General features: G+C 63.5%; 48 protein-coding genes and 2 tRNA genes (1 of these 50 only partly in view). 29 read left to right on the plus strand and 21 right to left on the minus strand.

Annotated features, from left to right (window positions below; genetic code table 11):
- The 13 genes from glmM to ABZO33_RS22445 all read left to right on the plus strand — a co-directional run.
- Window positions 1–762, plus strand: partial view of a phosphoglucosamine mutase gene (gene glmM / locus ABZO33_RS22385; protein WP_414537819.1) — the 3' portion only. 579 nt of this gene lie to the left of the window's left edge; only the last 762 of its 1,341 coding nucleotides appear in the window; its start codon lies beyond the left edge, outside the window; it ends in the stop codon at window positions 760–762.
- Window positions 763–828: 66 nt separating this feature from the next.
- A complete protein-coding gene (gene tpiA / locus ABZO33_RS22390; RefSeq protein WP_139673714.1) occupies window positions 829–1,584 on the plus strand; it encodes a triose-phosphate isomerase in 756 nt (251 codons plus the stop codon).
- A gap of 3 nt (window positions 1,585–1,587) precedes the next feature.
- The gene (secG, locus tag ABZO33_RS22395; protein ID WP_046854066.1) at window positions 1,588–1,980 is read left to right on the plus strand and encodes a preprotein translocase subunit SecG; all 393 of its coding nucleotides are present in this window, start codon (window positions 1,588–1,590) and stop codon (window positions 1,978–1,980) included.
- A 20-nt stretch (window positions 1,981–2,000) separates the two neighbouring features.
- A tRNA-Leu gene (locus tag ABZO33_RS22400) sits at window positions 2,001–2,086 on the plus strand.
- Between the two features lie 98 nt (window positions 2,087–2,184).
- Window positions 2,185–2,261, plus strand: a tRNA-Met gene (locus ABZO33_RS22405).
- A 130-nt stretch (window positions 2,262–2,391) separates the two neighbouring features.
- Window positions 2,392–2,850 carry a ribosome maturation factor RimP gene (gene rimP / locus ABZO33_RS22410; protein WP_038707604.1) on the plus strand — a complete coding sequence of 153 codons (459 nt, stop codon included), beginning with the start codon at window positions 2,392–2,394 and terminating at the stop codon, window positions 2,848–2,850.
- A 59-nt stretch (window positions 2,851–2,909) separates the two neighbouring features.
- Window positions 2,910–4,391 carry a transcription termination factor NusA gene (gene nusA / locus ABZO33_RS22415; RefSeq protein ID WP_038706865.1) on the plus strand — a complete coding sequence of 494 codons (1,482 nt, stop codon included), beginning with the start codon at window positions 2,910–2,912 and terminating at the stop codon, window positions 4,389–4,391.
- A 27-nt stretch (window positions 4,392–4,418) separates the two neighbouring features.
- Window positions 4,419–6,956, plus strand: coding sequence for a translation initiation factor IF-2 (gene infB / locus ABZO33_RS22420; protein WP_414537820.1), 2,538 nt, complete (start codon window positions 4,419–4,421; stop codon window positions 6,954–6,956).
- 117 nt (window positions 6,957–7,073) lie between these two features.
- On the plus strand, window positions 7,074–7,472 hold the full coding sequence (gene rbfA, locus ABZO33_RS22425; protein ID WP_023629337.1) for a 30S ribosome-binding factor RbfA: 399 nt from the start codon (window positions 7,074–7,076) through the stop codon (window positions 7,470–7,472).
- Window positions 7,473–7,475: 3 nt separating this feature from the next.
- The gene (gene truB, locus ABZO33_RS22430; protein ID WP_046854068.1) at window positions 7,476–8,393 is read left to right on the plus strand and encodes a tRNA pseudouridine(55) synthase TruB; all 918 of its coding nucleotides are present in this window, start codon (window positions 7,476–7,478) and stop codon (window positions 8,391–8,393) included.
- 150 nt (window positions 8,394–8,543) lie between these two features.
- Complete coding sequence (gene rpsO, locus ABZO33_RS22435) at window positions 8,544–8,813, plus strand: 30S ribosomal protein S15 (RefSeq protein WP_023629335.1); 270 nt, start codon at window positions 8,544–8,546, stop codon at window positions 8,811–8,813.
- Between the two features lie 248 nt (window positions 8,814–9,061).
- Window positions 9,062–11,167, plus strand: coding sequence for a polyribonucleotide nucleotidyltransferase (gene pnp / locus ABZO33_RS22440; protein WP_414537821.1), 2,106 nt, complete (start codon window positions 9,062–9,064; stop codon window positions 11,165–11,167).
- Between the two features lie 260 nt (window positions 11,168–11,427).
- Window positions 11,428–11,778, plus strand: coding sequence for a BON domain-containing protein (locus ABZO33_RS22445; protein ID WP_414537822.1), 351 nt, complete (start codon window positions 11,428–11,430; stop codon window positions 11,776–11,778).
- Window positions 11,779–11,872: 94 nt separating this feature from the next.
- Here ABZO33_RS22445 and ABZO33_RS22450 read toward each other — a convergent pair whose 3' ends face one another.
- Window positions 11,873–12,175 carry a putative quinol monooxygenase gene (locus tag ABZO33_RS22450; RefSeq protein WP_414537823.1) on the minus strand — a complete coding sequence of 101 codons (303 nt, stop codon included), beginning with the start codon at window positions 12,173–12,175 and terminating at the stop codon, window positions 11,873–11,875.
- Between the two features lie 60 nt (window positions 12,176–12,235).
- Here ABZO33_RS22450 and ABZO33_RS22455 point away from each other — a divergent pair, with 60 nt between their 5' ends.
- A complete protein-coding gene (locus ABZO33_RS22455) occupies window positions 12,236–12,649 on the plus strand; it encodes a VOC family protein (RefSeq protein WP_414537824.1) in 414 nt (137 codons plus the stop codon).
- A 63-nt stretch (window positions 12,650–12,712) separates the two neighbouring features.
- Here ABZO33_RS22455 and ABZO33_RS22460 read toward each other — a convergent pair whose 3' ends face one another.
- From ABZO33_RS22460 to dksA, 16 genes are all read right to left on the minus strand, one after another.
- Entirely contained in the window at window positions 12,713–15,649 is a 2,937-nt protein-coding gene (locus ABZO33_RS22460; protein WP_414537825.1) for a DUF748 domain-containing protein, read from the minus strand.
- A 79-nt stretch (window positions 15,650–15,728) separates the two neighbouring features.
- Complete coding sequence (locus ABZO33_RS22465; RefSeq protein WP_414537826.1) at window positions 15,729–16,598, minus strand: oxygenase MpaB family protein; 870 nt, start codon at window positions 16,596–16,598, stop codon at window positions 15,729–15,731.
- 31 nt (window positions 16,599–16,629) lie between these two features.
- A complete protein-coding gene (locus ABZO33_RS22470; RefSeq protein ID WP_414537827.1) occupies window positions 16,630–16,983 on the minus strand; it encodes an antibiotic biosynthesis monooxygenase family protein in 354 nt (117 codons plus the stop codon).
- Between the two features lie 35 nt (window positions 16,984–17,018).
- Window positions 17,019–18,002, minus strand: coding sequence for a zinc-dependent alcohol dehydrogenase family protein (locus tag ABZO33_RS22475; RefSeq protein WP_414537828.1), 984 nt, complete (start codon window positions 18,000–18,002; stop codon window positions 17,019–17,021).
- Window positions 18,003–18,172: 170 nt separating this feature from the next.
- On the minus strand, window positions 18,173–18,475 hold the full coding sequence (locus ABZO33_RS22480; protein ID WP_023631021.1) for an ArsR/SmtB family transcription factor: 303 nt from the start codon (window positions 18,473–18,475) through the stop codon (window positions 18,173–18,175).
- A gap of 78 nt (window positions 18,476–18,553) precedes the next feature.
- The gene (gene acs, locus ABZO33_RS22485) at window positions 18,554–20,488 is read right to left on the minus strand and encodes an acetate--CoA ligase (protein WP_414537829.1); all 1,935 of its coding nucleotides are present in this window, start codon (window positions 20,486–20,488) and stop codon (window positions 18,554–18,556) included.
- Window positions 20,489–20,644: 156 nt separating this feature from the next.
- A complete protein-coding gene (gene pgi / locus ABZO33_RS22490; protein WP_414537830.1) occupies window positions 20,645–22,309 on the minus strand; it encodes a glucose-6-phosphate isomerase in 1,665 nt (554 codons plus the stop codon).
- Between the two features lie 189 nt (window positions 22,310–22,498).
- A complete protein-coding gene (gene panC, locus ABZO33_RS22495) occupies window positions 22,499–23,362 on the minus strand; it encodes a pantoate--beta-alanine ligase (RefSeq protein ID WP_414537831.1) in 864 nt (287 codons plus the stop codon).
- Complete coding sequence (gene panB / locus ABZO33_RS22500) at window positions 23,359–24,159, minus strand: 3-methyl-2-oxobutanoate hydroxymethyltransferase (RefSeq protein WP_414537832.1); 801 nt, start codon at window positions 24,157–24,159, stop codon at window positions 23,359–23,361. The genes panC and panB overlap by 4 nt, the downstream gene beginning before the upstream one ends.
- Window positions 24,160–24,409: 250 nt before the next feature.
- Window positions 24,410–24,889: a 2-amino-4-hydroxy-6-hydroxymethyldihydropteridine diphosphokinase gene (folK, locus tag ABZO33_RS22505; protein ID WP_414537833.1), complete on the minus strand. Its 480-nt coding sequence runs from the start codon at window positions 24,887–24,889 to the stop codon at window positions 24,410–24,412.
- Between the two features lie 2 nt (window positions 24,890–24,891).
- Complete coding sequence (locus ABZO33_RS22510) at window positions 24,892–26,286, minus strand: polynucleotide adenylyltransferase PcnB (RefSeq protein WP_414537834.1); 1,395 nt, start codon at window positions 26,284–26,286, stop codon at window positions 24,892–24,894.
- Between the two features lie 747 nt (window positions 26,287–27,033).
- Complete coding sequence (locus tag ABZO33_RS22515; protein WP_414537835.1) at window positions 27,034–28,476, minus strand: sigma-54-dependent transcriptional regulator; 1,443 nt, start codon at window positions 28,474–28,476, stop codon at window positions 27,034–27,036.
- Window positions 28,477–28,480: 4 nt separating this feature from the next.
- A complete protein-coding gene (locus ABZO33_RS22520) occupies window positions 28,481–31,456 on the minus strand; it encodes a sensor histidine kinase (protein ID WP_414537836.1) in 2,976 nt (991 codons plus the stop codon).
- Window positions 31,440–31,616, minus strand: coding sequence for a hypothetical protein (locus ABZO33_RS22525; protein WP_003250005.1), 177 nt, complete (start codon window positions 31,614–31,616; stop codon window positions 31,440–31,442). Before ABZO33_RS22525 ends, ABZO33_RS22520 begins: the two co-directional genes overlap by 17 nt.
- 217 nt (window positions 31,617–31,833) lie before the next feature.
- Window positions 31,834–32,721, minus strand: coding sequence for a tRNA glutamyl-Q(34) synthetase GluQRS (gluQRS, locus tag ABZO33_RS22530; RefSeq protein ID WP_414537837.1), 888 nt, complete (start codon window positions 32,719–32,721; stop codon window positions 31,834–31,836).
- A 99-nt stretch (window positions 32,722–32,820) separates the two neighbouring features.
- On the minus strand, window positions 32,821–33,267 hold the full coding sequence (dksA, locus tag ABZO33_RS22535; RefSeq protein ID WP_046854085.1) for an RNA polymerase-binding protein DksA: 447 nt from the start codon (window positions 33,265–33,267) through the stop codon (window positions 32,821–32,823).
- A 213-nt stretch (window positions 33,268–33,480) separates the two neighbouring features.
- Between dksA and ABZO33_RS22540 the strand changes: the two genes are divergently transcribed.
- Both ABZO33_RS22540 and sfsA read left to right on the plus strand, forming a co-directional pair.
- Complete coding sequence (locus ABZO33_RS22540) at window positions 33,481–34,653, plus strand: pyridoxal phosphate-dependent aminotransferase (protein ID WP_414537838.1); 1,173 nt, start codon at window positions 33,481–33,483, stop codon at window positions 34,651–34,653.
- 3 nt (window positions 34,654–34,656) lie between these two features.
- Window positions 34,657–35,370 carry a DNA/RNA nuclease SfsA gene (sfsA, locus tag ABZO33_RS22545; protein WP_414537839.1) on the plus strand — a complete coding sequence of 238 codons (714 nt, stop codon included), beginning with the start codon at window positions 34,657–34,659 and terminating at the stop codon, window positions 35,368–35,370.
- Here the strand turns inward: sfsA and ABZO33_RS22550 are convergent.
- Window positions 35,360–35,677, minus strand: a complete 318-nt coding sequence (locus ABZO33_RS22550; protein WP_414537840.1) for a Rieske (2Fe-2S) protein — start codon at window positions 35,675–35,677, stop codon at window positions 35,360–35,362. The genes sfsA and ABZO33_RS22550 overlap by 11 nt on opposite strands.
- A 162-nt stretch (window positions 35,678–35,839) precedes the next feature.
- On the opposite strand from ABZO33_RS22550, the gene ABZO33_RS22555 reads away from it, so the two are divergent.
- From ABZO33_RS22555 to ABZO33_RS22570, 4 genes are read left to right on the plus strand one after another with little or no spacing between them, the layout of a single operon-like run.
- Window positions 35,840–36,724 carry a heme/hemin ABC transporter substrate-binding protein gene (locus ABZO33_RS22555; RefSeq protein ID WP_414537841.1) on the plus strand — a complete coding sequence of 295 codons (885 nt, stop codon included), beginning with the start codon at window positions 35,840–35,842 and terminating at the stop codon, window positions 36,722–36,724.
- Between the two features lie 50 nt (window positions 36,725–36,774).
- On the plus strand, window positions 36,775–37,758 hold the full coding sequence (locus ABZO33_RS22560) for a FecCD family ABC transporter permease (RefSeq protein ID WP_414537854.1): 984 nt from the start codon (window positions 36,775–36,777) through the stop codon (window positions 37,756–37,758).
- Window positions 37,758–38,525 carry a heme ABC transporter ATP-binding protein gene (locus ABZO33_RS22565; RefSeq protein ID WP_414537842.1) on the plus strand — a complete coding sequence of 256 codons (768 nt, stop codon included), beginning with the start codon at window positions 37,758–37,760 and terminating at the stop codon, window positions 38,523–38,525. Before ABZO33_RS22560 ends, ABZO33_RS22565 begins: the two co-directional genes overlap by 1 nt.
- A gap of 12 nt (window positions 38,526–38,537) precedes the next feature.
- Window positions 38,538–39,431, plus strand: coding sequence for a ChaN family lipoprotein (locus tag ABZO33_RS22570; protein ID WP_414537843.1), 894 nt, complete (start codon window positions 38,538–38,540; stop codon window positions 39,429–39,431).
- 171 nt (window positions 39,432–39,602) lie between these two features.
- Here the strand turns inward: ABZO33_RS22570 and ABZO33_RS22575 are convergent, their stop codons facing one another.
- The 3 genes from ABZO33_RS22575 to ABZO33_RS22585 form a co-directional block, all read right to left on the minus strand.
- On the minus strand, window positions 39,603–39,887 hold the full coding sequence (locus tag ABZO33_RS22575; protein ID WP_046854091.1) for a TfoX/Sxy family protein: 285 nt from the start codon (window positions 39,885–39,887) through the stop codon (window positions 39,603–39,605).
- A 259-nt stretch (window positions 39,888–40,146) separates the two neighbouring features.
- A complete protein-coding gene (locus ABZO33_RS22580; protein ID WP_414537844.1) occupies window positions 40,147–40,500 on the minus strand; it encodes a pentapeptide repeat-containing protein in 354 nt (117 codons plus the stop codon).
- A gap of 100 nt (window positions 40,501–40,600) precedes the next feature.
- Window positions 40,601–42,163 carry an AAA family ATPase gene (locus ABZO33_RS22585; protein ID WP_414537845.1) on the minus strand — a complete coding sequence of 521 codons (1,563 nt, stop codon included), beginning with the start codon at window positions 42,161–42,163 and terminating at the stop codon, window positions 40,601–40,603.
- Between the two features lie 118 nt (window positions 42,164–42,281).
- Between ABZO33_RS22585 and mrcB the strand changes: the two genes are divergently transcribed.
- The 9 genes from mrcB (at window position 42,282) to msrQ (ending at window position 52,135) form a co-directional block, all read left to right on the plus strand.
- A complete protein-coding gene (gene mrcB, locus ABZO33_RS22590) occupies window positions 42,282–44,603 on the plus strand; it encodes a penicillin-binding protein 1B (RefSeq protein WP_414537846.1) in 2,322 nt (773 codons plus the stop codon).
- A 26-nt stretch (window positions 44,604–44,629) separates the two neighbouring features.
- Complete coding sequence (locus ABZO33_RS22595) at window positions 44,630–45,409, plus strand: tetratricopeptide repeat protein (protein WP_414537847.1); 780 nt, start codon at window positions 44,630–44,632, stop codon at window positions 45,407–45,409.
- Window positions 45,406–45,738: a YqcC family protein gene (locus ABZO33_RS22600; RefSeq protein ID WP_367857876.1), complete on the plus strand. Its 333-nt coding sequence runs from the start codon at window positions 45,406–45,408 to the stop codon at window positions 45,736–45,738. Before ABZO33_RS22595 ends, ABZO33_RS22600 begins: the two co-directional genes overlap by 4 nt.
- Before the next feature lie 407 nt (window positions 45,739–46,145).
- Window positions 46,146–47,870 (plus strand): acetolactate synthase 3 large subunit, encoded by a 1,725-nt coding sequence (locus ABZO33_RS22605; RefSeq protein WP_414537848.1) that lies wholly within the window; start codon window positions 46,146–46,148, stop codon window positions 47,868–47,870.
- A 1-nt stretch (window position 47,871) separates the two neighbouring features.
- On the plus strand, window positions 47,872–48,363 hold the full coding sequence (gene ilvN, locus ABZO33_RS22610) for an acetolactate synthase small subunit (RefSeq protein ID WP_003250040.1): 492 nt from the start codon (window positions 47,872–47,874) through the stop codon (window positions 48,361–48,363).
- A gap of 54 nt (window positions 48,364–48,417) precedes the next feature.
- The gene (gene ilvC / locus ABZO33_RS22615) at window positions 48,418–49,434 is read left to right on the plus strand and encodes a ketol-acid reductoisomerase (RefSeq protein ID WP_038706849.1); all 1,017 of its coding nucleotides are present in this window, start codon (window positions 48,418–48,420) and stop codon (window positions 49,432–49,434) included.
- Between the two features lie 150 nt (window positions 49,435–49,584).
- Window positions 49,585–50,436 carry a CDP-diacylglycerol--serine O-phosphatidyltransferase gene (pssA, locus tag ABZO33_RS22620; protein ID WP_028691215.1) on the plus strand — a complete coding sequence of 284 codons (852 nt, stop codon included), beginning with the start codon at window positions 49,585–49,587 and terminating at the stop codon, window positions 50,434–50,436.
- Between the two features lie 77 nt (window positions 50,437–50,513).
- Window positions 50,514–51,527: a protein-methionine-sulfoxide reductase catalytic subunit MsrP gene (gene msrP / locus ABZO33_RS22625; RefSeq protein ID WP_414537849.1), complete on the plus strand. Its 1,014-nt coding sequence runs from the start codon at window positions 50,514–50,516 to the stop codon at window positions 51,525–51,527.
- Entirely contained in the window at window positions 51,527–52,135 is a 609-nt protein-coding gene (gene msrQ / locus ABZO33_RS22630) for a protein-methionine-sulfoxide reductase heme-binding subunit MsrQ (protein WP_414537850.1), read from the plus strand. The genes msrP and msrQ overlap by 1 nt, the downstream gene beginning before the upstream one ends.
- The last annotated feature ends 482 nt before the right edge of the window (window positions 52,136–52,617 follow it).

A 52,617-nucleotide genomic window follows, 5' to 3' on the forward strand; every position in this document is an offset into this window, starting at 1 on the left:
CGTGAGCTCGGTGCCGAAGTCACGGTGCTGCATGCGGCGCCAGACGGCCTGAACATCAACGAGGGCTGTGGTTCGACCCATATCGAGTCGCTGCAGGCCGCGGTGCTGGTCGGGCATGCGGACATCGGCATCGCCTTCGACGGCGACGGTGACCGTGTACTGATGGTCGACCATACCGGCACCATCGTCGACGGCGACGAGCTGCTGTTCATCATCGGCCGCGATCTGCAGGAGCGCGGCAAGCTGCAAGGCGGCGTGGTCGGTACGTTGATGAGCAACCTTGGCCTGGAGCTGGCGTTCAAGGAGCTTGATATTCCGTTCGTGCGCGCCAAGGTGGGTGACCGCTACGTGATGGCCGAGCTGCTCGAGCGCGAATGGCTGCTGGGTGGCGAGAATTCCGGGCATGTCGTCTGCGCCAGCCACACCACCACGGGCGATGCGATCATCGCCGCATTGCAGGTGCTGATGGCGCTCAAACGCCGTGGCGAGAACCTCGCCCAGGCCCGCCAGGCGGTGCGCAAATGCCCGCAGGTGCTGATCAACGTGCGTTTCGCCGCGGGCAAGAGCGATCCCCTGGAAAACCCGTTGGTCCAAGAGGCCAGCGCCAAGGCGACCGAGGCCATGGCGGGACGCGGCCGTGTGCTGTTGCGCAAGTCGGGTACCGAGCCATTGGTGCGGGTGATGGTCGAGGGTGACGACGAAACCCAGGTGCGCGGCCATGCCGAAGCCCTCGCCAAGCTCGTTGAAGAAGTTTGTGCCTGAAAGAGGCTTGCCAGCGCAGATCGGGTTGGGTAAGATCTGCGCCCACTTTGACCGACGAGGTAAAGCATGCGTCGCCCCATGGTAGCTGGTAACTGGAAGATGCACGGTACCCGCGCCAGCGTCGCTGAGCTGACTCAGGGGTTGGGCAAAATGCTCATTCCCGACGGTATCGAAGTCGCGGTGTTTCCACCGGCCCTGTTCATCAATGAAGTTGTTGATGGGCTGAAAGGCAAGGGGATCATCGTTGGAGCACAGAATTCTGCGGTACAGCCCGAACAGGGTGCGCTGACCGGTGAAGTTGCACCGAGTCAGTTGTCAGAAGTCGGTTGCAAGTTGGTGTTGATCGGCCATTCGGAACGTCGCCAGATTATCGGTGAAAGTGACGAAGTGCTGAATCAAAAGTTTGCAGCCGCACAGAAAAGTGGTTTGACGCCAGTGCTCTGTGTAGGGGAAACTCTCGCCGAGCGTGAAGCAGGCAAGACGCTCGAAGTTGTAGGGCGTCAACTAAGCAGTGTGATCGACGCGTTCGGTATCGCCGCTTTTGCCAATGCAGTAATTGCCTATGAGCCTGTGTGGGCCATTGGTACAGGTTTGACGGCCTCGCCCCAGCAAGCCCAGGATGTGCATGCAGCCATCCGCAAGCAGTTGGCGGAAAAGGACGCCGAAGTTGCCCGCAAGGTGCAGCTTCTCTACGGCGGCAGCGTGAAGGCGGCTAATGCGGCCGAACTGTTCGGCATGCCGGATATCGATGGGGGGCTCATTGGTGGAGCGTCCCTGAATGCAGACGAATTCGGTGCAATTTGTCGCGCCGCAGGAAACTGAAAAATGCTGGAAACAGTCGTAGTTGTTTTTCATCTGTTGGCAGCACTGTCACTGGTAGTCATGGTGTTGTTGCAGCAGGGTAAAGGTGCGGAAGCAGGTGCATCTTTCGGCGCAGGTGCTTCAAATACTGTGTTCGGAAGCCAAGGTTCCGCTACCTTTTTGAGTAAAGTTACTGCTATACTTGCCGCCACTTTCTTTTTGACTGCACTTGGGTTAGGATACTTCGCCAAGCAGCAAGCACACCAGCTGACTCAAGCTGGTCTGCCAGATCCAGCAGTGCTGGAAGTCAAAGAGCAAAAGCCGGCAGTCAATGATGATGTACCGGTGCTCCAGCAGCAGAAGAGCGAAACCACCAACTCTGGTGATGTACCTCCTCCAGCCAAAGAGCAGCAGTAACGGGTTTCAAATGTAGTATTGCCGAGGTGGTGGAATTGGTAGACACGCAACCTTGAGGTGGTTGTGCCCATAGGGTGTAGGGGTTCGAGTCCCCTTCTCGGTACCAATTGAAGCATGAGAGCCCGCTTTAGCGGGCTTTCTTGTAGGTGGAGGTCGGATTGACCCAGCAAAGGGTTCAGTCTTATACTTTCGCCCCAGCTTTGTCGCGGGGTGGAGCAGCTTGGTAGCTCGTCGGGCTCATAACCCGAAGGTCGTTGGTTCAAATCCAGCCCCCGCAACCAGCTTCAGCAGAGCCCCTTTTCAGGGGCTTTTTGCTAGCCGAACAGTTTTAGGCGTCGTTGTCCAACGGCGCTTTCAGGGATGGGCGCTTCGCCCATTTTTTATTTGCACAGCATGCACGAGGGGGTTCAGGTGTCGAGCAAGCTAGAACAGTTGCAGGCCTTGTTGGCCCCGGTTGTCGAGGGCCTGGGCTACCAATGCTGGGGGATCGAATACGTCTCCCAAGGCAAGCATTCGGTACTGCGTATCTATATCGACAAGGAAGGCGGCATCCTGGTGGAAGACTGCGAAGCCGTCAGCCGTCAGGCCAGCGCCATCCTCGATGTGGAAGATCCGATCAGCTCTGAATATACCCTTGAGGTGTCCTCTCCAGGCATGGACCGCCCGCTGTTCACCTTAGAACAGTTTGCAGCGCATGCCGGCGAGCAGGTGAAGATCAAGCTGCGTACGCCCTTCGAGGGCCGTCGTAACTTCCAGGGCCTTCTCCGCGGTGTGGAGGAACAGGATGTGGTGGTGCAGGTGGACCAGCACGAGTTCCTGTTGCCGATCGACTCGATCGACAAGGCCAATATTATTCCCAGTTTTGACTGAGACGTGCCGGGCCCGGCGGATGTTCCGGGGCCAATGGCTTGCGCAAGGCGAGGCGTACGATGAGCAAAGAAGTACTGCTGGTTGTTGAATCGGTATCCAACGAGAAAGGTGTACCGCCAGGCGTCATTTTCGAAGCGCTGGAAGTGGCTCTGGCCACTGCAACCAAAAAACGTTTTGAGGACGAAGTCGACCTGCGTGTGGAAATCAACCGCCACACCGGTAGCTACGAGACCTTCCGCCGCTGGACCGTGGTCGACGAAAACGACCTGGACGATCCGGCGATCGAGACCTGGCTGGAAAAGATCCAGGACACGCACCCGGATGCCAAGATCGGTGACGTGATCGAAGAGAAGATCGAGTCGATCGAGTTCGGTCGCATCGCCGCCCAGACCGCCAAGCAGGTCATCGTGCAGAAGGTCCGCGAGGCCGAGCGCGCCCAGGTGGTGGACGCCTACCGCGAACGCGTTGGCGAGATCATCTCCGGTACCGTCAAGAAGGTCACCCGCGACAACGTCATCGTCGACCTGGGCAACAATGCCGAGGCGCTGTTGGCGCGCGAAGACATCATTCCCCGTGAGACCTTCCGTGTCGGCGTGCGTCTGCGTGCGCTGCTCAAGGAAATCCGCACCGAGAACCGCGGCCCACAGCTGATCCTGTCGCGCACTGCGCCGCAGATGCTGATCGAGCTGTTCCGCATCGAAGTGCCGGAAATCGCCGAAGGCCTCATCGAAGTCATGGCCGCCTCCCGTGATCCGGGTTCGCGTGCCAAGATCGCCGTCCGCTCCAAGGACAAGCGCATCGACCCGCAGGGTGCCTGTATCGGCATGCGTGGTTCGCGCGTCCAGGCCGTATCCGGCGAGCTGGGTGGCGAGCGTGTGGATATCGTCCTCTGGGACGAGAACCCGGCGCAGTTCGTCATCAACGCCATGTCGCCGGCAGAGGTTGCCGCGATCATCGTTGACGAGGACGCCCATGCGATGGATATCGCCGTTGCCGAGGACAACCTGGCCCAGGCGATTGGCCGTGGTGGCCAGAACGTCCGCCTGGCCAGCCAGCTGACCGCCTGGACCCTGAACGTGATGACTGAGAAGGACATCCAGGCCAAGCAGCAAGCTGAAACCGGCGACATCCTGCGTAATTTTGTCGAGGAACTGGAAGTCGACGAGGAGCTGGCACAAGTGCTGGTCGACGAAGGCTTTACCAGCCTCGAAGAAATTGCCTACGTACCGTTGGAAGAAATGCTCAACATCGATGGCTTTGACGAGGAAATCGTCAATGAGCTCCGCGCTCGAGCCAAGGACCGTTTGTTGACCAAGGCCATCGCTACCGAAGAAAAACTGGCAGACGCCCATCCGGCCGAAGACCTGCTCTCCCTCGAGGGCATGGACAAGGACCTGGCGGCGGAACTGGCGGTGCGCGGCGTGGTTAACCGCGAAGACCTGGCCGAGCAGTCGATCGACGACCTGCTCGACATCGACGGCATCGACGAAGAGCGTGCCGGCAAGTTGATCATGGCCGCCCGAGCCCACTGGTTCGAGTAATTAGGCGCGGCCTGAGGAGAGAAGTGCATGACGCAAGTCACGGTGAAAGAACTGGCCCAAGAGGTCGAGGCACCGGTAGAGCGCCTGCTGCAGCAGATGCGTGAGGCAGGTCTGCCGCACACCGACGCCGGTCAGGTAGTGACCGACAATGAGAAGCAGACCCTGCTGACTCATTTGAAGAGCAGCCACAAGAGCAAGGCGGAAGAGCCGCGCAAGATTACCTTGCAGCGCAAGACCACCAGCACTCTGCGTGTCGCCGGTAGCAAGAGCATCAGCGTAGAAGTACGCAAGAAGAAAGTTTTCGTGCAGCGCAGCCCGGAAGAGATCCAGGCTGAGCAGAAACGCGAGCAGGAAGAGCGTCGCGCCGCGGAAAACGCCGCGCGCGAGAAGGTTGACGCCGAAGTTCGCCAGCGCAACGAGGAGCAGGCACGCCGTCAGGCCGCCGAGGCTCCGGCCGCCGCGCCAGCGCCCAAGGCCGAGCCGGCACCTGCCGTTGCCCCGGTAGTGGCCAACGCACCGGTGTCCGAAGACGCCGCTGCGCGTGCTGCCGAGCGCAAGAAGGACGAGACCCGTCGTAACGAAAGCCGCACCCGTGATGACGATCGTCGCGGTGGTGGCCAAGCTACCGCCGGCCGTGGCGAAGCGCCGCGCATGTCGGTCAAGGTCAAGGTCAAGGAGAAGGAAAAGGCTCCGACTCCGCGCGCCGCACCGCGTACCACCGATGAAGAAAGCGATGGTTTCCGTCGCCGCGGTGGCAAGGGTAAAGGCAAGAAGCGCAATGCGCATGGCTTCCAGAGCCCGACTGGCCCGGTTATCCGTGACGTGGCGATCGGCGAGACCATCACTGTCTCCGATCTGGCCAACCAGATGTCCGTCAAGGGCGCTGAAGTGGTCAAGTTCATGTTCAAGATGGGTACTCCGGTCACCATCAACCAGGTGCTCGACCAGGAAACCGCTCAGCTGGTAGCAGAAGAGCTGGGCCACAAGGTCACCCTGATCAGCGACACCGCCCTGGAAGACTCCCTGGCCGAATCGCTGAAGTTCGAAGGCGAGACCACTTCGCGTGCGCCGGTCGTGACCGTCATGGGCCACGTCGACCACGGCAAGACCTCGCTGCTCGACTACATCCGTCGTGCCAAGGTTGCTGCTGGCGAGGCCGGTGGTATCACCCAGCACATCGGTGCCTACCACGTCGAAACCGACCGTGGCATGGTTACCTTCCTCGACACCCCTGGCCACGCTGCGTTCACGCAAATGCGCGCCCGTGGTGCCAAGGCGACCGACATCGTCATCCTGGTAGTGGCGGCGGACGACGGCGTGATGCCACAGACCCGCGAAGCCGTGCAGCATGCCAAGGCAGCTGGCGTACCGCTGGTCGTTGCAGTGAACAAGATCGACAAGCCAGGCGCAGACCTCGATCGCATTCGCAACGAGCTGTCCGTCGAAGGCGTGACCTCCGAGGAGTGGGGTGGTGATACCCCGTTCGTCAAGGTTTCGGCGAAGATGGGTACCGGCGTCGACGAGTTGCTCGAAGCTGTCCTGCTGCAGGCCGAGATTCTCGAACTCAAGGCCACTCCGACCGCTCCAGGTCGTGGCGTGGTGGTCGAGTCGCGTCTGGACAAGGGCCGTGGCCCGGTGGCGACCATCCTGGTTCAGGACGGTACCCTGCGTCAGGGCGACATGGTCCTGGTCGGCTCCAACTATGGCCGCGTGCGTGCCATGCTCGACGAGAACGGCAAGCCTGTGAAGGAAGCCGGCCCGTCGATCCCGGTCGAGATCCTCGGCCTGGACGGTACGCCCGACGCCGGCGAAGAGATGTCGGTGGTTGCCGACGAGAAGAAAGCGCGTGAAGTTGCGCTGTTCCGTCAAGGCAAGTTCCGTGAGGTCAAGCTGGCCCGTGCTCACGCCGGCAAGCTGGAAAACATCTTCGAGACCATGGGTCAGGAAGAGAAGAAGACCCTCAACATCGTCCTCAAGACCGACGTGCGCGGCTCCCTCGAGGCGCTGCAAGGTTCCCTCGGCGGCCTGGGCAACGACGAAGTTCAGGTTCGCGTCATCGGTGGCGGCGTCGGTGGTATCACCGAAAGCGACGCCAACCTGGCGCTGGCGTCCAACGCTGTACTGTTCGGCTTCAACGTGCGTGCCGATGCCGGCGCGCGCAAGATCGTCGAGCAGGAAGGTCTGGATATGCGTTACTACAACGTGATCTACGACATCATCGAAGACGTCAAGAAAGCCCTGACCGGCATGCTCGGCAGCGATGTTCGCGAGAACATCCTGGGTGTCGCCGAAGTCCGTGACGTGTTCCGTTCGCCGAAGTTCGGCGCCGTCGCTGGCTGTATGGTCATCGAGGGTACCGTGTACCGCAACCGTCCGATCCGCGTTCTGCGCGACGACGTGGTGATCTTCGAAGGCGAGCTGGAATCGCTGCGTCGCTTCAAGGACGATGCGTCCGAAGTACGCAACGGCATGGAGTGCGGTATTGGCGTCAAGAGCTACAACGACGTCAAGGTCGGCGACAAGATCGAAGTGTTCGAGAAAGTCCAGGTGGCTCGTACCCTGTAAGGGCCGAGCGTGGTGCAGGCCCCGCCCCAGGGCGGTTGCCTGAACCTCTGAAGGTAGCGCCCGGTCAGGCTTCGAGCTTGACCGGGCGTTTGCCGCTTTAAGATACAGGTAGCAAGAATGGCAAAAGAATACAGCCGTACCCAACGTATCGGTGATCAGATGCAGCGTGAGCTTGCCGAGCTGATCCGCCGTGAAGTCAAAGACCCGCGTGTCGGCCTGGTGACCATCACCGCCGTCGACGTCAGCCGTGACCTGGGCCATGCCAAGGTGTTCATCACCGTCATGGGCGAAGAAACCCCGGACGCGGTCAAGCAGTCGCTCAAGGCCTTGAACAGCGCCGCCAGCTTCCTGCGTCTGCACCTGGGCCGCTCGATGCAGCTGCGCAGCGTGCCGCAGCTGCACTTCCACTTCGATGAAAGCGTCAGCCGCGGTGTGCATCTGTCGGCGCTGATCGAACGTGCGGTGGCCGAAGACCGCCAGCACCAGGATGCCGACGCGCCGGACACCAAGGAGTAAGTGGTGGCCCAGGTCAAACGTATCCGCCGCAACGTCAGCGGCATCATCCTGCTCGACAAGCCGCTGGGGTTCACCTCCAACGCTGCCCTGCAGAAGGTCCGCTGGCTGCTCAACGCCGAGAAGGCCGGCCACACCGGCAGCCTCGATCCGCTGGCCACCGGCGTGCTGCCGCTGTGCTTCGGCGAGGCCACCAAGTTCTCGCAGTACCTGCTCGACTCCGACAAGGGCTACGAGACGGTGATGCAGATGGGCCAGACCACCACCACCGGGGACGCCGAAGGCGAAGTGCTGAAGACCCGCGACGTGACCGTTGGTCGCGCCGACATCGAGGCGGTCATCCCGCGTTTTCGCGGTGAAATCCAGCAGGTGCCGCCGATGTACTCGGCCCTCAAGCGCGACGGCCAGCCGCTGTACAAACTGGCGCGCGCAGGAGAGGTAGTGGAGCGCGAGGCGCGTTCTGTTACTATTGGCCGGTTGGACCTGCTGGAGTGCGAAGGCACCCGGGCACGCCTGTCGGTTGGCTGCAGCAAGGGCACCTATATCCGCACCCTGGTGGAGGATATGGGCGAGGCGTTGGGCTGTGGTGCCTACGTCGCCGAGCTGCGCCGCACCCAGGCCGGCCCCTTCGAGCTGGCCCAGACCGTCACGCTCGAAGAGCTGGAACAGGCTCACGCCGAAGGTGGCAACGAAGCGCTCGATCGCTTCCTGATGCCCTCGGACAGCGGCTTGCAGGACTGGCCATTGGTGGTATTGTCCGAGCACAGCGCGTTCTATTGGCTACATGGCCAGGCAGTACGTGCGCCGGACGCGCCACAATTCGGCATGGTCCGCGTACAGGATCACAATGCCCGCTTCATCGGTATCGGTGAGGTGAGCGAAGACGGGCGCATTGCGCCGCGTCGACTGATTCGGTCGGAATGACCGATACCACAGGGTGAGGTCAACGCTTTGCCCTGCGGATTCGAGGATGGCTGTCAGTAGGCACGGTCATTACTCTTTTTATTAATACAGGGATCCAGTCCCTGGCCTATTGGACCCCGCTTGCGGGATCCGTTTATCAGGAGAAGCCAAATGGCCCTCAGCGTCGAAGAAAAAGCTCAGATCGTTGCAGACTATCAGCAAGCCGCCGGCGACACCGGTAGCCCGGAAGTACAGGTTGCCCTGCTGACCTTCAACATCAACAAGCTGCAAGGCCACTTCAAGGCCAACGAAAAAGACCACCACTCCCGTCGTGGTCTGATCCGTATGGTCAACCAGCGTCGTAAGCTGCTGGATTACCTGAAGGGCAAAGACACCACTCGTTACAGCGCCCTGATCGGTCGCCTGGGCCTGCGTCGCTAATAGCGGCCTGGCCAGTGGTGTTGCATGGTGTGTCGCATTCTTCGGCTACGCTGCCTGTCAGCGTCGCCGTTGGACACGCCGCGCGATCTGCGAGGTTGGCAGCCTGGTGTGCCGAGCGGTTTATCCGCCCGGCGCCAGGCTCCCAGCCTCGTGTTGTATCTGGACGGTCAATGGGGCCGATTCCCCGTTCTGCCCAAGAATTCGCAAGAACCAGTTCCCCCAAGAGCCACTGAAAAAGGTAGGAAACCGTGAACCCGGTAATCAAGCAATTCCAGTTCGGTCAATCGACCGTTACCCTCGAAACGGGCCGCATTGCCCGTCAGGCCACCGGCGCCGTGCTGGTCACCGTCGACAACGATGTCACCGTGCTGGTGACCGTGGTCGGTGCCAAGCATGCCGACCCGAGCAAGGGCTTCTTCCCGCTCTCCGTGCATTACCAGGAAAAGACCTACGCCGCTGGCAAGATCCCAGGTGGTTTCTTCAAGCGTGAAGGCCGCCCATCCGAAAAAGAAACCCTGACTTCGCGCCTGATCGACCGCCCGATCCGCCCGCTGTTCCCTGAAGGTTTCATGAACGAAGTGCAGGTTGTCTGCACCGTGGTTTCCACCAGCAAGAAGACCGATCCGGACATCGCCGCGATGATCGGTACCTCGGCTGCCCTGGCCATCTCGGGCATTCCGTTCGAAGGCCCGATCGGCGCCGCCCGCGTTGCCTTCCACGAAAGCACCGGCTACCTGCTGAACCCGACCTACGAGCAGCAGGCCGCTTCGAGCCTGGACATGGTCGTTGCCGGTACCGAGTCGGCCGTCCTGATGGTTGAATCGGAAGCCAAAGAGCTGACCGAAGACCAGATGCTGGGCGCAGTGCTGTTCGCCCACGACGAATTCCAGGCCGTGATCAAGGCTGTCAAAGAGCTGGCTGCCGAAGCCGCCAAGCCTACCTGGGACTGGAAACCTGCCGTTGCCAACACCGAGCTGTTCAACGCCATCCGCGCCGAGTTCGGCGAAGCGGTGTCGCAGGGCTACACCATCACCGTCAAGGCCGACCGCTATGCGCGCCTGGGCGAGCTGCGCGATCAGGCGATCGCCAAGTTCTCCGGTGAAGAAGGCCAGCCATCGGCTGGCGAAGTGAAAGAAATCTTCGGCGAGATCGAATACCGCACCGTTCGCGAAAACATCGTCAACGGCAAGCCACGTATCGACGGTCGCGACACCAAGACCGTGCGCCCGCTGAACATCGAAGTCGGCGTTCTGCCGAAGACCCACGGTTCGGCCCTGTTCACCCGTGGCGAAACCCAGGCCCTGGTCGTCGCGACCCTGGGTACCGCCCGTGACGCCCAGCTGCTGGACACCCTCGAAGGCGAGAAGAAAGACCCCTTCATGCTGCACTACAACTTCCCGCCGTTCTCGGTAGGTGAGTGTGGTCGCATGGGCGGTGCTGGCCGTCGTGAAATCGGCCACGGCCGTCTGGCCCGTCGTTCGGTACAGGCCATGCTGCCGGCCGCCGACGTGTTCCCGTACACCATCCGCGTGGTATCGGAAATCACCGAGTCCAACGGCTCCAGCTCCATGGCTTCGGTCTGCGGTGCCTCCCTGGCGCTGATGGACGCCGGCGTGCCGATGAAGGCGCCGGTTGCCGGTATCGCCATGGGCCTGGTCAAGGAAGGCGAGAAGTTCGCCGTACTGACCGACATCCTGGGTGACGAAGACCACCTCGGCGACATGGACTTCAAGGTAGCCGGTACCGCCAAAGGCGTCACCGCGCTGCAGATGGACATCAAGATCAACGGCATCACCGAAGAGATCATGGAAATCGCCCTGGGCCAGGCCCTGGAAGCGCGCCTGAACATCCTCGGCCAGATGAACCAGATCATCGGCGAGTCGCGCACCGAGCTGTCGGCCAACGCACCGACCATGATCGCGATGAAGATCGACACCGACAAGATCCGTGACGTCATCGGCAAAGGCGGCGCTACCATCCGCGCCATCTGCGAAGAGACCAAGGCTTCGATCGACATCGAAGACGACGGCTCGATCAAGATCTTCGGCGAAACCAAGGAAGCCGCGGACGCTGCCAAGCAGCGCATCCTGGGCATCACCGCCGAAGCCGAGATCGGCAAGATCTACGTCGGCAAGGTCGAGCGTATCGTCGACTTCGGTGCCTTCGTCAACATCCTGCCGGGCAAGGACGGCCTGGTGCACATCTCCATGCTGAGCGATGCTCGCGTCGAGAAGGTCACCGACGTGCTGAAGGAAGGCCAGGAAGTCGAAGTACTGGTACTGGACGTGGACAACCGCGGCCGTATCAAGCTGTCGATCAAGGACGTTGCCGCTGCCAAGGCATCGGGCGTCTAAGCCTTTCGAGGCTGAAAGGAGGACCCTTCGGGGTCCTTTTTTTATGCCTGCCGCAAAATAGTGGAGAGCATGCATCTTGCACGTGGCTTTTTCCCCGGGATTGCAAAATGCACGGTACGGGCTTCTGATTGCTTTTCTTAACTTATTGATTTCAAAGGTTTTATTTGGCGTGCAAAACCTGGCACAGCCCCTGCAACTACCTTACTACCTTACGCCAGGAACCAAGGCGCAGACCTTTCGAAAAAACAGGAGTGACCCACATGAAGAAGTTCGCCATTGCTGCCGCTACTGCTACCGCTCTGACCCTGACCATGGCTAACGCGGCTTTCGCTGCCCAGCCCACCCAGGCCCCGATGACGCTTGCGGCCGGTGAGGTGACCAAAGCCAAGGAAGCCACTTCCGACACCTGGATCACCACCAAGGTGAAGGCTGACCTGATGACCGAGAAAGGCGTGCCAGGCAGTGACATCAAGGTCGAAACCAACAAAGGCGTAGTGTCCCTGTCTTCGGACGTGGCCATTACCGATGCACAGAAAGACATGGCGGTTGCCATCGCCAAGAAGATCAAAGGCGTACAGGCCGTCTCGGCTGATGGCCTGAAAGCCGAATAAGGATTGTCCCGTCGGCCAAAAGGATTTGGCCACCCCTTCAAGCAAAAGCCCCGGCCATCGCCGGGGCTTTTCTATTGGCTACAGGAAGGTGGCTTCAGCTCACCGGGTTTCGGGTAATCACATCGCTCTCGAAGCACACCTGCTCTTCAATCAGCGGCTCCACCAGGGGGCGGCTGTCGCGAAAATGCGCGGTCCGGGTATGCGCCTCGTACGCCTCATCGTCCCGGTAGATCTCGTACAGGTAGATGACATCGGCATTCTCCCGGTCCTGCGAGACATCGAATACCAGGCAACCCGGCTCGGTGGCGACCGATGCCGCGGCGTTGGCGTTGATGGCTGCCAGGAAGGCATCGGCGGTACCGGGTTTCACGCGGGTCTTGATAAATAGGCAGTACACATGACGTTCCTTTTGTTTTAAATTCTATTGTGAATTGTATACAAAAAAGGAGCCGCGCTCATGTCCGATCTACCTGCCCGCCCAGGCCGTCTCAATGGCCTGCGGCACATCGCCCTGCTGGTCCCCAACCTGGAGGAGTGCGAGCGCTTCTACGTGGATGTGCTGGGCATGCAGGTGCTCAACCGTGCCAACGAAGACCTGGTCTACCTCACCTGCGGCAACGACAACCTGTCGCTCGGGCGCGGCGCAGGCGCGGCCAACGGCCTGCAGACCCTGGATCACTATGGCTTCATCGTCGACAGCGTGGAGGAACTGGAAGCCTGGTACCAGTACTTCATGGCCCATGGCGTGACGCTGCTGGATCGCCCGTTCAATCACGGCGATGGCGCGCGCAGCTTCCATTTGCTGGATCCGGCGGGGAACAAGGTGCAGCCGCTGTATCACCCGGCGGTATCGGGGCAACGGCTGGTCTGATGGTATTGATTGCCGCCCTCATCGCCGGCTTGCCGGCGATGAGGGCGACTCGGTCGAGAGGGTTTACTCGGCATCCAGGTGCATCGGCGTCACCACGCGGCCATCGCTTTCAGCCTGGCCGAGGTTGGTGTCGATGAAGTACACCCGGTCATCTTCCAGCTGGCCCTTGTCCACCAGGTAGTCCTTGATGCTGCTGGCCCGCTCCTGGCCCAGGTTGCGCAGCAACACGGCGCTTTCCGCCCAAGACTTGATGACCGCCTCGCGCAGCTTGGCACTGCGCTCGTCACGGCCCAGGTCCTTCCAGTCAGCCGGAGGCTGCTGTTTCAGGCGGGTGCGGTAGATGCCCTCGAGCATCGCCGGCTTGTCGCTGTCGTCCACTACCAGCAACGAAGCATTGGCCGGTACCTTGTCGCCCCGACGCTGGAGGATCTTGTACCAGGTGGCCTGGTACTCACGCTCCAGGCGCTGCTGGGCGATCAGCGGGCCGTCACTGCTCTGGGCCGCCGTGCCTTCGATTTCCAGGCGCAGCTCGGGGCGTGCCTTGAGGGCCGAGGCGAGCTTGTCGAGAGACGACTGCACCTCGGGCGTCAGGTCGCTCGAGCCAGCGGCGAAAGACACGTTGCCGAGATCTTCCGCGCCACCCCCCGAGACCAGCCCGCCGAGCAGCTTGAACGGCGCCTGCGCTGCGCGCAGCACCAGGTTGCGCAAGGTCTGCCAGACGATCGGCATCACGCTGAACTGGGGGTTGTTGAGGTCGCCCGACACCGGCAGCTCGATGGAGATCTTGCCCTCGGTGTCCTTGAGCAGGGCCACCGCCAGGCGGATCGGCAGGTCGACGGCGTCCGGGCTGTCGACCTTCTCGCCCAGCTGCAGTTGCTCGATCACCACCTTGTTCTCGGCCTTGAGCTGGCCGTTGGTGATCAGGTAATGCAGGTCGAGGTTCAACCGGCCCTTGCGGATGCGCATACCGGCGAACTTGCCGGAGTAGGGCGTCAGGGTGGTCAGCTCGACACGCTTGAAGCTGGTGGCGATGTCGAGGCTGGCCAACGGGTTGAACGGGTTGAGCGCGCCCTTGATGGTCACAGGCGCGTAACGGTCCACCTTGCCTTTGATATCGACCTTGGCCGGTAGCGGCTTGCGGTTGTCGATGGTGCCGATCTGGCCGTTGAGCTGCTGTACGGCGGTGGCGAAGTTAGGCGTCAGGGTCAGGTCGGCGAAGTTGGCCGAGCCGTCGTTGATGCTGATCTGGCCGATGTGGATACCCAGCTCCTTGCCGCTGCCGGCAGCGGCGGGCTTGCTCGGGGCCGTGGCAGGCTTGTCGGCGGGTTGCGGGATCAGCAGGTCGTCGACGTTGGTGGTGCGGTCTTCGTTGATGATGAAGCGTGCGTAGGGTTGCAGCAGGGTGACCTTGTCGATCGACAGGGCATCGCCGTGCACGTACGACAGGCCATCGACGTTGACCTGCTGCCATTTGACGAAGTCGCGGTTCTTGATGGTGTCCAGGGTGTGCAACTGGTTGGCCTGGGCCTTGCCGCTGATGCTGAAGGCCAAGGGCTCGGTGCTCTTGAGGTCGACCTTGAGGTCGCTGGAGAGCATGCCGCTGCGCAGTTCCAGGCGGATGAACGGGCTGATGTAAGCCTGGGCCACCCGCAGGTCGATATCTCGGGTGGCAACGTCGAGTTTCGCCGTGACCGGCGCCAGGTTGACCTGGCCCGCGGCCTGCAGCTTGCCCTGCTTGCCCACGCCGGTGTCGAGCTTGAGGGTGAAGGGCGACTGGTTGAGGCTGTCGAAGTTCTGCAGGTCGAGGTTGAGCGGGCCGACATCCAGGGCCACGGGCTCTTTCTGGCTACGATCGGCCAGGTGGACCATGTAGTTGCGCGCCTGCACGTCCTTGAGCAGGACCTGCCAGGGTTTGCTCGGCTCTTTGGCGGCCTGTTGTTCCGGGGTCGGTTCGGCGGCGGCGGGCTCGGCCTTTTCCTTTGGCGTGGCCTTGGCCGGCTGGCTGGCGAACAGCTTCTGCCAGTCGAGCTGGCCGTCCTTCTCCAGTGCCGCCCAGGTTTCCAGCTTGTCGCTGCGGATCTTGCCGACGGTGACCAGCTGCTTGGCCAGGTCGATGGAGGTCTCGCTCACCTCAAGGCTGGCCAGGCGCGCCAGTGGGCGACCGTCCGGGGCCTTGATGGCGAAGGGCGCGATCCGCACCGAGGTGTTGTCGAGCAGCAGCTCGGTTTCCTTGGAAAGGTTGAGCTTGTAGTGGGTGTCGAGGCTGACCATGCCGTCTTCCAGCACCAGCGGCACGGCGTCGCGCACATAAGGCCAGAACAGCTTCATCTTGCCGTCGGTGACTTTGAGGGTGCCCTCGGAGGCGATCGGCGCCAGGCTCAGGGTGCCGCTCCAGTCGATACGCCCACCCGCCGGGCCGTTGGCCACCAGAGTCATGTCGGCGTTGTCGTCGGGGAGGGTGCTGAGGTTCTTCAGCTCCAGGTTCATCGAGTCGTAGAGAAACTCGATCGGTTCGCTCGGGCGCAGGTCCTGGAAGTGCAGGTAGCCCTCGCTGAGCTTGATGCTGGCGATGCGCAGCGGGAACGGGTCGCTTGGCGGTTCCTCGGCCTTGGGCTCGCTGGGCGGGAGCTTGAACAGCTGGGCCAGGTTGAGGCTGCCGTCCTTGGCGAACAGCAGCTCGGTACGCGGCTTGTCCAGCTCCACCGCGTCGAGGCGCAGGGCCTTGGTCCACAGGCTGTCGAGGGACAGGTTGGCGTAGAGGCGCTCGAAGCCGACCTGCTCCTTGCCGGGCTCGCCGATCTGCAGGCCCCACAGGGTCAGCTCAAGGCTGAACGGGTTGAGCTCGATGCGCTGCAGGTGCGCCGGCACCGTGGCGTACTGCGCCAGTTGCTGGTTGGCGATGCGCAGGGCGATGCCGGGGAGAATGAAAAAGCCGAGCAGGCTGTACAGGGCCACGAGGGCCACGAGTGCGCCGAGGGCGCGGGTCAATCCTTTGGGCATGTGTCGCTTCGTCTGTATCAGGCTGGAGTGCTTGGAGTATGGCACGTTAAATCGGTTCCGATGAGGCGACCAAAATACCTCATTCGACGCCCATGCGCCGCCTGGCGCGCTGCGCCGAGCCATTGCGCATGGCCCAACGCAGCACCGGCGCGGTATTGCTCAGGCCCAGGCGGATCATGCGTCGCTCGACCGCGCCCTGGTGCAGGCCGAGCATTGTGCTGGCCCAGTCTGGCAGCAGGTCGATGCCGGCCTTGAGCATCAGCTTGCCTACCGGTTCGGCCAGGCGGCTGGGGGCCGGGGCCTTGAGCAGGATATCGATCACCTCGAGGCTACGCGCATCGCACTGCAATTGCGGGCGCATGCGCTGCAGGTAGGCATCCACCTCGGCACAGGAGCGGGGCACGTCGCGCGCGCCCAGGCGCTCGGCGATCAGGGCGATCTCGTTGTAGTAGGCGTCCTGCGCGCTACGTGGCAGATCAGGATTGCGGTAGCGCAGGTGGGCGGCGAGGAAGCTGCTGACTTCGGCCACATGCACCCAGGTCAGCAGGTCGGGGTCGCTGGCGGCGTAGGGGCGGCCATCGGCCGCGGTGCCGATCACCTTGAGGTGGATGGTGCGGACCTTGTCGATCAGCCACTCGGCGTCACGGGTCGAACCGAAGGTGGTCCCGGAGATGAACTGGCTGGTGCGGCGCAGGCGGCCGAGCAGGTCCTGGCGAAAGTTCGAATGGTCCCACACCCCGGCCAGAGCCAGAGGATGCAGCAGTTGCAGCATCAGCGCGCTGATCCCACCCACGAGCATGCTGGGAAAATCACCATGCACCTGCCAACTGATGCTCTGTGGGCCGAACAGGCCGGGATCGCCTTTGGGCGACTCCAGGTCGAGCTGGCCGAGGGCCAGCCCGGTGAGGCTCATGACTTGGGTTTCGATGCGGCGACGCAAGGCTTCCATGGCGACCTGTGCTGGCCGCCATGGCGGCCGTCTATGGGGTTGGGCGATTGTCGTCCAGTCGGGCACTGCCCGGGCTGGTGGGCGCGTGCGTTTCGAACGCGCCGCCCTGCACATGATAAACCGTGGGCTCCTCGGAAAAATATGGTGTCAGGTGGGCCATGAAGACCTGGTGGTCTTCACTGGCCTCGAAACCCGGCGCGTGGTCCTCGAGTGTTCGCCATTGCACGATCAGGTTGAATTGATGGGGGCTCTCGATCCCTTGCGCGAGCATATGGCTGACGTGACCCTTGGCGCGGCTGAGCAACGGGGCGACCTCGGCGAATGCGTGCGTGAAGGTGTCGATGTGGGCCGGGCGAATGGGGAGCAGGGCAATTTCGTAGATCATGGCGGTCCTTGAAGTCGAGAAGGGTGGCAGGTGCTTCAAGCGCTGGCGGGATCGGCCGTGGGCGCGACCGCAATGGCGATCTTCCCTTGCAGGCCATTGTTGGCGCTTTGCAGCCGGGCATGGGCGAGGGGAACCTCAGCGAGGGTGTAGACGGCGCCCACGTGTGGCTTCAGTTGCCCGCGCTCGACCAGCGCGCTCAGCTCGTCGAGCTTGCCGCGGTGCTGTCGGGTGAAGACGAAGTGGTAACTCGCGTTCTTGCCCCAGGCCTGAATGAGGTTCTGCGGTTGCGCGATGTCCACGATCGACACCACGCGCCCCAGTTGCGCCAGGACGTCCGGGCTGCGTGCCAGGGTATCGCCACCGATGGTATCGAACACCACGTCGACGCCTTGGCCCGCTGTTTCCCGCAGGACGACATCGACATAATCCTGTTGCTCATAGTCGATGACCACGTCCGCGCCCATTTGCCGCACGAATTCGGCATTGGCCTCGCGCACGGTGGTGAACACCTTGGCGCCCATGGCCTTGGCCAGCTGGATCGCCACGTGGCCGACACCGCCGGCGCCGCCGTGAATCAGAATGCGCTCGCCCACCCTGAGCGCCGCACGCACCACGAGGGCCTCCCAGGCCGTGCCGCCGACCAGGCTCAGGCTGGCGGCCTCCAGATGGCTCAGTGACGGCGGCTTCAGGCCGATGATGCCTTCGGCGGCGACGTGGTACTCGGCATAGCTGCCCGCCCCGTCGAAGATCTGCGGTGTGTACCACACCTCGTCGCCCGGCCTGAACGCAGTCACGCCCGGCCCGACGGCTTCGACGACGCCGGAAACGTCGTGCCCGGTAATGGCCGGGAGGGGCACCAGGTCTGGGTAGTCGCCACGCCGAACCTGGTAATCCAGGGGGTTGATGGAGGTGGCGTGCACCCGGACCAGCACCTGTCCGGCCTGCGGCACCGGTTTGGCGACATCGCGATAGGCGAATGCGTCCGGGCCGCCAAAGGAATCCAGTATCAACGCTTTCATGGTGTTTCCTCGCTTCGATAAAAAGGGATATCGGGAAATATCGATGTATTAGGTGGAATGAAATTGCTGTTCTGTTCATTGGCACCTGTCAGATGCCGTAGTTGATTTCTCCTTGGATTCGGTAAAACGGGATATCGGGAAAAGTCGATGTATCGGGATAAAAGCAAAACCTACAACTCACTCCCGATCAGCTCGGCGAGCGCGCTGATGGCTGCTTCATTGCGCTTGTAATAGGTCCATTGGCCAATACGGCGGACCTCGACCAGGCCTGCACGCTGCAGGGTGGCCAGGTAGTCGGACACCGTCGACTGCGACAGCCCCACGCCTTCCTGGATGCTGCTCACACACACGCCCACGGTATGAACGTCACCTTCGTCCTGGGGAGGAAAGTGTTTCACCGGGTCTTTCAGGCCTTTGAGGATCTCGAGACGGGTACGGTTCGAGAGTGCCTTGAATATGTCGAGCAGTTCCATGGCGCGATAATATCGGGATTTACCGATATGTCAATGCGGTAAACGATGATCGGGGCGGCGCTGGCCGCCCCGAGGGTTCTACTGGTTGAGGCGCTTGTCGATCAGGCCCTGGACCACGCTCGGGTCGGCGAGGGTGGACGTATCCCCCAGGTTGTCCAGCTCGTTGCAGGCGATCTTGCGCAGGATACGCCGCATGATCTTGCCCGAGCGGGTCTTGGGCAAGGCGGGCGCCCACTGGATCAGCTCGGGCTTGGCGAAGCTGCCGATTTCCTTGCTGACCAGGGCCAGCAGTTCGGCCTTGAGCGCGTCGTCCGGTTCTATGCCGTTCATGGGGGTGACAAAGGCATAGACGCCCTGGCCTTTGAGGTCATGGGGATAACCGACCACCGCGGCTTCGGCGATGCTGTCGTGCAGTACCAGCGCGCTCTCCACCTCGGCGGTGCCGATGCGGTGGCCGGACACATTGATCACATCGTCGACGCGCCCGGTGATCCAGTAGTCGCCATCGGCATCGCGGCGGGCACCGTCGCCGGTGAAGTAATAGCCGGGCATGGGCTTGAAGTAGGTGTCGACCATGCGCTGGTGATCGCCGTAGACGCTGCGGATCTGCCCGGGCCAACTGGCCTTGATCGCCAGCAGGCCGGCGCCTGGCCCCTCGATGAGCTTGCCCTTTTCATCCAGCAACACCGGCTGCACGCCGAACATTGGTTGGGTGGCGCAACCGGGCTTGAGCCTTTGCGTGCCGGGAAGGGGCGTGAGCATGACGCCGCCGGTCTCGGTCTGCCACCAGGTGTCGACGATGGGGCAGCGTTTCTGCCCGACCGCCTCGAAGTACCATTCCCAGGCCTCCGGGTTGATCGGCTCGCCGACGCTGCCGAGCAGCCGCAGGCTCTTGCGCGAGGTACTCTGCAGAGGGGCTGAGCCCTCGCGCATCAGGGCCCGCAGCGCGGTGGGCGCGGTGTAGAAGATGTTCACCTGGTGCTTGTCCACCACCTGCCAGAAGCGCGAGGTGTCGGGGTAGTTGGGCACGCCCTCGAACATCAGCGAGATCGCGCCGTTGGCCAGCGGGCCGTAGACGATATAGCTGTGACCGGTGACCCAGCCGACGTCGGCGGTGCACCAGAACACCTCGCCGTCGCGGTAGTCGAACACCACCTTGAAGGTCATCGAGGCCTGCAGCAGGTACCCGGCGGTGCTGTGCAGCACGCCCTTGGGTTTGCCGGTGCTGCCGGAGGTGTAGAGGATGAACAGCGGGTCCTCGGCGCCCATCGGTTCGGGTGGGCAGTCGTCAGCGGCCTTTGCCGTCGCTTCGTGGTACCAGAGGTCACGGCCTTCGCTCCAGCTCACATCGCCGCCGGTGCGCCTGACCACGAGCACGCTGCTGACGGCTGGGCAGCTTGCCAGCGCCTGGTCGACGTTCTGCTTGAGCGGTATACGCTTGCCGCCGCGCACCCCTTCGTCGGCAGTGATCACGGTGCGGCAGTCGGCGTCGAGGATGCGGTCGCGCAGGGCATCGGGGGAGAAGCCGCCAAACACCACCGAGTGGATGGCGCCGATGCGTGTGCAGGCGAGCATCGCGTAGGCGGCCTCGGGGATCATCGGCATGTAGATGCACACCCGGTCGCCTTTCTTCACGCCCCGGGCTTTCAGGGCATTGGCCAGCCGGCACACCTGGCGGTGCAGCTCGCGGTAGCTGATGGCCTTGCTGTCCTTGGGATCGTCGCCCTCCCACAGCAGGGCGGTCTGTTCGCCACGCGTGGCCAGGTGGCGATCGATGCAGTTATGGCTGACGTTCAGCTGGGCGCCGTCGAACCAGCGCGCCGTGCCGGTCTTCAGGTCGCATTGCTGCACGCTCGACCAGGGCTTGATCCAGTCCAGGCGTTTGGCCTGCTCGGCCCAGAAGGTGTCGGGGTCGTCCACCGACTGGCGGTACAGGCGTCGGTAGTCGTCGTCGGTGAGGGTGGCGGCCTGGCTGACGGCCAGCGCCTCGGGATAGTCGCGGATATCGAACATGGCGGGTGGTCCTGCTCTTGTTAGGGGCGAGGGACTGCAACGGCTATTCGATGGACAGTGTAGAAGGTGGGGGTGTTCCCGTGCGCAAAGCATCGCGGGGCAAGCCGCATCGGCGCACCGATGCGAGTTGCCCCGCGATTGACGGCTACAGGTCGATCAGCCGCGGTGACGGCCGCGGAAGTAGTTGATCAGGCCTTGGGTCGAGCCATCTTCGGCGCTGTCTTCCTGGGCGCCGACCAGGCGCTGGTACACGCCCTTGCCGAGTTCCTTGCCCAGCTCCACGCCCCACTGGTCGAAGGCGTTGATGCCCCAGACCACGCTCTGCACGAACACCTTGTGCTCGTACATCGCCACCAGCGCGCCAAGGCGACGCGGGCTGATGCGCTCGACCACCAGGGTGTTGCTCGGGCGGTTGCCCGGGATCACCTTGTGCGGCGCCAGCTTGGCGATGTCGTCCTGGTTCAGGCCCTTGGCGCGCAGTTCGGCCTCGGCTTCCTCGCGGGTCTTGCCGAGCATCAGTGCCTGGCTCTGCGACAGGCAGTTGGCGTACAGCCACTGGTGATGGTCGGCCACCGGGTTGAAGCTCACCACCGGGACGATGAAATCGGCCGGGATCAGCTGGGTGCCCTGGTGCAGCAACTGGTGGTAGGCGTGCTGGCCGTTGCAGCCGACGCCGCCCCAGATCACCGGGCCGGTTTCGGTCTGCACCGGCGTGCCATCGGTCAGCACGCTCTTGCCGTTGGACTCCATGTCCAGCTGCTGCAGGTGCTTGGTGATGTTGCGCAGGTAGTGGTCGTACGGCAGGATCGCGTGGCTGCGGGCGCCCCAGAAGTTGCCGTACCACACGCCGAGCAGGGCCAGCAGCACCGGCATGTTCTTCTCGAACGGCGCGGTCTGGAAGTGCTGGTCCATGGTGTAGGCACCGGACAGCAGCTCCTTGAAGTTGGCGGTGCCGATGGCCAGGGCGATCGGCAGGCCGATGGCCGACCACAGCGAGTAACGCCCGCCGACCCAGTCCCACATCGGGAAGATGTTCTCTTCGCGGATGCCGAAGGCCACGGCTGCGGCCCTGTTGCTCGACACGGCGATGAAGTGGCGGTACAGCTCGGCCTCGGAACCGCCCTGGGCCAGGTACCAGGTACGCGCGGCCATGGCGTTCTTCAGGGTTTCGAGGGTGTTGAACGACTTCGACGACACGATGAACAGGGTGGTCTCGGCGCGCAGGTTGGCCGACAGTTCATGGAACTCGCTGCCGTCGATGTTCGCCAGGTAGTGGCAGCGCACGCCGCGCTGGGCGTAGGGCAGCAGTGCCTCGGAGACCAGCTCCGGGCCCAGGAACGAGCCGCCGATGCCGATGTTGACCACGTCGGTGATCGGCTTTTCGCTGTAGCCGCGCCACAGGCCGTCGTGGATGCGCCCGACCAGTTCGGTGATCTGGTTGAGCACCTTGTGCACTTCGGGCATCACGTTGACGCCGTTCACACTGAGCTTGTCGCCGACCGGGCGGCGCAGGGCGGTGTGCAGCACCGGGCGGCCTTCGGAGGCGTTGATGATCTCGCCGCTGAACATCGACTTGATGGCCGCTTCCAGGTCGACTTCCTTGGCCAGGTTCACCAGCAGGTCTCGGGTCTGCTCGGTGATCAGGTTCTTCGAGTAGTCGAGAAACAGGCCGCAGCTGCTCAAGGAGAATTGATCGAAGCGCTTGCCGTCGGCGGCGAAGGCTTCGCGCATGCTGAAGCCCTGCATGGCGTCGCGGTGTTGCTGGAGCGCCTGCCAGGCGGGCAGCGCCGTCACATCGTGGGGGGTACGGTAATACGCCATTGCGGGTGGTTTCCTTGTTGCATGGTCAGGCTTGGACAGCGGCAGTCATTGCCGGTTGCAAGCTGGACATTATAGGCATTGGCGCCAAGGCGGGAATGGGGGGAGGCGGGCGGCGCGGATTAAAATTGTCACCGGCCTGATACCCAAGGCACGCGTGGGGCGGCGTTGAGCCGCTCCCACGCGTCGAGCTCAGGCGCTCTGCTCTTCGAGGTGCAGATAGAGATTGTCGATCAGCCGGGTGTTACCCAGATAAGCCGCGGCGATCACTACCAGGTCACGGTCATCGACTTGTGCCGGGCGCAGGCTGACGGCGTGGCGCACCTCCAGGTAGTCCTTGCGGAACCCTGCGGCTTCGAGTTGCGCCTGGCCCTCGGCGATCAGCGCCGCGTAGTCGCGCTGGCCTCGGCGCAGGGCCTCGGCCATGCCACCCAGCACACGGTACAGCGCCGGCGCGACGGCACGCTGCTCTGGCGTCAGGTAGCCATTGCGCGAGGACAGCGCCAAGCCATCCTCGGCGCGCACAGTCGGCTCGCCGATGATCTGGATCGGCATGTTCAAGTCGCGGACCATGGCGCGGATCACCGCCAGTTGCTGGAAATCCTTCTCGCCGAACACGGCCAGGTCCGGCTGGACCATGTTGAACAGCTTGCTGACCACGGTCGCAACGCCCTCGAAGTGGCCAGGACGGCTGGCGCCGCACAGCCCTTCGGACAGTTGCGGCACGCTGACGCGGGTCTGCACGGTCATGCCGTCGGGGTACATCTCCTCGACGGTAGGGGCAAACAGCAGGTGGCAGCCGGCCTGAAGCAGTTTCTCCTGGTCGGCGGCGAGGGTGCGCGGGTACTTGTCCAGGTCTTCGCCGGCGCCGAACTGCAGCGGGTTGACGAAGATGCTGGCGACCACGAAGTCGGCGCGCTGGGCGGCCTTGGTCACCAGGGCGGCGTGGCCGCTGTGCAGGTTGCCCATGGTCGGCACGAAGGCGATGCGCTTGCCCTCGCCGCGGGCGCGGGCCACGGCGGCGCGCAGCTCACGGACGGTCTTGACGGTATTCATGCGCTGAACCCATGTTCGCTGCCGGGGAAGCTGACTTCCTTGACCGCGCGGACATAGGCGGCCAGGGCGCTCTGGATGTCCGGCTGGCCGGCCATGAAGTTCTTCACGAACTTCGGCACGCGGCCGCTCAGCGACAGCCCGAGCATGTCGTGCAGCACCAGCACCTGGCCATCGGTGGCACTGCCGGCACCGATGCCGATCACCGGAATGCTCACGGCCTGGGAGATTTCCGCGGCCAGCTCGCTGGGCACGCACTCGAGCAGCAGCATGGCCGCGCCGGCCTGCTCCAGGGCGATGGCATCGGCGCGCATCTGCCGCGCCTGGGCTTCCTGGCGCCCCTGGACCTTGTAGCCGCCCAGCACGTTGACCGTCTGCGGGGTCAGGCCCATGTGCGCGCACACCGGCACGCCGCGTTCGGCCAGCAGGCGGATGGTCTCGCCGAGCCAGGCGGCGCCTTCGATCTTGAGCATGTGGGCGCCGGCGCGCATCAGTTCGGCGGCATTGGCGAAAGCCAGCTCGGGGGTGGCGTGGGCCATGAACGGCAGGTCGGCGAGGATCAACGCGCCATCGTTGCCGCGTTTGACGCAGGCGGTGTGATAGGCCATGTCGCGGTTGGTGACGGGCAGGGTGCTGTCATGGCCCTGCAGGACCATGCCCAGGGAGTCGCCCACCAGCAGCACTTCCACGCCGGCCTGGCTGGCTGCCTTGGCGAAGGTCGCGTCATAGCAGGTCAGCATGGTGATTTTTTCACCCTTGGCCTTCAGGCCATGCAGGGTGGTCAGGGTTACTTCAGGCATGTAGGGGAATCCTCGTTCAGGCGCTGTGAACAACAACTGCGTACAACGCGTGTATTCATCTTCCGGAGCGGCACATCATCGTCTGTGATGTTCGGGCACAGGTCCGTCCGGGCCTAAATGGGTGATTGCGGCATAGTGGCGCCGCGGGACGCCTATAGTCGTGAGCGAGGTGGGGGAAGTCAACCAGCCGTGTTACCGCATTGTTACGACGTGGGTGTTACTGGCGTTACCGCCGTCTGAAACGCCTGATTTACAGGCGTTCCAGGCCGACGAACGGGCAGCCCTCGAGCAGTTGCGCGAGGGGGCGGCCGTCGGCAAGGCGGAAGCTTTCGGGAACCAGCTCGGCGAGCGGGTAGAGCACGAAGGGACGGGCCTGCATATGGTAATGCGGCACTTTCAGGCGTGGCACGTCGATAACCTGGTCGCCGAACAGCAGCATGTCCAGGTCGAGGGTGCGTGGGCCCCAGCGTTCCTGGCGTACACGGCCCTGATCGTTCTCGATGGCCTGCAGGGCGTCCAGCAGGTCCAGCGGTGCCAGTGCCGTGTCGATGGCCGCCACGGCGTTGGTGTAGCGTGGCTGGCCCGGCAGCAGCGAATCGCTGGTGTAGAGCGCAGAGGCCGCCGCCAGGCGGGTCTCGGCGATCAGGTCAAGCGCCTGCAGGGCGCTGCGCAGCTGCTCGGCGGGCTCGTCCAGGTTGCTGCCCAGGCCGATGTACGCACGGGTGGTCATGCTCAGTCCCAGGCCTGCTCGTCGTCACGCTTGCGCTTGCCGCCACTGCGCTTGCGCTTGCGTGGGCCGGCACCGGCGCCAGCGGCGTCGTCACGGTTGCCCAGCTCGCGGATCATGTCGCGGCGCTGGCTGTCGTTGGCGTCCTGGTAGTCGGTCCACCATTGGCCCAGCCCATCGGTTTCCTCGCCGGCGCTTTCACGCAGCAGCAGGAAGTCGTAGCCGGCACGGAAACGCGGGTTGTCCAGCAGCATGTCGGCGCGCTTGCCGCTGCGCCGTGGCAAGCGCTCCTGCATGTCCCAGATCTCGCGGATCGGCAGGGTGAAGCGCTTGGGGATGGCGATGCGTGCGCACTGTTCGGCGATCAGGTCGTGGGCCGCGCCGTTCATGGCCGGAATCGGCGGCACGCCCTGGCTCTGCAGGTACAGTACGCGGCTTGGCAGGGCTGGCCAGAGCAGCGCGGCGAACAGGAAGGCCGGCGTCACCGGCTTGCCCTGCTTGACGCGCAGGTCGGTGTTGGCCAATGCCTGGCTGATCAATGTGTGGGTGTAGCTCGGGCGTTCTTCCAGGGCATGACTGCTGGCTGGGAACAACGGCTCGAACAGTTGCAGGTCGACCAGCATCTCGAAGGTGATCGCCCCCTGGCCGTTGAGGAACAGCTTGAGGCTTTCCTCGAACAGGCGCGCCGGCGGGATGTCGCGCAGCATCGGCGCCAGCTCGCGGATCGGCTGCACGGTGTGCTTCTCGATGCCGAAGTCCAGCTTGGCGGCGAAGCGCACGGCGCGCAGCATGCGTACCGGATCTTCTTGGTAACGGTGGGTCGGATCACCGATCAGGCGCAGCAGCCGGTTACGGATGTCGTGGACACCGTTGGCGTAATCGAGGATGCGCTCGCTGACCGGGTCGTAGTACAGGGCGTTGATGGTGAAGTCGCGGCGTTGCGCGTCTTCTTCCAAAGTGCCGTACACGTTGTCGCGCAGGATGCGACCGCTGGCATTGTGCGACGAACGGTGGCTATCGGACTGGTCGTCATCGGAGTGGGGCGCACGGAAGGTGGCGACCTCGATGATGTCACGGCCGAAATGCACGTGGACCAGCTTGAAGCGCCGGCCGATGATACGGGCGTTGCGGAACTCCGCGCGGATCTGCTCGGGGGTGGCGCTGGTGGCCACGTCGAAGTCCTTGGGCGTGATGCCCAGCAGCAGGTCGCGCACACAGCCACCGACCAGGTAGGCCTGGTAGCCGGCCGCCTGCAGGCGCTCGACAATGCCCACGGCATGGCGGCTGAACTGGCTGCGCTGCAGCGAGTGCTGGCTCTTGTTGATCACTTCAGGCGTGGTGCGCCTGTGGTGCTGGCCACGAACGGGCGGGCGGAACGACTGGAACAGCTTCTTCAGCATGGGATGCACTGTTTGAAGGAATGATCGGCCAAGGATAGGAGAATGGCCGCATGATGGGCGGGGATTCTAGCATTTACTGGGGGAATGGTGTAGGCGGTGTGCCAAGCGTGATGCAGAAGGGAGAAACGACATGGGGAGCCGAAGCTCCCCATCAAGTCGTTGCGTGCTCTTATTGTTCTTCTGCCGGGCTTCTTGTTTTTGTTGAATGCCCTGTCCACAAATCTCGAAGCTTGTGGACGACCCCCAAACCGGGGGTGAAGAGCAAACGGATTGCTTTGGTCGCCGAGTTGATGCTGATCTGTCGATCCAATCAGTTCAGGTGCTGCTTTTAAGTGCAGTTTTTGTTGTTCTCTGCCTGATCGTGGGGCAAGCCCCAAACACAACGCCTCTCCAAAAGAATCAGTTAGCTGCGCCTCCGCCGTCTTGTTTTTATTGTGCGTGAGCCGTTTCGTCTTGTTCTTATTCTGAGTTGCAGTGCTTGTTATTGTTCTTGTACCAGACATATAGCAGGTGCCGTGCCAACTTTTGAAAACCCAATGAAATCGGGGGTTTCAGCGTTTCAGACAGCTTTTGCCGCGGGGCAAATGTAGAAATTTCGTTACCTTACGCCTCGGGGGATGTTACGGCTGACAGGGTGGGTAACAGATTTTTGCGGGAACTGATGTGTTACCGCCCAAACGACTGCGGGGCAAGCCCGCCCCCACGCGTTGTGGAAGCGGGCTTGCCCCGCGATGCATCCAGGCTGGATCAGTTGTCGCTGGTGGCGTTGCTCTTGCGCCGCGGGATGCCCAGGCGCTGACGACGCTCCCACAGGCATTTGCGGCTGACGCCCAGCTTGCGGGCCAGCTCGGTCTCGGTCATGTGGTCCTGGTGCTCGAGTACGAAGTGCTGGAAGTAATCCTCCAGCGACAGGTCCTCGGTCGGCTCATGGCTGGCGCTGTTGCTGCTGGCCAGCGCCGGCAGGTTGTCCAGCATGTCGTCGTCTTCCAGGTCGCTCAGCTCGATGTCGATGCCCAGCAGCTCGGCGGAAATTTCTGCGCTTTCGCTGAGAATCACTGCGCGCTCCACTGCGTTTTCCAGCTCGCGCACGTTACCTGGCCAGCTGTAGTGGCGGATGGCTTGTTCGGCATCGTGGGAGAAATGCAGGTCGTCGCGGCCGATCCGTGCGCTCTGGCGGGCAAGGAAGGCATTGGCGATCTCGTTGACGTCGCTGCCGCGCTCGCGCAGGGCCGGCAATTTCAGGGCGATCACATGCAGCCGGTAGTAAAGGTCTTCACGGAATTGCCCGGCCTTGGCCAGGTTCTTCAGGTCGCGGTGGGTGGCCGCGATCAGGCGCACGTCGACCTTCTGCGATTGCACCGAACCCACCCGGCGGATCTCGCCTTCCTGCAGCACCCGCAGCAGGCGCGCCTGGGCTTCCAGTGGAAGCTCGCCGATCTCGTCGAGGAACAGGGTGCCACCATCGGCGGCTTCGACCAGCCCCGCCCGGCCCGCGCTGGCGCCGGTGAAGGCGCCCTTCTCGTGGCCGAACAGTTCCGATTCGATGAGGGTTTCCGGGATCGCCGCGCAGTTCACCGAGATCATCGGTGCCTTGGCCCGGCGCGAGAGGTTGTGCAGGGCGCGGGCGACCAGCTCCTTACCGGTGCCGGATTCACCCTGGATCAGCACATTGGAGTCGGTTGGCGCGACCTTGCGAATCTTCACGAACATGTCCTGCATCGGCGGGCAGGAGCCAATGATGCCGATCTCGCCGTTGGCGGCGGCGGGGCTGGCCTTGTCCGTGCTGGCCTTGCCATTGGCAGCCCGTGGCTCGCCGGCCGGCGCCGAGGCCGGGGCGTTCACCCGGTCGCGCAGGATACGCGCCACGGCCTGAAGCATCTCGTCGTGGTCGAAGGGCTTGGCGATGTAGTCCACCGCGCCCATTTTCATCGAGTCCACCGCCGAGCGCAGGCTGGCGTAGCTGGTCATGATCAGTACCGGCGTGCCCTGGCCGAGCTTGATCAGCTCGGTACCCGGGGCACCCGGCAGGCGCAGGTCGCTGACGATCAGGTCGAAGGTGGCAATGCTGAAGCGTTCCTGGGCTTCCTGCACCGAGCCGGCTTCGCTGACCTGGTACTGGTTCCGCTCGAGCAGGCGACGCAGGGCCGAGCGGATGATGGTTTCGTCTTCGACGATCAGAATGTGCGGCATTGATTCAATTCTCTCGACGGTCTCGAATTTCAGGGGACGTCGCTACGACATGCCGGGGCAGGGTCACGCGGATCCGGGTACCACGTTGGCGCTCGATGTCGGCCGGGCTGTCGATGGTGATTTGCCCATAATGCTCTTCCACGATGGAATAGACCAGAGCGAGCCCCAGTCCGGTTCCTTCGCCCGGGTCCTTGGTGGTGAAGAAGGGTTCGAACAGGCGGTCCATGATGCTTTTCGGGATACCGCTGCCTTCGTCCTCGACCACCAGGTCGACGGTGTGCTCGTTGATTTCACTGCGCACGCGCACGGCGCTGCCGGGCGGTGAGGCGTCGCGGGCGTTGGAGAGCAGGTTGATCAGCACCTGGGCCAGGCGTTGCGGGTCGCCCTCGACCCAGTGTTGCGGGTCGCAGAGGTTGAAGAACTGTACTTCGAAATTGCGCCGGTTCAACGCCAGCAGACCAATGGCATCCTGCGCCACCTCGGCCAGGCACACCGGCTCTTCGCTGTTCTGCTGGCTGCCGCCGGCGTGGGCGAAACTCATCAGCGACTGGACGATGCGCGACACGCGCTTGGTCTGCTCGAGGATCTGGCTGGACAGCTCGATGATCTCGCCGTCGCCCTCGCGCTCCTCGCGCAGGTTCTGCGCAAGGCAAGCGATGCCGGTGATCGGGTTGCCGATCTCGTGGGCCACGCCCGCGGCAAGACGGCCGATGCTGGCCAGACGCTCGGAGTGCACCAGCTTGTCTTCCAGCGCCTGGGTTTCGGTGAGGTCCTCGACCAGCAGCACCAGGCCGCTGTTGCCCGGGGCCAGCGGCTCGTCGATGGCTGCCTTGTGCAGATTCAGCCAGCGCGGCTGGCCATCGAGAACCAGGCGCTGCTTGTGCAGGTGTTCGTCGGGCACGTTGATGAAGCCTTGCAGCAGGCCGCGCCAGGGTTCGGCGATGGTCACCAGGCGCGAGCCGACCACATGCTTGGCGGCGATGCCGGTGAGCTCCTCCATCGCCTTGTTCCACATCAGGATCTCCTGGTCCTTGGCCAGCGAGCACACGCCCATGGGCAGTTCCTGCAGGGTCTGGCGGTGATAGCGGCGCAGGGCGTCGAGCTCGGCGGCAAGGCCGGTCAGGCGCGAGTGATAGTCTTCGAGGCGGCTCTCGATGAAGTGGATGTCCTCGGTAACGTAGTTCTCGTTGCCGGACTTGTACGGCAGGAAGGTCTCGACCATGTCCTGCGCCACGCTTGGCCCCATCAGGCCGGACAGGTTGGCCTCGATGCGGTCGCGCAGGCGCCGCAGGGCATAGGGGCGGCGTTCGTCGAACGGCAGGTAGAGGTCGCGCAGGGCCTGCTCCACCTCTTTTTGCGCAGCCTTGGCGCCCAGCGGCTTGGCCAACTGTGTGGCGAACTCCTGGGGCGAGGCGGCGTGCAGTTCGCGGCGTTGCGGGCGACGCACGTTGTCCACCGCACAGGCCTCGGCGGCGCTGACCTCTTCGCTGCTGGCGTTGGTGAACAGCGAGATCAGGGTGAACAGCAGGACGTTGGCCGCAAGCGAAGCGATCGCCGCCATGTGCCAGCTGGTGTCGTCCAGCACGTAGATCATGTCCAGCAACGGGATGTAGAAGCCCTGCAGGTTGCCCAGCAGCGGCAGCAGCATGGTCACCATCCACACCAGCATGCCGGCCAGCAGCCCGGCGATGAAGCCGCGGCGGTTGGCGGTCGGCCAGTACAGCACCGAGAGCACCCCTGGCAGGAACTGCAAGGTCGCGACGAAGGCGACGATGCCGAGGTTGGCCAGGCTCTGGTGGTTGTTCTGGGTGAGGTAGAAGACGAAGCCGGCGGTGATGATGGCGACGATCAGCGCCCGACGGGTCCACTTCAGCCAGCGGTAGATATTGCCTTCGGCCGGTGGCTGGTACAGCGGCAGTACCAGGTGGTTCAAGGCCATGCCCGACAGCGCCAGGGTGGTGACGATGATCAGCCCGCTGGCGGCCGACAACCCACCGACATAGGCCAGCAGCGCCAGCGCTTCGTTGTTGGCGGCGATGCCCAGGCCCAGGGTGAAGTACTCGGGGTTGGTGCTGGCGCCCAGGCGCAGGCCAGCCCACAGCACCAGCGGCACGGCCAGGCTCATCAGCAGCAGGAACAACGGCAGGCCCCAGCTGGCACTGACCAGCGAGCGCGGGCTGAGGTTCTCGGTAAAGGCCATGTGGTACATGTGCGGCATGACGATCGCCGAGGCGAAGAACACCAGCAGCAGGGTGCGCCACGGCCCTTCCTGTAGCGGGGTGTGCAAGGCGGCGAGGGCGGTCTGGTTCTGCAGCAGCCAGACTTCCAGCCCATGCGGGCCACCGAACACGCCGTACAGCGCATAAAGGCCGATACCGCCCAGCGCCAACAGCTTGATCACCGATTCGAAGGCGATGGCGAACACCAGGCCTTCGTGCTTTTCGCGGGTGGCGATATGGCGTGAGCCGAAGAAGATGGTGAACAGGATGATCAGCACGCAGAAGGCGAATGCCACCCGTGCCTTGACCGGCTCGCCGGTGAGGATGCTGATCGAGTCGGCCACCGCCTGGATCTGCAGGGCCAGCAGGGGCAGCACGCCGATCAGCATGAAGATGGTGGTCAGCGCGCCGGCCCAGGTGCTGCGAAAGCGAAACGCCAGCAGGTCGGCCAGTGATGACAGCTGGTAGGTGCGGGTGATCTTGAGGATCGGGTAGAGCAGCACCGGCGCCAGCAGGAAAGCCCCGGACACCCCCAGGTAACAGGCAAGGAAGCCGTAGCCATATTGATAGGCCAGGCCGACCGAGCCATAGAAGGCCCAGGCACTGGCGTAGACGCCCAGCGACAAGGTGTAGGTCAGGGGGTGGCGAATGATCGCCCGCGGGATCAGCCCGCGCTCGCTGATCCAGGCCACGCCGAACAGCACCAGCAGGTAGGCGGCGCTGATCAGGATCATCTGGGTCAGGCTAAAGCTCATCGGCATCTCGTTGGCTCTGCAGGATGAAGGTGACGACGATGAGGATCAGCCAGAGCAGGTAGGGGCGGTACCAGGCACCGGTCGGCTCGATCCACCAGTCCATGATGGCGGGGGAGAACAGGTAGATCCCCACCACCAGAAGCAGGACCAAACGATAGATGTACATGCTGGCCTCGAAGGGTTGGGCGCTGCGGTTTGGACTTATTATTGGCGCAAATGGCTGGGGCGATGCTAGCGGGAATCGGGGCTGTTAGCCAAGGGTTTGAATTTGTTGGGCTTTTGAGCCTGGTTTTGCTTGTTCTGGCCCTATCGCGGGGCAAGCCCGCTCCCACGAAGTGGATTGCGTGGGAGCGGGCTGGCCCCGCGATAGGGCCGCTACTGCCTCAGCGCAAATCAGCCTCGGGCACCGTCATCTGCGGCGCAATGTGCTCCGGCCGCCACTGCTGGCGCGCCACCGCCAGCACCTCGGCCGGGCTGGCCCCCGCCAGTGCCGGATCAGTCTGCTGCCCCAATGCCCGCAATGCTCGCAGCAGCAAGGGCGTGGCCTGGTCCGCCTCAAGTGGCGGCGAGCGATACGACTTGCCCAGCTTGTGCCCGTCGGGCTGCACGATCAATGGGATGTGCAGGTAACGCGGCTGCGAGAAGCCCAGCAACTCCTGCAGGTACAGCTGGCGCGGGGTGTTGTCCAGCAGGTCGGCGCCGCGCACGATATCGGTGACGCCCTGCCACGCATCGTCCAGCACCACTGCCAGCTGGTAGGCATAGAGCCCGTCGCGGCGCTGGATGACGAAATCGCCCACCTCGCGCCCCATGTGCTGTTCGAACGTACCCTGGACGCGATCCGTGAAGCGGTAGATCAGTTCCGGCACGCGCAGGCGAATGGCCGCGCCTTGCCGGGGATGCCCGGCGTTACGGCAAAAGCCTGGGTAGATACCGTCGTACCCCTCCAGTTGCTTGCGCGAGCAGGTGCAGGCATAGGCCAGGCCCATGCTGAACAAGCGGTCGACAACAGCGGCGTAGGCCTCGTGGCGCTGGCTCTGGAACACCACTTCGCCGTCCCACTCCAGGCCGTAGCGCTCCAGGGTCTGCAGGATCGCATCGCGTGCCCCGGGCATTTCCCGGGGCGGGTCGGTGTCTTCCATGCGCAGCAACCAGCGGCCATCGACTGCGCGGGCGTCGAGCCAGGAGGCGAGGGCGGCCACCAGTGAGCCGAAATGCAGGAAGCCGCTGGGGGTGGGGGCGAAGCGGCCGATGTAGCGGGAGTCGTTCATGGTTTGCACAGCTATATAAATGAAGACGGGGCGTACCGATTGCAGGAGCGGGCAAGCCCGCCGCTACAACCAGTACGCCCCGTCTGCGAGGTTCTGGAATCAGCCTTTACCGACAGTCTTTTCCTTCTTCTCGGCGATTTCCTTGCAGTCGAAGCACAGGTCGGCGGTCGGGCGGGCTTCGAGGCGGCGCAGGCCGATCTCGATGCCACAGGAGTCGCACCAGCCGTACTCTTCGTCCTGAATCTTCTGCAGGGTCTTGTCGATCTTTTTGATCAGCTTGCGCTCGCGATCACGGTTGCGCAGTTCCAGGGCGAACTCTTCTTCCTGGCTGGCACGGTCAGCCGGGTCTGGGAAGTTGGCTGCCTCGTCCTTCATGTGCGTCACGGTCTGGTCCACGCTCGTCATCAACTCAAGCTTCCACGCTCCCAGAAGCTTGGTGAAGTGCTTGCGCATGGGCTCCCCCATGTACTCCTCGCCCTTGGTTTCTTTATAGGGCTCTACACCGTACATGGACTGACTGGTTTTTTGCTTTTCTACGGTGGACATGAATAGACCGCCTCTCACTCATCTGATCCAATGCGCAGGCTTGCTTCCATCGCCGGCACCCGCCGGCCCTGCGACTGCGAGCCGCCGAACTTACCAGATAGATCCGGGGTGCGCTACCCCGCCCTATGCCTGCTATTGACAGCAGGGCGGGCGGCACGTTCGCTGCGGTGCACAGGTAGAATCACCAGTTTAGACCTAATTGAGAGAAGGCCCATGGCTCAGCCACACAGTGCGCGCAGTCGCGCCATCGAACCCTTCCACGTGATGGCCCTGCTGGCCCGTGCCAACGAGCTGCAGGCTGCGGGCCACGACGTGATCCACCTCGAGATCGGCGAGCCGGACTTCACCACCGCGGCGCCGATCGTCGCCGCGGGCCAGCGGGCATTGGCCGATGGTCACACCCGTTACACCGCAGCCCGTGGCTTGCCGCAACTGCGTGAGGCAATCGCCGGGTTCTATGGCCAGCGCTACGGTGTGGACCTCGACCCGGAGCGCGTGCTCATCACCCCGGGCGGCTCCGGCGCGCTGCTGCTGGCCAGCAGCCTGCTGGTCGACCCAGGCAAGCACTGGCTGCTGGCCGACCCGGGCTACCCGTGCAACCGCCACTTCCTGCGCCTGGTCGAAGGTGGCGCGCAGCTGGTGCCGGTGGGGCCGGAGGTCAATTACCAGCTGACCGCCGATCTGGTCGAGCGTCACTGGGACAAGGATACGGTCGGTGCCCTGGTGGCGTCGCCGGCCAACCCGACCGGCACGGTGCTCGACCGCGACGAGCTGGCCAGCCTTTCCAAGGCCACCCGCGAGCGCCACGGGCATCTGGTGGTGGACGAGATCTACCACGGCCTCACCTACGGCATGGATGCGCCGAGCGTGCTGGAAGTGGATGATGAGGCATTCGTCCTGAACAGTTTTTCCAAATATTTCGGCATGACCGGCTGGCGCCTGGGCTGGCTGGTGGCGCCGCCGTCGGCGGTGGCGGATCTGGAAAAGCTCGCGCAGAACCTCTACATCAGCGCCCCGAGCATGGCCCAGCATGCCGCGCTGGCCTGCTTCGAGCCGCAAACCCTGGCCATCCTCGAGGAGCGCCGCGCCGAGTTCGCCCGCCGCCGCGACTACCTGTTGCCGGCATTGCGTGAGTTGGGCTTCGGCATCGCCGTGGAGCCGCAAGGCGCCTTCTATCTGTACGCCGATATCAGCGCGTTCGGCGGCGATGCCTTCGCGTTCTGCCGGCACTTCCTCGAAACCGAGCACCTGGCATTCACCCCGGGGCTGGACTTCGGCCGGCACCAGGCCGGCCACCATGTGCGTTTTGCCTATACCCAGAGCCTGCCGCGCCTGGAAGAGGCGGTACAGCGCATCGCCCGTGGCCTGAAAAGCTGGCAGGGCTGACCGATGCTGTTTCCGCAACTGGAACAGGCGCGCCTGCTGCGCCGTTATAAACGCTTCCTGGCCGACATCGAGCTGGCCACTGGCGAGCAGCTGACCATTCACTGCCCCAACACCGGCTCCATGCTCAACTGCATGCGCGAGGGCGGGCAGGTGTGGTTCAGCCGCTCCAACGACCCCAAGCGCAAGCTGCCCGGCACCTGGGAGATCAGCGAAACGCCCCAGGGGCGGCTGGCCTGCGTCAACACCGGGCGCGCCAATGCGGTGGTGGAGGAAGCGCTGCGGGCCGGGGTGATCAGCGAACTGGCCGGGTTCACCACGCTCAAGCGCGAAGTGGCGTATGGCGAGGAACGTAGCCGTATCGACTTCTACCTGGAGTTCGCCAATGGCGACAAGGCCTACGTCGAGGTCAAGAGCGTGACCCTCGGTTACCCCGATACCCCGGTGGCGGCCTTCCCTGACGCCGTTACCCAGCGTGGCGCCAAGCACCTGCGCGAGCTGGCCGGCCTGGCACGTCAGGGCATCCGTGCGGTGCAGTTGTATTGCGTGAACCTCACGGGTATCGAAGCCGTGCGGCCAGCCGAGGAAATCGATGCCGCCTACGCCGAGGCACTACGGGCAGCGGTGGCTCAGGGGGTCGAAGTGCTGGCCTACGGCACGCGCCTGGATGCCCAGCAACTGGTCATCGACCGTCCGCTGCCGGTACTGCTCAATCCGTAAGCCAGATGCCCTGGCTGTCTTCCCGGCAGTCCAGGGCCTCCAGCCATTCGCCTGCGCAGGGGCCAGTAATGCATTCGCCGCTTTCTATCAGGAACTGGGCCCCGTGATGGGCGCACTGGATCAAGCTTGCGCTGTCGTCGAGAAAGCTGTCCGCCGCCCAGTTCAGCGGGATACCCCGGTGCGGGCAGCGGTTGCGGTAGAGGTGGACCTGGCCCTGGCGGCGCACGCCGAACAGCGCCACGCCGGCTACGCTGAAGGCGCGGCTGTGGCCTTCGGCCAGGTCGGTGGAAGTACAGAGAAAATGCATCGCAGCGGAGTCTTCCGGTTAAGCCGTGTGACAAAGGGATGGCTTGACGCTTCAATGCGAATAATTATCAAATTGCCCGCATTCGCCGCGCCAGGCTGTCTATGGTGCGCACTTGCGCCGCCCGCCACAAGGTGTGCTGCCCGCCCTCTGCAAAGGAATCCGATGATGCGCCGTCCCGCTGCCTTGATTGCCCTGTGCGCCGGTCTTGCCCTGTCTACCCACACCATGGCCGCCGAGCTGCCACAGCGCTGGGTGAGCGCCGGTGGCGCCTTGAGCGAGTGGATCAGCGCGCTGGGCGGTGAGCAGCGCCTGGTTGGCGTCGACACCACCAGCCAGCACCCCGAGTCGCTCAAGGCGCTGCCCAGCATCGGCTACCAGCGCCAGCTGTCGGCCGAAGGCATCCTCAGCCTGCGCCCTGACGTGCTGGTGGGCACCGAGGAAATGGGGCCGCCACCGGTGCTGGCGCAGATCCGCAAGGCCGGAGTGCGGGTCGAGCTGTTCTCCAGCAAGGCCGAAGTGGGCGCGGTTGACGAGAACCTCAAGCACCTGGGTACCTTGCTTGGCGACGAGCACAAGGCCAATGCGTTGGCTGCCGATTACCGCCAGCAACTGGAGGCGTTGCACAAACAGGTCGAGCAGGCCCAGGCCGGGCAGAAAGCGCCTGGTGTATTGCTGTTGGTCGGCCATGCCGGTGCCAAGCCGATGATCGCCGGGCAGGGCACTGCCGGGGACTGGGTGCTGCGGCAGGCGGGAGGGCGCAATCTCGCCGACCACCAGGGCTACAAGAACTTCTCGGTAGAGGCCCTCGCCGCGGTGAACCCGGATGTGGTGGTGTTCTCCGACCGCGCCCTCAGTGGCGAACAGGCCTTGCAGGCACTGATCAAGGAAAACCCGGCCCTGGCGTCTTCCCGCGCGGTGCGCGACAAACGCCTGCTGTCGCTCGACCCGACGTTGCTGGTCGGCGGCCTCGGCCCGCGCCTGCCGGCCACCCTGCATGAGCTGGCCGCCAGCTTCTATCCCGCCGCCAAGGCCAGCCTCAATCCATGATGCCGCGGGTTCGACCACGTACGTTGTTCATTATCCTGGCCTTGCTGTGCCTGCTGGCGGTGTGGTTGTCGCTGGCGCTGGGGCCGGTGAGCCTGCCGCTGTTCGATACCCTGCGCGCCGGCCTGCGCCTGGTCGGGTTGCCGGTCAGTGGCGAGGGCCTGGAACAGGCCGAGATGATCCTCGGCCAGATCCGTCTGCCGCGTACCCTGCTGGGGCTGGCGGTCGGCGCGGTGCTGGCGTTGTCCGGCGTGGCGATGCAGGGTCTGTTCCGCAACCCACTGGCTGATCCGGGGCTGGTGGGTGTCGCCAGCGGCGCCGCCTTGGGTGCGGCGGTGGCGATCGTCGGCGGCAGTTGGCTGGGGGGCATTCCTGACTGGTTCGCGCCTTATCTGTTGTCGTTGTGTGCCTTCGTCGGTGGCCTGGGCGTGACGGCGATGGTCTATCGCCTGGGGCGGCGTGACGGTCAGACCAACGTAGCGACCATGCTTCTGGCCGGTATCGCCATGACCGCGCTGGGCGGCTCGGCGGTGGGCCTGTTCACTTACTTGGCCGACGACGCCACACTGCGCACCCTGACCTTCTGGAACCTGGGCAGCCTCAACGGTGCCAGCTACGAGCGGCTGTGGCCCTTGCTGTTGGTGGCGGCTGCGGTGGCCCTATGGCTGCCGCGCCGGGCGCAGGCTTTAAACGCATTGTTGCTGGGCGAGTCGGAGGCCCGGCACCTGGGCATCGAGGTCGAAAAGCTCAAGCGCGAGCTGGTGTTCTGCACCGCGCTCGGCGTGGGGGCGGCGGTTGCCGCCGCCGGATTGATCGGCTTCATCGGCCTGGTGGTGCCGCACCTGGTACGGCTGGTGGCGGGGCCGGATCATCGGGTGCTGCTGCCGGCCTCGCTGCTGGCGGGCGGTACATTGCTGCTGTTTGCCGACCTGATCGCGCGGCTGGCTTTGGCCCCGGCGGAGTTGCCGATCGGCATCGTCACCGCCTTTATCGGGGCGCCGTTCTTCCTGTTCCTGCTGGTGAAGGTGCGCAGCTGATGCTCGACGTCCAAGGGCTTTCTCTCAAGCGCGGTGGCAGCCAGGTGCTGCACGACATCAACTTCACCTTGCGGCCAGGGCAGGTTCTGGGTGTGCTTGGGCCCAATGGTGCCGGCAAGAGCAGCCTGCTCGGCGCTCTGTGTGGCGAATTGGAGCCTAGCGCCGGGCGCGTGCAGCTCGATGGGCGCGGGCTGGACGCCTGGTCGGGCCAGGCACGTGCGCAACGCTTGGCGGTGTTGCCGCAGGCGTCCAGCCTTGGCTTTGCCTTCAGTGTCGCGGAAGTGGTCGGTCTCGGCCGCCTGCCCCATGCCAGCGGCCGACAGCGCGACCGGGAAATCGTCGAGGCGGCGCTGGCGGCGGCGGATGCTCAGCACCTGGTCGAGCGCAGCTACCTGGCGCTGTCCGGGGGCGAACGCCAGCGCGTGCACCTGGCGCGGGTGCTGGCCCAGCTGTGGCCGGGCGAGCCCGGCACCACGCTGTTGCTGGATGAGCCCACTTCTGCGCTGGACCCGCTGCATCAGCACACCACGCTGCAGGCGGTGCGCAGTTTCGCCGACCGGGGCGCGTCGGTGCTGGTGATCCTGCATGACCTGAACCTGGCGGCGCGCTACTGTGACCATATTCTCTTGCTGGAGCAGGGCCGCAGCCATGCATTGGGCACACCGCACCAAGTGCTGACACCGGCAGCGCTGCAGGCGGTGTTCGGTATCGACGTCCTCGTGCAACCTCACCCGGAGCGCGGCCACCCGCTGATCATTACTCGCTAGGAGCCTTTCACCATGCGCCATCCCGTGCTGTCCGGCTTGTCCATCTGCCTGGCGCTGGCGCTCGGCGGTTGCCAGGCGAGTCTGTCGCCCGTGCCGGCCTGGCAGGGTAGCGAGGGCCGCGACAACGTCCAGCTGGGGCAGATCATCGAGTTGTCCAGCGGCCAGGCATTGAGCCCTGGGCAGTTGGTCCAGCGCCTGGCCGATACGCCACGGGTGCTGGTGGGTGAAAAGCACGACAACCCCGACCACCACCGCCTGCAGCTCTGGTTGCTGCGCGCCCTGGAGAGCCGCCGGCCGCAGGGCAGCCTGCTGCTGGAAATGCTCGAGCCGCAGCAGCAGGCCCTGGTCGATGCGCAGAAGGGCAAGGTAACGCCTGCAACCGACCTACCGAAGGCCCTCGGCTGGCAACCCGGCTGGGATTGGGCGCTGTACGGGCCGATCGTCCGCGAGGCCCTGGGCCAGCCATACCCGCTACTGGCGGCGAACCTGTCGCCCGCTGAAGTCCGCCAGGCCTATCGCCAGCCGGCGACACCACCGGGCGAGCGCGCCAATGCGCCGGCAGTGGTGCAGGCGCTGCTGGCACAGGTGCGCGCCGGCCACTGCAACCTGCTGCCGGAAAGCCAGCTGCCGGCGATGCTGGCGGTGCAGCAGCAGCGCGACCGACGCATCGCCGAGCAGCTGCTGGCCGCGCCGCAACCGGCATTGCTGCTTACCGGCAGCTACCATGCGCGCAAGGACCTGGGCGTACCCCTGCACCTGGCCGATCTCGATGCCAAGGCCGAGGGCAAGGTGCTGTTGCTGACTGAGGTGGGGGAGACGGTCGAGCCGGGCATGGCCGACTATGTCTGGTACACCCCGGCGATACCGGAGCAGGACTACTGCGCCCAGCTGCGCAAGGGCCACTGAATCGCAGGCAAAAAAAGACCCGGCAAAAAGCCGGGTCAATAACCGTGATTAGCCTGATGAGGAGATAATCTGAGCGTCCGAACCAGGGAGCATTCAGGTTACCCAACCGGTCTCGCGACCAGTTGTGATAATCATAACGATTCTCATTTCGTAGTCAATGCCTTCGCAGCATTATTTTTCGTTCTTTTGTGATTGGGCTGGGCACTTGGCATCGAGCTGCTGATTCAGCGCTTGCTTGCGTTCGACCGGCAGGTCATTCCAGTGCATGTCCAGCAGGGCGCCCTCGATGGCATACAACAACACCTTCGAAGCCCGGAATCCTCGCGTTCTCACGGCCTGATAGGCACCCACCGCGCCAAGCCGGCGCAGGTCCGATGCACTGTGGATGCCGACAGCATGCAGCCATTGCGCGGAGGTCTTGCCAAGGTTTTTCAGATGCTGCAATTCATCGTTCATCGAGCCTCCTTGCGATGGCTGAACGGGTCGTGGGGATAAATCGCGAGCAGGTCAATGAGGAGTGTAGCGGGGGTTGTGGATTACGCGGCCTTTTGCCATCGGCGCCGACGGGATGTAGTACTTTCGCTGGGTGGAACCCTAGGGAGCGGGGGCGTGGGAGCGGGCTTGCCCCGCGATGACGATCGCTGGGCTGACGCTATCGCGGGGCAAGCCTGCTCCCACGTGTGTCCGTTCCCACAGCCTCGTACAGACCAGACGCTTACCCTTGGCGTGGGCTGCGATAACGCATGCGCGTCCCGAACTTCACCGACATCAGGATTTCATCGGCGCTCAGTTCGGCCGGGAAATAGGTCCCGGAAATTTGTGCATGGGCCAGGCTCGCCCCCTCCAGGCCGTTTTCCCGCAGGTCCAGCCCACGCAGGTCGGCGGCGCGGAAGTAGGCATCGGTGAAGTCGATGCCACGCACATCCAGGTCGCGCAGGTCCAGGCCACGGAAATCGCCACCGCGAAAATCAATGGAGGGGTGCGCGGCCTTGACCCGGTTGAACTCGGCGATCTTCTCGTCGCGAACCAGGGTGAAAAGCACGTTGTCCAGCTGGCGGGGTTGATTCATGGCGGCGCCTCCTCCGTGGGGTGTGATGATATTGTAATGACATCACTGGAGGGGCGCCGGACTTCAGGCGTGAACTGTCGACTGCTTCACGCCTGATGGCTCAAAAGCCTGGGAAATGCTGGCGGATCTGCTCGATCAACTGGTTCATGCTGGCGCTTTCCTGGGTGTTCACCCGCTTGCTGTGCTTTTGCTCCTCGGCATCGAGCGGATCGCGCGTCGCCTGTTGCGCCTTGACCACTTCCAGCGTGGCGTCCGAAGGGTCGATGGCTTCGGCCTGGCGCTGGGCCAGCCAGCTGGCGATCACCGCGTCCGGGGCCTGGCAGTCGAGGATCAGGAACGGCACGCCGGTCTCGCTGGCGACCTCGGCCGCGGCCTTGCGCTGGTCGTGTTTGAGGTAGGTGGCATCGAGCACCACCGGGAACCCGGCATGCAGGATGATCTCTGCCAGTTCGTGCAGGCGCTGGTAGGTGGCAGCGCTGGCCTGCTTGTCGTAGATGCCGGCCTCCAGATGACCAGCATCGGCCGCTGACTGCTTGCCGAACAGGCGCTTGCGCTCCACGTCCGAACGCACGCGTACCGCGCCCAAAGCCTCGACCAGGCGCATCGCCACGTGGCTCTTGCCCACCGCCGAAACGCCCTGGGTGATGGCCAGCAGGCGCGAAGGGATGGCGCTGTAGCTCTCGGCCAGGTTGGCATAGTTGCGGTAGGTGCGCAGGGTGGTGGCGCGCTGCACGCCGTCGGCCTCGGCCGGCATGCTGAACAGCGCGACCTTGGCCCGCACCAGGGCGCGATAGGCCTTGTAGAAGTTCAGCAGCTCCAGGCCCTGGTAGTCGCCGGTCAGCTCCAGGTACTGGCTGACGAAACGCCGCGCCAGGCACTTCAGGCCACGGTCCTCGAGGTCCATGGCCAGGAAGCCGACGTCAGCGTAGACATCGGTCAGGCGGAAGGGCTCGTTGAACTCGATGCAGTCGAAGATCACCACCTTGCCGTCGATCAGGGTGGCGTTGCCCAGGTGGATGTCACCGTGGCACTCACGAATGAAACCGTCGGCCTTGCGCGCCTCGAGCAGGCCGTGCAGGCGCTTGAAGCTGTCCTGGGCCCAGGCTTGCAGCGCGTCCAGTTGCTGCAGGTCGGCCTTGTCGCTGAGGAACGGGCGGATCTGCTCGAAGTTCTGCTCCACCGGCGCCATCACCGCGTCCGGGGTGCCCAGCGGGTGCTCGACCGGCACCTTGGGCGCCTGCAGGTGGAACTCGGCGATCTGCCGGGCCATCTGGTCGATATGGCTGGCATTCAGCTCGCCATTGGCCTGCAGGGTGCTGAGCATCTGGTCCTGGGGGAACTGGCGCATCTTCAGCGCATATTCGATCGCCGGGCCTTCACCGCCGATCTGCGGGGTTTCGACGCTGCCGGTGATCGGCAGCACTTCCAGGTACAGGCCTTCGGTCAGGCGCTGGTTCAGGCGCAGTTCTTCGTTACAAAAATGTCCGCGCTGATCCAGGCCGGTGAAGTCGAGGAAGCCGAAGTTCATCGGCTTCTTGATCTTGTAGGCAAACTCGCCGGTCAGCAGGACCCAGGAGATATGCGTCTCGATGAGCTGGAAGCCCGCGACAGGGTGCGGATAGAGGGCGGGGTTCTGCAGCGCGCTGATCAGGGCTTGGCTCACGGATCATCCTTTAAGGGGTCAGGGAATTCGAATCGAACATTATGGTCAATGGTGCCGTCCCTGCAAACCGCCGAGGGGCGTCTGCCTCCCTTTTCCAAAGTGCGTATAATCCGCCGCCATGACTCGTACCCGAAATTCCCGCACCCCAAAAAAACGCCCGACCGGCCGCGCCCGTGCCTGGCTGGGCTGGGCGCTCAAGCTCAGCCTGGTCGGTCTGGTACTGATCGCCGGCTTCGCGGTCTACCTCGACGCTACTGTCCAGGAGAAGTTCTCCGGCAAGCGCTGGACCATCCCGGCCAAGGTGTATGCCCGGCCGCTGGAGCTGTTCGTCGGCCAGAAACTGAGCCGCAACGACTTCCTCACCGAGCTCGATGCCCTCGGCTACCGTCGGGAAAGCGCGGCCAACGGCCCGGGCGCGGCGTCGGTCAACGGCAATACCGTCGACCTCAATACCCGTGGCTTCCAGTTCTATGAGGGCATGGAGCCGGCGCAGTTCGTCCGCGTGCGCTTCTCCGGCGACTATGTAGCGGGCTTGAGCGGCGCCAATGGCGGCAAGCTCGACGTGGTGCGCCTGGAGCCGCTGATGATCGGCGGCATCTACCCGAAGAATCTCGAAGACCGCATCCTGATCAAGATCGACCAGGTGCCGCCGTACCTGGTGGAAACCCTGATCGCCACCGAAGACCGCGACTTCTACAGCCACTTCGGCGTGTCGCCCAAGTCCATCGCCCGGGCGGTGTGGGTCAACACCTCGTCCGGCGCCATGCGCCAGGGCGGCAGTACCCTGACCCAGCAGTTGGTGAAGAACTTCTTCCTCACCAACGAGCGCAGCCTCAGCCGCAAGCTGACCGAGGCGATGATGTCGGTGCTGTTGGAAGTGCACTATGACAAGCGCGAGATCCTCGAGGCCTACCTGAACGAAGTGTTCATCGGCCAGGACGGCCAGCGCGCCGTGCACGGCTTCGGCCTGGCCAGCCAGTTCTTCTTCAGCCAGCCGCTGCAGGAACTCAAGCTGCACCAGATCGCCTTGCTGGTGGGCATGGTCAAGGGGCCGTCCTACTACAACCCTCGCCGCCACCCCGAACGCGCCCTGCAACGGCGCAACCTGGTGCTCGACCTGCTCGCCGAGCAGGGCGTCGCCACTCAGGAAGTGGTCGACGCGGCGAAGAAAATGCCCCTGGGCGTGACCAAGCGCGGCAGCCTGGCCGACAGCTCGTTCCCGGCCTTCCTCGACCTGGTCAAGCGCCAGCTGCGCCAGGACTACCGCGACGAAGACTTGACCGAAGAAGGCCTGCGCATCTTCACCAGCTTCGACCCGATCCTGCAGATGAAGGCCGAAACCTCCATGAGCGAGACCTTCAAACGCCTGGCCGGGCGCAAGGGTGCCGACGAGGTCGAATCGGCGATGGTCGTCACCAACCCGGAAACCGGTGAGGTGCAGGCACTGATCGGCAGCCGTCAGTCGGGCTTCGCCGGCTTCAACCGCGCCATCGACGCGGTGCGGCCGATCGGCTCGCTGGTCAAGCCGGCGGTCTACCTGACCGCGCTGGAGCAACCGAGCAAGTTCACCCTGACCAGCTGGATGCAGGACGAGCCGTTCTCGGTCAAGGGCGCCGACGGCCAGGTATGGCGGCCACAGAACTACGATCGTCGCCCCCACGGCACCATCTACCTGTACCAGGGGCTGGCCAACTCCTACAACCTGTCGACCGCCAAGCTCGGCCTGGAAGTCGGTGTGCCCAACGTGATCAAGACCATCGGCCGGCTCGGCGTGCAGGTCGATTGGCCGGCGTTCCCGTCGATGCTGCTGGGCGCCGGTGGCATGTCGCCGATGCAGGTGGCGACCATGTACCAGACCATCGCCAACGGCGGCTTCAACACGCCGATGCGTGGTATCCGCAGCGTGCTCACCGCCGAAGGCGAGCCGCTCAAGCGCTACCCGTTCCAGATCCAGCAGACCTTCGATCCGGGCTCCATCTTCCTGGTGCAGAACGCCATGCAGCGGGTGATGCGCGAAGGCACCGGCCGCTCGGTGTACAGCCAGCTGCCAAGCTCGCTGACCCTGGCCGGCAAGACCGGTACCAGCAACGACTCGCGCGACAGCTGGTTCTCCGGTTTCAGCCAGGACCTGCTGGCGGTGGTCTGGCTGGGCCGCGACGACAACGGCAAGACGCCGTTTACCGGTGCCACCGGCGCGCTGCAGGTGTGGACCAGCTTCATGAAGAAGGCCGACCCGCTGCCGCTGGACATGCCGCAACCGGACAACGTGGTACAGGCCTGGATCGACCCATACAGCGGCCAGGGTTCCGACGGCAGCTGTCCGGGAGCGGTGCAGATGCCGTATATTCGTGGCAGTGAACCGCCCGCAGGCGCCGCCTGTGGCGGCGAGCAGAACCCGGCCGAAGAAGTGATGGACTGGGTCAAGGGCTGGATGAATTGAGTGCGAGCTTCTGAAGAGGGTGTGAAGTGAACAAGTGGTGGATTCCTGCCGTGGCGGCAGTGACCGTGCTACACGGCTGTGCCAGCGTCCCGCGTGGCAACATTCCGGTGGTCGATTCGAGCACTCGGGTCTCCAACAGCGAGCGCGTCTCGGCCAACCGCACGTCGGCCTATCCGACCAGCGGCGGCAGCAGCCAGGCCCAGTCATTGCCGGAAGACTCCGGCGTCACCGTGATGATCCCGCAGGGGACAGGCGGCGCGCCGATCCAGTCGTTCCCGGCAGGCACCGGGCCGGCGCCGATCAGCACCGGCCCGATCACCCCGGGCCCGGTCAGCAGCGGGCCGATCACGACCAACCCCAACCCGATTGCCGACGAACCGTTCGACATCGCCTCGATGAGCAACCCGGCGCCGGTGACCAGTGCCCCGACCGGTATCCCGCGTGGCAACGCCTCCGGTGGCGGCCTGTCGGCCGACGAGCAGCTCGACGGCCCGGTGCTGGCCTTGCTCACCACTGCCCAGCAGCAGCAGGGCAGCGGCGACTTCAACGGTGCCGCGTCGAGCCTGGAGCGTGCCCAGCGCATCGCCCCGCGTGAGCCGCAGGTGCTGTTCCGCCTGGCCCAGGTGCGCCTGTCCCAGGGCGATGCCGCGCAGTCCGAACAACTGGCACGCCGTGCCCTGACCTACGCCAACGGTCGCCCAGACCTGCAGGCCCAGCTGTGGAACACCATCGCCCAGGCCCGTGAAAAGCAGGGTGACAGCGCAGGTGCTGCCCTGGCGCGGCAGAAGGCGCGGGTCAACCTGTGATGGAACAGCGCATTCTCGATATCGCCGATCAACTGCTGCTGATCGAGCAGGAGCTCAAGGTCCAGGGCTGGTGGAGCGACGCCACGCCCAGTGCCGAGGCGTTGGCCAGCGTGGAGCCGTTCGCGGTGGACCGCATGAGCTTCGAACAGTGGCTGCAGTGGATCTTCCTGCCGCGCATGAAGCTGATCCTCGAGCACGGGCACCCGTTGCCCAACGCCTCGGGCATCCTGGTGATGGCCGAGACGGTGTTCGTCGACCGCCCGGAACAAAGCCGCGAGCTACGGCGTCTGCTCGCAACTTTCGACCAATTGATCGCGCCTTCCGCTTGATTTCTACCGTTTTTCCTTCAAGGGCCGCAGATTGTGGCCCTTTTTTATGGAAATCTTATTTTTCCTGCTGCTGCTCGCGCCATTAGTGGTGGTGAGAATTCATCTTGATGAAAAATTGGCAATAATTTCTCTTGACTTGTGAGCGCCGAATCACAAGAATCCAGATTCCGCTGTAGAGGGACTGCCAGAAGCAGACCCGCTAAGCAGATCATGAGGCGCACACCCGCGCCGACTTGTAACACCCCGCAACGCGTTACCTCGCGCTGGGTGGGAAAGCCCGCAACACACCAGGGTATTCCCAATACTTGCTCAGTCAGTGCTGACGTTCGCTCATGCTCTGCTTGGCAGTAAACCTAATAAGACCCGCTCAGTGAGGGCGGTATTCTGGCGTTTTAGAGGTGAACAACGTGGAGCTCTTATCCGGCGCTGAAATGGTCGTCCGCTTCTTGCGCGACGAAGGCGTTAAGCACATCTACGGGTACCCTGGCGGTGCTCTCCTGCATGTTTACGATGCCTTGTTCAAGGAACCGGAAGTCCAGCACATCCTGGTTCGTCACGAGCAGGCTGCCACCCATATGGCGGACGGTTATGCCCGTGCCACCGGCAAGGCCGGCGTGGTACTGGTGACTTCCGGCCCAGGCGCGACCAATGCCATCACCGGCATTGCCACCGCCTACATGGACTCCATCCCGATGGTCATCCTGTCTGGCCAGGTGCCCAGCACCATGGTCGGCACCGATGCGTTCCAGGAAACCGACATGATCGGTATTTCCCGGCCGATCGTGAAGCACAGCTTCATGGTCAAGCACGCCTCGGAAATCCCCGAAGTCCTGAAAAAAGCCTTCTATCTGGCGCAGTCCGGCCGTCCCGGCCCGGTCGTGGTCGACATTCCAAAAGATATGACCAACCCGGCCGAGAAGTTCGAGTACATCTACCCGAAAAAGGTCAAGCTGCGTTCCTATAGCCCGGCCCTGCGCGGCCACTCCGGGCAGATCCGCAAGGCAGCCGAAATGCTCCTCGCGGCCAAGCGCCCGGTGGTCTACTCCGGCGGCGGCGTGATTCTCGGCGGCGGCTCCGAAGCCCTGACCGAAATCGCCAAGTCGTTGAACCTGCCGGTTACCAATACCCTCATGGGCCTTGGTGGCTTCCCCGGCACCGACCGCCAGTTCCTCGGCATGCTCGGCATGCACGGCAGCTACACCGCCAACCTGGCCATGCACAACGCCGACGTGATCTTCGCTGTCGGCGTGCGTTTCGACGACCGCGTGGTCAACGGCCCGGCCAAGTTCTGCCCGAACGCCAAGATCATCCACATCGACATCGACCCGGCGTCGATCTCGAAGATGATCAAGGCCGACGTGCCGATCGTCGGCCCGGTCGAGAGCGTGTTGAGCGAAATGCTCGGCATCCTCAAGGAAATCGGCGAGCAGCCCGACAAGGCGGCGCTCGATGCCTGGTGGAAGCAGATCGACGAATGGCGGGGCGACGGTGACCTGTTCCCTTACGACAAGGGCGACGGCAACGTCATCAAGCCGCAACAGGTCATCGAGACCCTGTGCGAAGTGACCAAGGGCGATGCCTTCGTCACCTCCGACGTGGGCCAGCACCAGATGTTCGCGGCGCAGTACTACCGCTTCAACAAACCCAACCGCTGGATCAACTCCGGTGGCCTGGGCACCATGGGCTTCGGTTTCCCGGCGGCCATGGGCATCAAGCTCAACTTCCCCGACCAGGACGTGGCCTGCGTGACCGGTGAAGGCAGCATCCAGATGAACATCCAGGAGCTGTCCACCTGCATGCAGTACGGCCTGCCGGTGAAGATCGTCAACATGAACAACGGTGTGTTGGGCATGGTCCGCCAGTGGCAGGACATGTCCTACAACGGTCGCCACTCGCATTCCTATGTCGAGTCGCTGCCTGACTTCGTCAAGCTGGCCGAGGCCTATGGCCATGTGGGTATCCGCATCACCAGCCTGAAGGATCTCAAGCCGAAGCTGGAAGAAGCGTTTGCCATGAAGGACCGCCTGGTCTTCATCGACATCGCGATCGACCGTACCGAGCACGTCTATCCGATGCAGATCAAGGATGGCTCGATGCGTGACATGTGGCTGAGCAAGACGGAGCGTACCTGATATGCGGCATATCATTTCCCTGCTGCTGGAAAACGAACCCGGTGCCTTGTCTCGCGTGGTCGGCCTGTTCTCCCAGCGCAACTACAACATTGAAAGCCTGACCGTGGCGCCGACCGAAGACCCGACCCTGTCGCGTCTGACGCTGACCACCGTTGGCCATGACGAAGTGATCGAACAGATCACCAAAAACCTGAACAAGCTGGTCGAAGTGGTCAAGCTTGTCGACCTGTCGGAAAGCGCCCATATCGAGCGCGAACTGATGCTGGTCAAAGTCAAGGCCACCGGTGCCCAGCGCGCCGAGATCAAGCGCACCACGGATATCTTCCGTGGCCAGATCGTCGATGTGACCGCCAGCGTGTACACCGTGCAGCTGAGCGGCACCAGCGACAAGCTGGACAGCTTCATCCAGGCCATCGGCACCGCATCGATTCTCGAAACCGTGCGCAGTGGCGTCACCGGCATTGCCCGTGGCGACAAAGTGCTCAGCATCTAACTTCAAAAATAGCGATGGCTCCGCAGGGGCCGAGATATAACCAGGGGTATTTTCATGAAAGTTTTCTACGACAAAGACTGCGACCTCTCCATCATCCAGGGCAAGAAAGTCGCCATCATCGGCTACGGTTCGCAAGGCCACGCCCAGGCGTGCAACCTGAAGGACTCCGGTGTAGACGTTACCGTCGGTCTGCGTAAAGGCTCGGCCACCGTTGCCAAGGCAGAAGCCCACGGCCTGAAAGTGGCCGACGTGGCCAGCGCCGTCGCTGCCGCCGACCTGGTCATGATCCTGACCCCGGACGAATTCCAGGGCCAGCTGTACAAGAACGAGATCGAGCCGAACATCAAGAAAGGCGCCACCCTGGCCTTCTCCCACGGCTTCTCGATCCACTACAACCAGGTTGTTCCGCGTGCCGACCTCGACGTGATCATGATCGCGCCGAAGGCCCCGGGCCACACCGTGCGTTCCGAGTTCGTCAAAGGCGGCGGCATCCCTGACCTGATCGCCATCTACCAGGACGCCTCGGGCAATGCCAAGAACGTCGCCCTGTCCTACGCCGCTGGCGTCGGTGGCGGCCGTACCGGCATCATCGAAACCACCTTCAAGGACGAGACCGAAACCGACCTGTTCGGTGAGCAGGCTGTTCTGTGCGGCGGTACCGTCGAGCTGGTCAAAGCCGGTTTCGAGACCCTGGTCGAAGCGGGCTACGCCCCGGAAATGGCCTACTTCGAGTGCCTGCACGAGCTGAAGCTGATCGTCGACCTCATGTACGAAGGCGGTATCGCCAACATGAACTACTCGATCTCCAACAACGCCGAGTACGGTGAGTACGTCACCGGCCCTGAAGTCATCAACGAAGAATCCCGCAAGGCCATGCGCAACGCTCTGAAGCGCATCCAGGACGGCGAGTACGCGAAGATGTTCATCAGCGAAGGCGCCACCAACTATCCTTCGATGACCGCCAAGCGCCGCAACAACGCCGCCCACGGCATCGAGATCATCGGCGAGCAACTGCGTTCGATGATGCCGTGGATCTCGGCCAACAAGATCGTCGACAAGACCAAGAACTGAGTCTTGCGTCGATAATGAAAAACGCGGCTTCGGCCGCGTTTTTTCGTTTGCGCGGTCAGCTTCTGGTATAAAGCGACCAGTGGCTCGCTGTTAGAACCGTTTTCCCGGGCCCATGTCGAACATATTCCACCCTGTTGCAAGGTACTTTTCATGAGCGAACGTCCCGAAGAGCCGAACAAGCCCTCCGACGCCGAAAGCCTGCTACCTGTCGATGAGCACGTTGAAGAAGGCCACGACGCCGAAGGGCGCAAGGTGCGTCACCGCGGTATCTATCTGCTGCCCAACCTGTTCACCACCGCGAACCTGTTCGCCGGCTTCTATTCCATCATCAGCTCGATGAGCGCGCAGAGCGCCCTGAGCGCGGGTGATCCACGCGAGGCGAGCAAGTATTTCGCCTTCGCCGCCATCGCCATCTTCGTCGCCATGGTCCTCGACGGCCTCGACGGCCGCGTGGCGCGCATGACCAATACACAAAGCGCCTTCGGTGCCGAGTACGACTCGCTGTCGGACATGGTCGCCTTCGGCGTGGCCCCGGCGTTGCTGGCGTTCGGTTGGGCCCTGGGCGACATGGGCAAGGTCGGCTGGATGGTCGCCTTCATCTATGTGGCCGGCGCCGCGCTGCGCCTGGCGCGCTTCAACACCCAGGTCGGCACCGCCGACAAGCGCTACTTCATCGGCCTGGCCAGCCCGGCTGCGGCCGGCGTGGTGGCCGGTACCGTCTGGGCGTTCAGCGACTACGGCATCCAGGGCTCCAAGCTGTCGTTCCTGGTGGCGCTACTGGTGGCGGCCGCGGGCATGCTGATGGTCAGCAACATCAAGTACAACAGCTTCAAGGAGCTCGACCTCAAGGGCCGCGTGCCCTTTGTCGCGATCCTGGCCGTGGTGCTGGTGTTCGCCGTGGTGTTCAGCGACCCGCCGCGCATCCTGCTGCTGATCTTCCTCGCCTATGCTGCATCGGGGCCAATCCAGTTCCTGTTGCGGGCGCGCCGTCGCAAATCCTGACAAGGATTTAATCGCGGAATAACCTGCCGGCTCCATAGTCTTACGTGTACATCAGTTACCCGTACTGTGGAGCCGCCATGCTCATCAAGCTTCCCCGATCCAGCGACTGCAAGTCGTCCGAGATCACCCCCGAAGATTTCTACCTCTCCCGTCGCAAGCTGCTGGGCGCCAGCCTTGCGGGCGCGGCCCTGGGCGCTTTGCCCCGGTTGGGCGCCGCGGCGGAGGTTTCCCGCTATGCCGATGTCGAGGCGGGCAGCGCGCCAGGCTGGTTCAGCGACAAGCTCGGCGCCACGCGTTGGCAGGCGGTTACCGTCAGCGGCGAGGCGATCACGCCGTTCAAGGACGCCACCCACTACAACAATTTCTATGAGTTCGGGCCCGACAAGGGCGACCCGGCGGCCAATGCCGGCAGCCTGAAGACCGAGCCGTGGAGCCTGGTGGTCGATGGCGAGGTGGCCAAGCCCGGGCGCTATGCGCTGGAGGACTTCATCAAGCCTTATCAGCTCGAGGAGCGGATCTACCGCCTGCGCTGCGTGGAAGCCTGGTCGATGGTGATCCCCTGGCTGGGCTTCCCCTTGGCGCAGGTGCTCAAGCAGGTCGAGCCGACCTCGAAGGCGCGCTATATCCGTTTCGAAACCCTGCAAGACCCCAAGAGCATGCCCGGCCAGCGCTCCGGCTTCGCCCTGATCGACTGGCCCTATGTGGAGGGCCTGCGCCTGGACGAGGCGATGAACCCCCTGGCGATTCTGGCGGTGGGCATGTATGGCCGTGAACTGCCCAACCAGAACGGCGCGCCGCTGCGCCTGGTGGTGCCATGGAAGTACGGCTTCAAGAGCATCAAGTCGATCGTGCGCATCAGCCTGGTGGCGGAGCAGCCTGCGACTACCTGGCAGGGGTTGGCGCCGGACGAGTACGGCTTCTATGCCAACGTCAACCCGACGGTCGACCACCCGCGCTGGACCCAGGCCCGCGAGCGGCGCCTGCCCAGTGGGCTGTTCAGCCCCAATGTGCGCGATACGCTGATGTTCAACGGCTATGCCGATGAGGTAGCGTCGCTGTATAGCGGCCTCGACCTGCGGAAGAACTATTGATGCGCTATCCCTGGCTGCGCCTGGCGATCTTCGTGAGCGGGTGCCTGTTTCCCGTGTGGTGGTTGTATGAGGCAGCCATGGGGTCGCTCGGCCCGGACCCGGGCAAGATCATGGTGGACCGTCTCGGCCTGGGGGCTCTTGTCTTCCTGTTGATCACCCTGAGCATGACGCCGCTGCAGCGGCTGACGGGATGGTCGGGGTGGATCGTGGTGCGGCGCCAGCTGGGGCTGTGGTGCTTTGCTTATATAGTGCTGCACATGACGGCGTACATGGTGTTCATCCTGGGGCTGGACTGGGGGCAGTTCGGTGTCGAACTGCGCAAGCGGCCCTACATCATTGTCGGCGCGCTGGGCTTTCTTGGTTTGCTGGCGCTGGCGGTCACTTCCAATCGGTATAGCCAGCGGCGTCTTGGCGCGCGATGGAAGAAGCTGCACCGGCTGGTCTATGTGATTCTCGGGCTTGGGCTGTTGCACTTCCTGTGGATCGTGCGCTCGGACCTTAAGGAGTGGGCGGTGTATGCTGCTATCGGGGTGTTCCTGCTGGTGCTGCGCATTCCCCCGGTATGGCGGCGTGTTCCACGATTGGTCGGGCGGGGGAGGGCGGCCTGAAATCTTTCTGCAATAAAAGGTTGACGGGCTTTCAGATCCCCTTATAATGCGCCCCACTTCCAGCGACATCGGAACGAAAAACTCCTTGAATATCAAAGAGTTGATTGTTGAAGAGGGTTGCGGAGGTGCTTCGGTCTTACGATCGGCAGCGGTGAAAAAGGCAGTTGACAGCAGGTTGTAACGCTGTATGATTCGCCTCCCGCTACGAGAGATYGCAGCGAGTCAAGTGTTTGAAGTTGAACGGGTTTCTCRMAAAATACTTCGAAATAAACGCTTGACAGCAAATGAGGAAAGCGTAGAATGCGCGCCTCGGTTGAGACGAAAAGCKCTTAACCAAACGCTCTTTAACAAATTGAATCAAGCAATTCGTGTGGGTGCTTGTGAGTATGGACTGATAGTCGCCAAGATTATCAGCATCACAAGTGGCCATGCGAGAAATCACATAGTCATTTGAGATTGCTGAGCCAAGTTTAGGGTTTCTT

This window comes from Pseudomonas sp. CAM1A, from assembly GCF_047501685.1.
GTDB lineage: Bacteria > Pseudomonadota > Gammaproteobacteria > Pseudomonadales > Pseudomonadaceae > Aquipseudomonas.

What these genes read in the sequence shown, in the direction of transcription:
- tpiA (WP_139673714.1), top strand. Translation starts at nt 829, where the DNA reads ATGCGTCGCCCCATGGTAGCTGGTAACTGGAAGATGCACGGTACCCGC.
- secG (WP_046854066.1), top strand. Translation starts at nt 1,588, where the DNA reads ATGCTGGAAACAGTCGTAGTTGTTTTTCATCTGTTGGCAGCACTGTCA.
- nusA (WP_038706865.1), top strand. Translation starts at nt 2,910, where the DNA reads ATGAGCAAAGAAGTACTGCTGGTTGTTGAATCGGTATCCAACGAGAAA.
- infB (WP_414537820.1), top strand. Translation starts at nt 4,419, where the DNA reads ATGACGCAAGTCACGGTGAAAGAACTGGCCCAAGAGGTCGAGGCACCG.
- rbfA (WP_023629337.1), top strand. Translation starts at nt 7,074, where the DNA reads ATGGCAAAAGAATACAGCCGTACCCAACGTATCGGTGATCAGATGCAG.
- rpsO (WP_023629335.1), top strand. Translation starts at nt 8,544, where the DNA reads ATGGCCCTCAGCGTCGAAGAAAAAGCTCAGATCGTTGCAGACTATCAG.
- ABZO33_RS22445 (WP_414537822.1), top strand. Translation starts at nt 11,428, where the DNA reads ATGAAGAAGTTCGCCATTGCTGCCGCTACTGCTACCGCTCTGACCCTG.
- ABZO33_RS22455 (WP_414537824.1), top strand. Translation starts at nt 12,236, where the DNA reads ATGTCCGATCTACCTGCCCGCCCAGGCCGTCTCAATGGCCTGCGGCAC.
- ABZO33_RS22460 (WP_414537825.1), bottom strand. Translation starts at nt 15,649, where the DNA reads ATGCCCAAAGGATTGACCCGCGCCCTCGGCGCACTCGTGGCCCTCGTG.
- ABZO33_RS22465 (WP_414537826.1), bottom strand. Translation starts at nt 16,598, where the DNA reads ATGGAAGCCTTGCGTCGCCGCATCGAAACCCAAGTCATGAGCCTCACC.
- ABZO33_RS22470 (WP_414537827.1), bottom strand. Translation starts at nt 16,983, where the DNA reads ATGATCTACGAAATTGCCCTGCTCCCCATTCGCCCGGCCCACATCGAC.
- ABZO33_RS22475 (WP_414537828.1), bottom strand. Translation starts at nt 18,002, where the DNA reads ATGAAAGCGTTGATACTGGATTCCTTTGGCGGCCCGGACGCATTCGCC.
- ABZO33_RS22480 (WP_023631021.1), bottom strand. Translation starts at nt 18,475, where the DNA reads ATGGAACTGCTCGACATATTCAAGGCACTCTCGAACCGTACCCGTCTC.
- acs (WP_414537829.1), bottom strand. Translation starts at nt 20,488, where the DNA reads ATGTTCGATATCCGCGACTATCCCGAGGCGCTGGCCGTCAGCCAGGCC.
- pgi (WP_414537830.1), bottom strand. Translation starts at nt 22,309, where the DNA reads ATGGCGTATTACCGTACCCCCCACGATGTGACGGCGCTGCCCGCCTGG.
- panC (WP_414537831.1), bottom strand. Translation starts at nt 23,362, where the DNA reads ATGAATACCGTCAAGACCGTCCGTGAGCTGCGCGCCGCCGTGGCCCGC.
- panB (WP_414537832.1), bottom strand. Translation starts at nt 24,159, where the DNA reads ATGCCTGAAGTAACCCTGACCACCCTGCATGGCCTGAAGGCCAAGGGT.
- folK (WP_414537833.1), bottom strand. Translation starts at nt 24,889, where the DNA reads ATGACCACCCGTGCGTACATCGGCCTGGGCAGCAACCTGGACGAGCCC.
- ABZO33_RS22510 (WP_414537834.1), bottom strand. Translation starts at nt 26,286, where the DNA reads ATGCTGAAGAAGCTGTTCCAGTCGTTCCGCCCGCCCGTTCGTGGCCAG.
- ABZO33_RS22515 (WP_414537835.1), bottom strand. Translation starts at nt 28,476, where the DNA reads ATGCCGCACATTCTGATCGTCGAAGACGAAACCATCATCCGCTCGGCC.
- ABZO33_RS22520 (WP_414537836.1), bottom strand. Translation starts at nt 31,456, where the DNA reads ATGCCGATGAGCTTTAGCCTGACCCAGATGATCCTGATCAGCGCCGCC.
- ABZO33_RS22525 (WP_003250005.1), bottom strand. Translation starts at nt 31,616, where the DNA reads ATGTACATCTATCGTTTGGTCCTGCTTCTGGTGGTGGGGATCTACCTG.
- gluQRS (WP_414537837.1), bottom strand. Translation starts at nt 32,721, where the DNA reads ATGAACGACTCCCGCTACATCGGCCGCTTCGCCCCCACCCCCAGCGGC.
- dksA (WP_046854085.1), bottom strand. Translation starts at nt 33,267, where the DNA reads ATGTCCACCGTAGAAAAGCAAAAAACCAGTCAGTCCATGTACGGTGTA.
- ABZO33_RS22540 (WP_414537838.1), top strand. Translation starts at nt 33,481, where the DNA reads ATGGCTCAGCCACACAGTGCGCGCAGTCGCGCCATCGAACCCTTCCAC.
- sfsA (WP_414537839.1), top strand. Translation starts at nt 34,657, where the DNA reads ATGCTGTTTCCGCAACTGGAACAGGCGCGCCTGCTGCGCCGTTATAAA.
- ABZO33_RS22550 (WP_414537840.1), bottom strand. Translation starts at nt 35,677, where the DNA reads ATGCATTTTCTCTGTACTTCCACCGACCTGGCCGAAGGCCACAGCCGC.
- ABZO33_RS22555 (WP_414537841.1), top strand. Translation starts at nt 35,840, where the DNA reads ATGATGCGCCGTCCCGCTGCCTTGATTGCCCTGTGCGCCGGTCTTGCC.
- ABZO33_RS22565 (WP_414537842.1), top strand. Translation starts at nt 37,758, where the DNA reads ATGCTCGACGTCCAAGGGCTTTCTCTCAAGCGCGGTGGCAGCCAGGTG.
- ABZO33_RS22570 (WP_414537843.1), top strand. Translation starts at nt 38,538, where the DNA reads ATGCGCCATCCCGTGCTGTCCGGCTTGTCCATCTGCCTGGCGCTGGCG.
- ABZO33_RS22575 (WP_046854091.1), bottom strand. Translation starts at nt 39,887, where the DNA reads ATGAACGATGAATTGCAGCATCTGAAAAACCTTGGCAAGACCTCCGCG.
- ABZO33_RS22580 (WP_414537844.1), bottom strand. Translation starts at nt 40,500, where the DNA reads ATGAATCAACCCCGCCAGCTGGACAACGTGCTTTTCACCCTGGTTCGC.
- mrcB (WP_414537846.1), top strand. Translation starts at nt 42,282, where the DNA reads ATGACTCGTACCCGAAATTCCCGCACCCCAAAAAAACGCCCGACCGGC.
- ilvN (WP_003250040.1), top strand. Translation starts at nt 47,872, where the DNA reads ATGCGGCATATCATTTCCCTGCTGCTGGAAAACGAACCCGGTGCCTTG.
- ilvC (WP_038706849.1), top strand. Translation starts at nt 48,418, where the DNA reads ATGAAAGTTTTCTACGACAAAGACTGCGACCTCTCCATCATCCAGGGC.
- pssA (WP_028691215.1), top strand. Translation starts at nt 49,585, where the DNA reads ATGAGCGAACGTCCCGAAGAGCCGAACAAGCCCTCCGACGCCGAAAGC.
- msrP (WP_414537849.1), top strand. Translation starts at nt 50,514, where the DNA reads ATGCTCATCAAGCTTCCCCGATCCAGCGACTGCAAGTCGTCCGAGATC.
- msrQ (WP_414537850.1), top strand. Translation starts at nt 51,527, where the DNA reads ATGCGCTATCCCTGGCTGCGCCTGGCGATCTTCGTGAGCGGGTGCCTG.